The 53,497-nt window shown below is 70.3% G+C and carries 63 protein-coding genes, 1 tRNA gene and 1 riboswitch (2 of these 65 cut by a window edge); of the genes, 39 read left to right on the top strand and 25 right to left on the bottom strand.

Annotated elements, in window-relative coordinates; genetic code table 11:
• Positions 1–427 carry the beginning of an MFS transporter gene (locus AA0Y20_RS14865; RefSeq protein ID WP_412935792.1) on the bottom strand. Its footprint begins 1,070 nt before the window's first position, so 427 of the gene's 1,497 nt are visible here — the first part of the coding sequence; it begins with the start codon at positions 425–427; its stop codon lies off the left edge, out of view.
• Between the two features lie 39 nt (positions 428–466).
• On the opposite strand from AA0Y20_RS14865, the gene AA0Y20_RS14860 reads away from it, so the two are divergent.
• Positions 467–1,165 carry a uracil-DNA glycosylase gene (locus AA0Y20_RS14860; RefSeq protein ID WP_412935790.1) on the top strand — a complete coding sequence of 233 codons (699 nt, stop codon included), beginning with the start codon at positions 467–469 and terminating at the stop codon, positions 1,163–1,165.
• A 44-nt stretch (positions 1,166–1,209) separates the two neighbouring features.
• Entirely contained in the window at positions 1,210–1,836 is a 627-nt protein-coding gene (locus AA0Y20_RS14855) for an N-acetyltransferase family protein (protein WP_412935787.1), read from the top strand.
• A gap of 4 nt (positions 1,837–1,840) precedes the next feature.
• On the opposite strand, the gene AA0Y20_RS14850 is transcribed toward AA0Y20_RS14855, so the two are convergent.
• The 8 genes from AA0Y20_RS14850 to AA0Y20_RS14815 all read right to left on the bottom strand — a co-directional run bounded on the left by AA0Y20_RS14850 (position 1,841) and on the right by AA0Y20_RS14815 (position 9,917).
• Positions 1,841–2,176 (bottom strand): protealysin inhibitor emfourin, encoded by a 336-nt coding sequence (locus AA0Y20_RS14850; RefSeq protein WP_412935785.1) that lies wholly within the window; start codon positions 2,174–2,176, stop codon positions 1,841–1,843.
• Positions 2,169–3,221: a M4 family metallopeptidase gene (locus tag AA0Y20_RS14845; protein WP_412935783.1), complete on the bottom strand. Its 1,053-nt coding sequence runs from the start codon at positions 3,219–3,221 to the stop codon at positions 2,169–2,171. Before AA0Y20_RS14845 ends, AA0Y20_RS14850 begins: the two co-directional genes overlap by 8 nt.
• A 49-nt stretch (positions 3,222–3,270) precedes the next feature.
• Positions 3,271–4,080, bottom strand: coding sequence for an ABC transporter ATP-binding protein (locus AA0Y20_RS14840; protein ID WP_412935780.1), 810 nt, complete (start codon positions 4,078–4,080; stop codon positions 3,271–3,273).
• Positions 4,077–4,859: an ABC transporter ATP-binding protein gene (locus tag AA0Y20_RS14835; RefSeq protein ID WP_412935779.1), complete on the bottom strand. Its 783-nt coding sequence runs from the start codon at positions 4,857–4,859 to the stop codon at positions 4,077–4,079. The genes AA0Y20_RS14840 and AA0Y20_RS14835 overlap by 4 nt, the downstream gene beginning before the upstream one ends.
• The gene (locus AA0Y20_RS14830) at positions 4,856–5,737 is read right to left on the bottom strand and encodes an ABC transporter permease (RefSeq protein ID WP_412935778.1); all 882 of its coding nucleotides are present in this window, start codon (positions 5,735–5,737) and stop codon (positions 4,856–4,858) included. The genes AA0Y20_RS14835 and AA0Y20_RS14830 overlap by 4 nt, the downstream gene beginning before the upstream one ends.
• Positions 5,734–6,684, bottom strand: a complete 951-nt coding sequence (locus tag AA0Y20_RS14825) for an ABC transporter permease (RefSeq protein ID WP_412935775.1) — start codon at positions 6,682–6,684, stop codon at positions 5,734–5,736. The genes AA0Y20_RS14830 and AA0Y20_RS14825 overlap by 4 nt, the downstream gene beginning before the upstream one ends.
• Positions 6,681–8,192 (bottom strand): ABC transporter substrate-binding protein, encoded by a 1,512-nt coding sequence (locus AA0Y20_RS14820; RefSeq protein ID WP_412935773.1) that lies wholly within the window; start codon positions 8,190–8,192, stop codon positions 6,681–6,683. Before AA0Y20_RS14820 ends, AA0Y20_RS14825 begins: the two co-directional genes overlap by 4 nt.
• 762 nt (positions 8,193–8,954) lie before the next feature.
• Positions 8,955–9,917 carry an alpha/beta fold hydrolase gene (locus AA0Y20_RS14815; protein WP_412935771.1) on the bottom strand — a complete coding sequence of 321 codons (963 nt, stop codon included), beginning with the start codon at positions 9,915–9,917 and terminating at the stop codon, positions 8,955–8,957.
• A 39-nt stretch (positions 9,918–9,956) separates the two neighbouring features.
• On the opposite strand from AA0Y20_RS14815, the gene AA0Y20_RS14810 reads away from it, so the two are divergent.
• The 3 genes from AA0Y20_RS14810 to AA0Y20_RS14800 all read left to right on the top strand — a co-directional run bounded on the left by AA0Y20_RS14810 (position 9,957) and on the right by AA0Y20_RS14800 (position 11,685).
• Positions 9,957–10,433, top strand: coding sequence for a carboxymuconolactone decarboxylase family protein (locus AA0Y20_RS14810; protein WP_412935769.1), 477 nt, complete (start codon positions 9,957–9,959; stop codon positions 10,431–10,433).
• 8 nt (positions 10,434–10,441) lie between these two features.
• The gene (locus AA0Y20_RS14805; RefSeq protein WP_412935767.1) at positions 10,442–11,152 is read left to right on the top strand and encodes a tyrosine-protein phosphatase; all 711 of its coding nucleotides are present in this window, start codon (positions 10,442–10,444) and stop codon (positions 11,150–11,152) included.
• Between the two features lie 71 nt (positions 11,153–11,223).
• Entirely contained in the window at positions 11,224–11,685 is a 462-nt protein-coding gene (locus AA0Y20_RS14800) for an SIP domain-containing protein (RefSeq protein WP_412935764.1), read from the top strand.
• A gap of 6 nt (positions 11,686–11,691) precedes the next feature.
• Here AA0Y20_RS14800 and AA0Y20_RS14795 read toward each other — a convergent pair whose 3' ends face one another.
• The 4 genes from AA0Y20_RS14795 to AA0Y20_RS14780 all read right to left on the bottom strand — a co-directional run bounded on the left by AA0Y20_RS14795 (position 11,692) and on the right by AA0Y20_RS14780 (position 15,884).
• Positions 11,692–12,156 carry a Fe-S oxidoreductase gene (locus tag AA0Y20_RS14795; protein WP_412935761.1) on the bottom strand — a complete coding sequence of 155 codons (465 nt, stop codon included), beginning with the start codon at positions 12,154–12,156 and terminating at the stop codon, positions 11,692–11,694.
• On the bottom strand, positions 12,153–13,001 hold the full coding sequence (locus AA0Y20_RS14790) for an arginase family protein (RefSeq protein WP_412935758.1): 849 nt from the start codon (positions 12,999–13,001) through the stop codon (positions 12,153–12,155). The genes AA0Y20_RS14795 and AA0Y20_RS14790 overlap by 4 nt, the downstream gene beginning before the upstream one ends.
• 79 nt (positions 13,002–13,080) lie before the next feature.
• The gene (locus AA0Y20_RS14785) at positions 13,081–13,815 is read right to left on the bottom strand and encodes a PspA/IM30 family protein (RefSeq protein WP_112617301.1); all 735 of its coding nucleotides are present in this window, start codon (positions 13,813–13,815) and stop codon (positions 13,081–13,083) included.
• 41 nt (positions 13,816–13,856) lie between these two features.
• Entirely contained in the window at positions 13,857–15,884 is a 2,028-nt protein-coding gene (locus AA0Y20_RS14780) for a TPM domain-containing protein (protein WP_412935755.1), read from the bottom strand.
• A gap of 179 nt (positions 15,885–16,063) precedes the next feature.
• Here AA0Y20_RS14780 and AA0Y20_RS14775 point away from each other — a divergent pair, with 179 nt between their 5' ends.
• From AA0Y20_RS14775 to AA0Y20_RS14755, 5 genes are all read left to right on the top strand, one after another.
• The gene (locus AA0Y20_RS14775) at positions 16,064–16,897 is read left to right on the top strand and encodes a DUF3097 domain-containing protein (protein WP_412935752.1); all 834 of its coding nucleotides are present in this window, start codon (positions 16,064–16,066) and stop codon (positions 16,895–16,897) included.
• Between the two features lie 47 nt (positions 16,898–16,944).
• Complete coding sequence (gene trmB, locus AA0Y20_RS14770; protein ID WP_412935750.1) at positions 16,945–17,694, top strand: tRNA (guanosine(46)-N7)-methyltransferase TrmB; 750 nt, start codon at positions 16,945–16,947, stop codon at positions 17,692–17,694.
• Positions 17,695–17,745: 51 nt separating this feature from the next.
• On the top strand, positions 17,746–18,567 hold the full coding sequence (locus AA0Y20_RS14765; protein WP_412935748.1) for a CPBP family intramembrane glutamic endopeptidase: 822 nt from the start codon (positions 17,746–17,748) through the stop codon (positions 18,565–18,567).
• A 19-nt stretch (positions 18,568–18,586) separates the two neighbouring features.
• A riboswitch (guanidine-III (ykkC-III) riboswitch) is annotated at positions 18,587–18,650 on the top strand.
• A 10-nt stretch (positions 18,651–18,660) separates the two neighbouring features.
• Positions 18,661–18,975 carry a DMT family transporter gene (locus tag AA0Y20_RS14760; RefSeq protein WP_412935746.1) on the top strand — a complete coding sequence of 105 codons (315 nt, stop codon included), beginning with the start codon at positions 18,661–18,663 and terminating at the stop codon, positions 18,973–18,975.
• Position 18,976: 1 nt separating this feature from the next.
• Positions 18,977–19,384 (top strand): DMT family transporter, encoded by a 408-nt coding sequence (locus AA0Y20_RS14755; protein ID WP_412935744.1) that lies wholly within the window; start codon positions 18,977–18,979, stop codon positions 19,382–19,384.
• Here AA0Y20_RS14755 and AA0Y20_RS14750 read toward each other — a convergent pair.
• Positions 19,316–19,495: a hypothetical protein gene (locus tag AA0Y20_RS14750; protein ID WP_412935742.1), complete on the bottom strand. Its 180-nt coding sequence runs from the start codon at positions 19,493–19,495 to the stop codon at positions 19,316–19,318. The two genes, AA0Y20_RS14755 and AA0Y20_RS14750, sit on opposite strands and share 69 nt — an antisense overlap.
• Before the next feature lie 159 nt (positions 19,496–19,654).
• Between AA0Y20_RS14750 and AA0Y20_RS14745 the strand changes: the two genes are divergently transcribed.
• Together AA0Y20_RS14745 and AA0Y20_RS14740 are read left to right on the top strand one after the other, a co-directional pair.
• On the top strand, positions 19,655–19,840 hold the full coding sequence (locus AA0Y20_RS14745; protein WP_412935740.1) for a hypothetical protein: 186 nt from the start codon (positions 19,655–19,657) through the stop codon (positions 19,838–19,840).
• A 110-nt stretch (positions 19,841–19,950) separates the two neighbouring features.
• Positions 19,951–20,433: a pyridoxamine 5'-phosphate oxidase family protein gene (locus AA0Y20_RS14740; RefSeq protein WP_412935738.1), complete on the top strand. Its 483-nt coding sequence runs from the start codon at positions 19,951–19,953 to the stop codon at positions 20,431–20,433.
• 75 nt (positions 20,434–20,508) lie between these two features.
• Here the strand turns inward: AA0Y20_RS14740 and AA0Y20_RS14735 are convergent, their stop codons facing one another.
• Positions 20,509–21,345 (bottom strand): alpha/beta fold hydrolase, encoded by an 837-nt coding sequence (locus AA0Y20_RS14735; RefSeq protein WP_412935735.1) that lies wholly within the window; start codon positions 21,343–21,345, stop codon positions 20,509–20,511.
• Positions 21,346–21,462: 117 nt separating this feature from the next.
• Between AA0Y20_RS14735 and AA0Y20_RS14730 the strand changes: the two genes are divergently transcribed.
• On the top strand, positions 21,463–22,263 hold the full coding sequence (locus AA0Y20_RS14730) for a DNA-formamidopyrimidine glycosylase family protein (protein WP_413331713.1): 801 nt from the start codon (positions 21,463–21,465) through the stop codon (positions 22,261–22,263).
• Positions 22,264–22,267: 4 nt separating this feature from the next.
• On the opposite strand, the gene AA0Y20_RS14725 is transcribed toward AA0Y20_RS14730, so the two are convergent.
• On the bottom strand, positions 22,268–22,783 hold the full coding sequence (locus AA0Y20_RS14725; protein ID WP_412935729.1) for a MarR family winged helix-turn-helix transcriptional regulator: 516 nt from the start codon (positions 22,781–22,783) through the stop codon (positions 22,268–22,270).
• A gap of 118 nt (positions 22,784–22,901) precedes the next feature.
• On the opposite strand from AA0Y20_RS14725, the gene AA0Y20_RS14720 reads away from it, so the two are divergent.
• The 3 genes from AA0Y20_RS14720 to AA0Y20_RS14710 are packed head-to-tail and all read left to right on the top strand — an operon-like array spanning position 22,902 to position 23,890.
• Complete coding sequence (locus AA0Y20_RS14720; RefSeq protein ID WP_412935726.1) at positions 22,902–23,288, top strand: hypothetical protein; 387 nt, start codon at positions 22,902–22,904, stop codon at positions 23,286–23,288.
• Positions 23,285–23,635 carry a peptide ABC transporter permease gene (locus AA0Y20_RS14715; protein WP_412935724.1) on the top strand — a complete coding sequence of 117 codons (351 nt, stop codon included), beginning with the start codon at positions 23,285–23,287 and terminating at the stop codon, positions 23,633–23,635. Before AA0Y20_RS14720 ends, AA0Y20_RS14715 begins: the two co-directional genes overlap by 4 nt.
• 42 nt (positions 23,636–23,677) lie before the next feature.
• Complete coding sequence (locus tag AA0Y20_RS14710; protein WP_412935723.1) at positions 23,678–23,890, top strand: hypothetical protein; 213 nt, start codon at positions 23,678–23,680, stop codon at positions 23,888–23,890.
• A 95-nt stretch (positions 23,891–23,985) separates the two neighbouring features.
• Here the strand turns inward: AA0Y20_RS14710 and AA0Y20_RS14705 are convergent, their stop codons facing one another.
• Together AA0Y20_RS14705 and AA0Y20_RS14700 are read right to left on the bottom strand one after the other, a co-directional pair.
• Positions 23,986–24,510 (bottom strand): hypothetical protein, encoded by a 525-nt coding sequence (locus AA0Y20_RS14705; protein ID WP_412935721.1) that lies wholly within the window; start codon positions 24,508–24,510, stop codon positions 23,986–23,988.
• Between the two features lie 15 nt (positions 24,511–24,525).
• Positions 24,526–25,602 (bottom strand): peptidoglycan DD-metalloendopeptidase family protein, encoded by a 1,077-nt coding sequence (locus tag AA0Y20_RS14700; protein ID WP_412935720.1) that lies wholly within the window; start codon positions 25,600–25,602, stop codon positions 24,526–24,528.
• A 105-nt stretch (positions 25,603–25,707) separates the two neighbouring features.
• Between AA0Y20_RS14700 and AA0Y20_RS14695 the strand changes: the two genes are divergently transcribed.
• On the top strand, positions 25,708–26,862 hold the full coding sequence (locus AA0Y20_RS14695; protein WP_412935717.1) for a hypothetical protein: 1,155 nt from the start codon (positions 25,708–25,710) through the stop codon (positions 26,860–26,862).
• Positions 26,863–26,880: 18 nt separating this feature from the next.
• Here AA0Y20_RS14695 and AA0Y20_RS14690 read toward each other — a convergent pair whose 3' ends face one another.
• On the bottom strand, positions 26,881–27,483 hold the full coding sequence (locus AA0Y20_RS14690; protein WP_412935714.1) for a TetR/AcrR family transcriptional regulator: 603 nt from the start codon (positions 27,481–27,483) through the stop codon (positions 26,881–26,883).
• A gap of 245 nt (positions 27,484–27,728) precedes the next feature.
• On the opposite strand from AA0Y20_RS14690, the gene AA0Y20_RS14685 reads away from it, so the two are divergent.
• The 4 genes from AA0Y20_RS14685 to AA0Y20_RS14670 all read left to right on the top strand — a co-directional run bounded on the left by AA0Y20_RS14685 (position 27,729) and on the right by AA0Y20_RS14670 (position 31,698).
• Positions 27,729–29,159: a hemolysin family protein gene (locus AA0Y20_RS14685; protein WP_412935712.1), complete on the top strand. Its 1,431-nt coding sequence runs from the start codon at positions 27,729–27,731 to the stop codon at positions 29,157–29,159.
• A complete protein-coding gene (locus AA0Y20_RS14680; protein WP_412935710.1) occupies positions 29,156–30,184 on the top strand; it encodes a CNNM domain-containing protein in 1,029 nt (342 codons plus the stop codon). Before AA0Y20_RS14685 ends, AA0Y20_RS14680 begins: the two co-directional genes overlap by 4 nt.
• 132 nt (positions 30,185–30,316) lie before the next feature.
• A complete protein-coding gene (locus AA0Y20_RS14675) occupies positions 30,317–30,916 on the top strand; it encodes a TetR/AcrR family transcriptional regulator (protein ID WP_412935707.1) in 600 nt (199 codons plus the stop codon).
• A complete protein-coding gene (locus AA0Y20_RS14670) occupies positions 30,913–31,698 on the top strand; it encodes an NAD(P)H-dependent oxidoreductase (protein ID WP_412935706.1) in 786 nt (261 codons plus the stop codon). Before AA0Y20_RS14675 ends, AA0Y20_RS14670 begins: the two co-directional genes overlap by 4 nt.
• A gap of 54 nt (positions 31,699–31,752) precedes the next feature.
• Here the strand turns inward: AA0Y20_RS14670 and AA0Y20_RS14665 are convergent.
• A tRNA-Arg gene (locus tag AA0Y20_RS14665) sits at positions 31,753–31,828 on the bottom strand.
• A gap of 88 nt (positions 31,829–31,916) precedes the next feature.
• Between AA0Y20_RS14665 and AA0Y20_RS14660 the strand changes: the two genes are divergently transcribed.
• The 5 genes from AA0Y20_RS14660 to AA0Y20_RS14640 all read left to right on the top strand — a co-directional run bounded on the left by AA0Y20_RS14660 (position 31,917) and on the right by AA0Y20_RS14640 (position 34,781).
• Positions 31,917–32,342, top strand: coding sequence for a hypothetical protein (locus AA0Y20_RS14660; protein ID WP_412935703.1), 426 nt, complete (start codon positions 31,917–31,919; stop codon positions 32,340–32,342).
• A complete protein-coding gene (locus tag AA0Y20_RS14655) occupies positions 32,339–32,692 on the top strand; it encodes a transcriptional regulator (protein WP_412935700.1) in 354 nt (117 codons plus the stop codon). The genes AA0Y20_RS14660 and AA0Y20_RS14655 overlap by 4 nt, the downstream gene beginning before the upstream one ends.
• Positions 32,689–33,288, top strand: coding sequence for a GNAT family N-acetyltransferase (locus AA0Y20_RS14650; RefSeq protein WP_412935697.1), 600 nt, complete (start codon positions 32,689–32,691; stop codon positions 33,286–33,288). The genes AA0Y20_RS14655 and AA0Y20_RS14650 overlap by 4 nt, the downstream gene beginning before the upstream one ends.
• Complete coding sequence (locus AA0Y20_RS14645) at positions 33,285–33,653, top strand: YybH family protein (RefSeq protein WP_412935694.1); 369 nt, start codon at positions 33,285–33,287, stop codon at positions 33,651–33,653. Before AA0Y20_RS14650 ends, AA0Y20_RS14645 begins: the two co-directional genes overlap by 4 nt.
• A gap of 168 nt (positions 33,654–33,821) precedes the next feature.
• Entirely contained in the window at positions 33,822–34,781 is a 960-nt protein-coding gene (locus AA0Y20_RS14640; RefSeq protein ID WP_412935692.1) for an alpha/beta fold hydrolase, read from the top strand.
• A 9-nt stretch (positions 34,782–34,790) separates the two neighbouring features.
• Here AA0Y20_RS14640 and AA0Y20_RS14635 read toward each other — a convergent pair whose 3' ends face one another.
• Both AA0Y20_RS14635 and AA0Y20_RS14630 read right to left on the bottom strand, forming a co-directional pair.
• Complete coding sequence (locus tag AA0Y20_RS14635) at positions 34,791–35,597, bottom strand: SGNH/GDSL hydrolase family protein (RefSeq protein WP_412935689.1); 807 nt, start codon at positions 35,595–35,597, stop codon at positions 34,791–34,793.
• A 72-nt stretch (positions 35,598–35,669) separates the two neighbouring features.
• Positions 35,670–36,077: a RidA family protein gene (locus AA0Y20_RS14630; RefSeq protein WP_412935686.1), complete on the bottom strand. Its 408-nt coding sequence runs from the start codon at positions 36,075–36,077 to the stop codon at positions 35,670–35,672.
• A gap of 104 nt (positions 36,078–36,181) precedes the next feature.
• Here AA0Y20_RS14630 and AA0Y20_RS14625 point away from each other — a divergent pair, with 104 nt between their 5' ends.
• The 3 genes from AA0Y20_RS14625 to AA0Y20_RS14615 are packed head-to-tail and all read left to right on the top strand — an operon-like array spanning position 36,182 to position 39,556.
• Positions 36,182–37,009 carry a transglutaminase-like domain-containing protein gene (locus AA0Y20_RS14625; protein ID WP_412935684.1) on the top strand — a complete coding sequence of 276 codons (828 nt, stop codon included), beginning with the start codon at positions 36,182–36,184 and terminating at the stop codon, positions 37,007–37,009.
• Positions 37,010–37,067: 58 nt separating this feature from the next.
• Positions 37,068–38,735 carry an arginine--tRNA ligase gene (gene argS / locus AA0Y20_RS14620; RefSeq protein ID WP_412935681.1) on the top strand — a complete coding sequence of 556 codons (1,668 nt, stop codon included), beginning with the start codon at positions 37,068–37,070 and terminating at the stop codon, positions 38,733–38,735.
• Between the two features lie 5 nt (positions 38,736–38,740).
• Positions 38,741–39,556 (top strand): DUF2993 domain-containing protein, encoded by an 816-nt coding sequence (locus AA0Y20_RS14615; protein ID WP_412935678.1) that lies wholly within the window; start codon positions 38,741–38,743, stop codon positions 39,554–39,556.
• A 32-nt stretch (positions 39,557–39,588) separates the two neighbouring features.
• On the opposite strand, the gene AA0Y20_RS14610 is transcribed toward AA0Y20_RS14615, so the two are convergent.
• Entirely contained in the window at positions 39,589–40,101 is a 513-nt protein-coding gene (locus AA0Y20_RS14610) for a hypothetical protein (protein WP_412935676.1), read from the bottom strand.
• Between the two features lie 38 nt (positions 40,102–40,139).
• Between AA0Y20_RS14610 and AA0Y20_RS14605 the strand changes: the two genes are divergently transcribed.
• The 7 genes from AA0Y20_RS14605 to prfA all read left to right on the top strand — a co-directional run bounded on the left by AA0Y20_RS14605 (position 40,140) and on the right by prfA (position 48,964).
• The gene (locus AA0Y20_RS14605; protein WP_412935673.1) at positions 40,140–40,733 is read left to right on the top strand and encodes a YdeI/OmpD-associated family protein; all 594 of its coding nucleotides are present in this window, start codon (positions 40,140–40,142) and stop codon (positions 40,731–40,733) included.
• A 149-nt stretch (positions 40,734–40,882) separates the two neighbouring features.
• Positions 40,883–42,292 carry a diaminopimelate decarboxylase gene (gene lysA, locus AA0Y20_RS14600; RefSeq protein ID WP_412935670.1) on the top strand — a complete coding sequence of 470 codons (1,410 nt, stop codon included), beginning with the start codon at positions 40,883–40,885 and terminating at the stop codon, positions 42,290–42,292.
• Positions 42,289–43,608 carry a homoserine dehydrogenase gene (locus tag AA0Y20_RS14595; protein ID WP_412935667.1) on the top strand — a complete coding sequence of 440 codons (1,320 nt, stop codon included), beginning with the start codon at positions 42,289–42,291 and terminating at the stop codon, positions 43,606–43,608. The genes lysA and AA0Y20_RS14595 overlap by 4 nt, the downstream gene beginning before the upstream one ends.
• Before the next feature lies 1 nt (position 43,609).
• Positions 43,610–44,695 carry a threonine synthase gene (gene thrC / locus AA0Y20_RS14590; protein WP_412935664.1) on the top strand — a complete coding sequence of 362 codons (1,086 nt, stop codon included), beginning with the start codon at positions 43,610–43,612 and terminating at the stop codon, positions 44,693–44,695.
• A complete protein-coding gene (gene thrB / locus AA0Y20_RS14585) occupies positions 44,692–45,621 on the top strand; it encodes a homoserine kinase (protein WP_412935663.1) in 930 nt (309 codons plus the stop codon). The genes thrC and thrB overlap by 4 nt, the downstream gene beginning before the upstream one ends.
• A gap of 152 nt (positions 45,622–45,773) precedes the next feature.
• A complete protein-coding gene (gene rho, locus AA0Y20_RS14580) occupies positions 45,774–47,885 on the top strand; it encodes a transcription termination factor Rho (protein WP_412935661.1) in 2,112 nt (703 codons plus the stop codon).
• A gap of 2 nt (positions 47,886–47,887) precedes the next feature.
• Complete coding sequence (gene prfA / locus AA0Y20_RS14575) at positions 47,888–48,964, top strand: peptide chain release factor 1 (RefSeq protein WP_413331705.1); 1,077 nt, start codon at positions 47,888–47,890, stop codon at positions 48,962–48,964.
• 97 nt (positions 48,965–49,061) lie between these two features.
• On the opposite strand, the gene epsC is transcribed toward prfA, so the two are convergent.
• Together epsC and cysK are read right to left on the bottom strand one after the other, a co-directional pair.
• Positions 49,062–49,634 carry a serine O-acetyltransferase EpsC gene (epsC, locus tag AA0Y20_RS14570; RefSeq protein ID WP_412935659.1) on the bottom strand — a complete coding sequence of 191 codons (573 nt, stop codon included), beginning with the start codon at positions 49,632–49,634 and terminating at the stop codon, positions 49,062–49,064.
• Positions 49,634–50,587, bottom strand: coding sequence for a cysteine synthase A (cysK, locus tag AA0Y20_RS14565; RefSeq protein WP_412935656.1), 954 nt, complete (start codon positions 50,585–50,587; stop codon positions 49,634–49,636). The genes epsC and cysK overlap by 1 nt, the downstream gene beginning before the upstream one ends.
• 126 nt (positions 50,588–50,713) lie before the next feature.
• On the opposite strand from cysK, the gene prmC reads away from it, so the two are divergent.
• The 3 genes in view from prmC to AA0Y20_RS14550 are tightly spaced (at most 34 nt apart) and all read left to right on the top strand, a layout consistent with a single transcriptional unit that may run on beyond the window.
• Positions 50,714–51,595, top strand: a complete 882-nt coding sequence (gene prmC / locus AA0Y20_RS14560; protein WP_412935654.1) for a peptide chain release factor N(5)-glutamine methyltransferase — start codon at positions 50,714–50,716, stop codon at positions 51,593–51,595.
• 34 nt (positions 51,596–51,629) lie between these two features.
• Positions 51,630–52,388, top strand: coding sequence for an L-threonylcarbamoyladenylate synthase (locus AA0Y20_RS14555; RefSeq protein WP_412935651.1), 759 nt, complete (start codon positions 51,630–51,632; stop codon positions 52,386–52,388).
• Positions 52,385–53,497, top strand: partial view of an MraY family glycosyltransferase gene (locus AA0Y20_RS14550; protein ID WP_412935648.1) — the 5' portion only. The gene runs 45 nt beyond the window's last position; only the first 1,113 of its 1,158 coding nucleotides appear in the window; it begins with the start codon at positions 52,385–52,387; the stop codon falls past the right edge of the window. Before AA0Y20_RS14555 ends, AA0Y20_RS14550 begins: the two co-directional genes overlap by 4 nt.

The following is a 53,497-nucleotide window of genomic DNA, read 5'->3' as shown; positions in this document are numbered from 1 at the left end:
GGCGAGTGAGCGAGACGCCGCGGCTCTGCCGTCGGCCGCGCTCGAAGATGAGCGCGATCTCGAGGGGGAGCCACACGACGTAGAACCCTTGCAGCGCCCACGCGACGAGGAACGTCCAGAAGGATGCCGCGAATGCGAGCCACCAGGTCGCACCGGCGGTCAGGATGGCTGCGATCAGGAGGATCCGCTTGTGACCGTACATGTCGCCGAGCTTCGCCAGCACCGGGACGACGAGCGCCGACAGCAGCAGCTGCGCCGCCTCGAACCAGTTCACGTCGGAATCGTGGATGCCGAGTTCGGCGACGATGTCGCTGAAGAGCGGAACGTAGTAGCCCTGCAGGATGCCGCTGACGATCTCGACCAGGACGAACCACCCGATCAGACCCGCGGTGACGCCCAGGGCGGAGGTGCGCAGCGTCGTCGACACGGGGCGAGCATACCGCTGCGGCCCGCCTACCCTGGGAGAGTGACGCCTCGCTCCCTCACCGACCTCGCCGTTGGAGGACTCATCGCGCCCGATTGGGCTGAGGCGCTGCAACCCGTCGCCGCCGACATCGCATCGATGGGAGAGCGGCTGCGCGCCGAGACGGCCGCCGGTCGGGGGTACCTGCCCGCGGGAGACCGGGTGCTGCGCGCCTTCGAGCGGCCGATGGCCGACGTCCGCGTTCTGATCGTCGGCCAGGACCCGTACCCGACGCCGGGGCATCCGATCGGCCTCTCGTTCGCGGTCGATGCGCATGTGCGGCCGCTGCCGCGCAGCCTCGGCAACATCTACCGAGAGCTCGAATCGGACCTGGACATCGCACCCGCGTCGCACGGAGACCTCTCCGCGTGGAGCGATCAGGGGGTGCTCCTGCTGAACCGTGTGCTGACCGTCGCGCCTGGCGCACCCGCCTCGCACCGGGGCTGGGGATGGGAACGCGTCACCGAACACGCGATCCGTGCCCTCGTGGCGCGCGACCAGCCGCTTGTCGCGATCCTGTGGGGAAAGGATGCCGCGACCCTCGAGCCGATCCTCGGTGACACCGCGATCGTCGCCTCTCCGCATCCGTCGCCCCTCTCCGCGAGCCGCGGCTTCTTCGGGTCGCGCCCGTTCTCACGCGCGAACGAGCTGCTCGCCGAGCGCGGCGGCGCACCGATCGATTGGCGTGTTCCCGAGCACTGACCTGCCGTCATCGGCGGGAAACACGCGACCCGTAGAGTTGCTGCATGCTCGAGGAGGACTCCAATCGCGACCGCCGGCGGCTACCGCGGCACCTGCGTCGCCCGGTCGAACCCGAACGTCCGTTCTCGTACGAGATCCGGCCGGCCCGGCCCGATGACCTCCCCGACATCCGCGAGATCTACAACTACTACGTGACCAACTCCGTCGTGACCTTCGACGAGAAGAAGTGGTCGCTAGTTCAGTGGCGCGAGAAGTACGAGTATCTGACCAGGCTCAAGCTGCCGTTCCTCGTCGCGGTCTCGCAGACCGGTCAGATCCTGGGATACGCCCTCGCCTCGCCGTGGAACGGGAAGACGGGCTTCCGCTACACCGCCGAGACCTCGATCTACCTCGGTCAGGCGGCCACCGGGAAAGGGCTCGGGCGTGCGCTCCTCGAAGCGCTCATCGCGGCGTGTCAGCAGCTGGGACTGCGTGAGATCGTCGCGGTCGTGAGCGACAAAGGCGCCGAGGCGTCCATCGCCCTGCACGAGCGCTTCGGGTTCGTCGAGGTCGGCCGGATGGGGCGCGTCGGGCACAAGTTCGGACGGTGGCTCGGAACGATCTACCTGCAGAAGTCGCTCGAGCAGCAGAAGAAGGGGCTGCGGGGGCTCTTCGCGCAGAAATCCGGCTGATCGGTCACTGCGGCGAGGCGCCGCCGTTCGAGCCCGCCTCGCCCAACCGCACCGCGTCGACGAGGGAACGCCACGGCTCGACGAGGTCGTCGCTGAGTTCAGCCTGACGCGTCGTCTCGCTGTCGGTGACGGCGATGCGCCACCGAAAACGGTCGGCGCCGGCCGATGCCGACGCCTCGCCCTCCTGCCAGGGACACCGCCTGACGAGCTCGCGCCAACCATCCCGCTCCGCGGGTGAAGGCTCGACTCGCCATGTCCGGGTCAGGCCGGCGAACCCGCCCGTGCGCTCCACAACGATCCGCAGCTCGGGCGTCGGACCGTCGTCGTCGATGTCAGACATCCTCCAGCACGCCGACGCCCTGCCATCCGGCACGCACGGCGGCGACCTCCTCCGACTCCTCACCGTACTCGTCCGCAGCCTGCCCGATCGTGGTGGCTGCGAACGCGGCGAAGTCGGCGTCGGGGGAGAGGAGACCCGAGGTGAGGGCGCGATACCAGACGAGGCCCGCTCGTTCCCAGGCATAGCCACCGAGGCGCGTCGCGACCAGGTGGAACGCCCGGTTCGGGATCCCCGAGTTGATGTGCACACCGCCGTTGTCGCTCGTCGTGACGACGTAGTCGCGCATGTGCCCGGGCTGCGGGTCGCGTCCGAGCACGTCGTCGTCGTATGCCGACCCCGGCTCGGCCAGCGATCGCAGGGCGCGGCCCTGAACGGCATCCGTGAAGATGCCCGCGCCGATGAGCCACGAGGCCTGCTCAGCGCTCTGGCCGAGCCGGTGCTGCTCCGTCAGGGCGCCGAACACGTCCGACAGCGACTCGTTGAGGGCGCCCGACTGGCCCGCATACGTCAGGCCTCCCGAGAACTCGGTGACGCCGTGAGCCAGCTCGTGGGCGATGACGGTCAGCGAGCCGGTGAAGCCCGTGAACACCTCGCCGTCGCCGTCGCCGAAGACCATGCGCTCGCCGTTCCAGAACGCGTTGTCGTATGCCTCGCCGTAGTGGACGGTGGCAGCGAGCACGCCGCCTCGTCCGTCGACGGAATCGCGGCCGTAGGCATCGAGGAAGAAGGAGAACGTCGCGCCGAGCCCGTCGAATGCCTCGTCGACGGCGCGATCGCCGGTAGGGGCGTCGTCTTCTCGGCGGACGAGGACGCCCGGGAGCTCTTCACGGTTCTGCGCGTCGGACACCGCTCGATCGGCGGCCGCGATCCGCTCGGCGACGAGCGTGCCGCCCGGCTCGACGGAGAGGCGCAACTGCGAGCGTCCGGCGAGGTCGGACGGACGCGCGGCGAGAGTGGTCCGCGCGGCGACGGCGGCACGCGCCAGATGAGGCTCGCGGGCGGAGGCGACGCGGGCGAGGAGATACGGGGGGATGATCGCGCGCATGGCCTCACGGTAGCGGTGGGTGCCGACATCGCGCGCGGCCGACGATCCCTCAGTCGTGAGGACGGTGCGGATCGATGACGGGCACCGACGCGAGCAGGCGCCGCGTGTAGGCGGCCTGCGGCTGGAGCAGCACCTTCTCGGTCGGCCCTTCCTCGACGATCCGTCCTTCGGTCATCACGACGACGTCATCGCAGAGGTTCTGCACGATGCCGATGTCGTGCGAGACCAGCAGCAGCGTCATCCCCTGCTCCGCCCGAAGCCGACGGAGCACGTCGAGGATCTGCGCACGCACCGTGACATCGAGAGCCGAGAGCGGCTCGTCGCCGACCAGGATCTCGGGGCGGTGCGCGATGGCTCGCGCAAGGGCGATGCGCTGACGCTGGCCGCCGGAGAACTCGTGCGGGTAGCGGTCCGCGGCCTCGGCATCCAACCCGACATCCGACAGCACCTCGCGGACGCGGGCCCGACGGTCGCCGGGGATGTCGAGAGCCCGCAGCGGCTCGGCGACGATGCGGCCGACGCTCATCCGGGGATCGAGCGAGGAGTACGGATCCTGGAAGACGATGCCCGTGCGCCGACGGAGCCAGTGCAGACCGCGCGCCGACGCGCGCGCGTCGACGGAGCGGCCGTCGATCGAGACGGTTCCCGACGAGGGGGTGTCGAGGCCCAGGAGGAGTCGCACGAGTGTCGACTTGCCCGATCCCGACTCGCCGATGATGCCGAACGCCGAGCCCGACCGCACGTCGACGTCGACATCGTCGAGCGCGACGGTCTCGCGCCGCGGTGCTCCGAGCCCGGTCGAGCGCATCCGGTAGCGCTTGCTCAGGCCGCGGGCCGAGATGAGGGCATCGCCGGTCATGCGTCTCCCTCCGGCCGCCACACCGTCGCCGTCGCATCACGCAGCAGGCCGCGCGTGACCTCCGAGCGCGGCGCCGTGAGCAGGTCGGCGACCGCGCCCGTCTCCACGACGCGACCGCGCTCGAGGACGACCGCCTCGGTCGCGACCTGCGACAGCACCGCCAGGTCATGGGTGATGAACAGCAGCGACATCCCGTCATCGTCGACCAGCTCGCCCAGGAGCGCGAGGATCTCGGCCTGGATCGTCACATCGAGCGCCGTCGTCGGCTCGTCGGCGATGAGCAGGCGCGGGCGGGCGGCCAGCGCCATGGCGATCGCGACCCGCTGGCGCTGGCCGCCGGAGAGCTGGTGCGGGTAGCGGCGCAGCGCGCCCTCCGGAAGCCGAACCCGGTCGGCGTCGGCCTGAGCGCGCGCGAGAGCCTCGCGGCGGCCGGCCGAGCCGTGGATGCGCAGCGGCTCCGCGATCTGCCGGCCCACCGTGCGCAGCGGGTTCAGGGCCGTCTGGGGCTCCTGGAAGACGATGCCGATTTCCTCGCCGCGAAGGGCAGCCAGTTCGCGGTCGCGCAGCCCGAGCAGCTCGCGACCGTTCCACCGGATGCTGCCGGCGACCTCGGCGCCGTCCGGAAGCAGGCCGAGCACGGCGAGAGCGGTCAGGGACTTGCCCGATCCCGATTCTCCGATGAGCCCGACGCGGGCGCCGTCCGGGACGTCGAACGACACATCGTCGACCACGCGACGGCCGTCGAGTGCGATCGACAGACTCGTGACCTCGAGGGTCATGCGACCACCGCCGGTGTGTGCGAGGCGGCAGCCGATCGGCGCCGGGCGAGTGTCGGGTCCGTCGCCTCGCGCAGTCCGTCGCCGAGGAGGTTCAGGCCGAGCACGGTGATCGTGATCGCCAGGCCCGGCCATACGACGCTCAGCGGGTGCGCCGTCAGATAGTTCTGCAGCTCGCTCAGCAGCAGCCCCCATGAGGGCTGCGTGGGCGGAGCGCCGAAGCCGAGATAGCTCAGACCCGCCTCGGCGAGGACCGCGACGGCCATGCCCCACGACAGCTGGACGATGAACACGGGCGCGACGTTGGGCAGCAGATGGCGCAGCGCGATCTGCGACGGCGTCAGACCGTTCGCGCGCGCGGCGAGCACGAAGTCGCTGTGCAGCGTCCGCCGCAGCTCCGGGCGCGTGACGCGGGCGATGTTCACTCCGAATCCGATGCCGACGGAGATCACGACCACCCACAGCGACCCGCCCCACACCGCCGAGATCATCATCGCGATCAGGAGCACCGGGAAGGCGATGAGGATGTCGACGAGCACCGCGACCACCTCGCGCGTCCATCGACCGGTGAGCGCACCGAGGCAGGCGAGCGTGATCCCCACCAGGGTGGCGACGACACCGGCGCCGGCAGCGACGAGGACGGTCGTGCGCGCCCCCGCCATCAACAGCGAGAGGATGTCGCGGCCCGAGGCGTCGGTGCCGAGCAGGTGCGGCCAGCCCGGTGGGCTCCACCGCGCAGGGATGTCGACCCGCTGCGGGTCGAACGGCGTCCACACCAGCGAGACCGCGGCCACGATCCCGATCGCGAAGACGACGATCAGGCCGAGACGGCCGGCCGGAAGCGACCACAGGCGCCGCAGCCACGGCATCCGCATGTTCATGAGGCCTCCCGCTGTCTCGGATCCAGACCGCGATGGATCAGATCGACGATGAAGCCGACCACGAGCACCACGGCCGTGAGCGCCAGGAGCTCGCCCTGCACCTTGGGCAGATCGCGCAGGCCGACATCCGCGACGAGCATGCGACCGATCCCCGGGAGGGTGAAGAGCTGTTCGATCACGACCGCACCGACGACGATGCCCGCGACCTGCAGCCCGAGGACGCTGATGATCGACAGCCCGACCGTCGGCAGCCCATGGCGCAGGAGCGCGGCACGGCGCGTGAGGCCCTTCGCGGCCGCGGTGCGGACGAAGTCCTGGCCCATCGCCGACAGCGTCGCGCTGCGGACGAACCGCATCAGCATCGCGCCCTCGACGACCCCGATCGTCACCGCGGGGAGGACGAGTGCCGCGAAGGCGCGACCCGGGTCGCGCCAGCCGTCGCGCGGAAAGCCCTGCGCGGGAAGCCAGCCGAGCCAGACCGCGAAGACCACGACGAGCATCATGCCCGCCCAGACCACCGGCACCGCCGCGAGAGCCTGCGCGCCGAACGAGAGCGCCGTGCCGTCGGCCCGACCGCGACGGATCGCCGCGACGACGCCGAACGGGAGGGCGATGATCAGCGCGACCGCCATCGACATCAGCCCGAGGGGGACGGTGACCTGAGCCTTCGCGGCCAGCTCGGCGGCGACGGGCGAGCCGGTCAACAGCGACGTGCCGAGGTCGCCACGGACGAGACCCAGCACCCACTCGAGGTACTGCGTCGGCAGCGGAACATCGAGACCGAGGCGCTCACGGAGCGCGGCCACCTGCTCGGGAGTCGAGTTGGTGCCCGCGATCTGCTGCGCGACATCGCCCGGGAGAACCCGCAAGGTCACGAAGATCAGCACGCTGGCGACGACCAGGCCCAGCAGCAGCAGGACCAGTCGCGTCAGCGCGTAACGGATCACCCGTCGCTCTTGGCGATCTCGGCGAGGTTGATGCGCGCGTTCACGTTGTCGACGGGCATGCCCGAGACGTTCGTCGCCACCGCGACCACCGATGCCCAGTTGTAGAGCCAATCGGCGGCGTGGTCCTCGGACACGATCCGCGCCGCCTTCTTCAGGAGGTCGTCGGCGGACTGCTCGTCGGTGGCGAGCAGCGACTGCGCGTAGAGCTCCTGCACCTCGGCGTTGTCGTACGTGAAGTAGTAGTCGGGGTCGGCCCAGTTCTCGAAGTCGCGAGGCTCGGCGTGGTTCACGACGCTGAGCTCGTAGTCCTTGTTCGTGTACACGTCGCTGAGCCACGTGCCGAAGTCGACGGGGTTCACCTTCAGGTCGATGCCCACGTCGTTGAGGTTCGAGACCAGGATCTGCGGGAGCGTGGTGCCGTACGCCGACGGGATCGTCAGCGTCAGCGCGAGGTCGCTGACTCCGGCCTCGCTCAGCAGGGCCCGAGCGGCCTCGGGGTCGTAGGAGACGACATCCGAGAGGTCCTCGTAGCCGGGGTCGGCCTCGGGGATCGGACCGTACAGGGTCTGCCCGGCGCCGACGGCCTCGACGATGGCGTCGTGATCGATGGCCGTTCGGATCGCCTCACGCACGCGGACGTCGGCGAGCGGTCCTGAGGTGGAGTTCATCGCGAGAACGCTCTTGTCGGTCGCGCTGCCGGTCTCGACGGCGAAGTCGCCCCCGCCCTCGACCTGATCGGCGAGGTTCGCGTCGAAGCCGACCACGACGTCGATCTCACCGGCCAGAGCGGCGTTGATGGCGGCCTGGTTGTCGGGGATGAAGTCGAACGTGACGTCGGCCACCTGGGCCGCGTCGCCCCAATAAGCGTCGTTGCGCTCGAGCGTCAGGCTGGCGCCCTGGCGCCAGTTGGCCAGGCGGAACGGACCGGTGCCGTTCGCGGCGGTGTTGTAGTCGACCGTGTCGCCCTCTTTGAGGATGATGCCCGCACGGCCCGTGAGGTTCCACAGCAGCGACGAATCGGGCTGCGACAGCGTCAGGACGATCGTCTGGCCGTCTGCGGCGAACGAGGTGACGTTCGCGAGTCGCTCGCTGTCCGCCCACTCGGGCGTCGCCTGCCGCGTGGTGAGGGACGAGACGACATCCTGGGGGGTCAGGGGCTGACCGTCGTGGAAGGTGACGCCCTCGCGCAGGGTGAAGGTGTAGGTCAGCCCGTCGGCGGAGACCTCGTGCGCGCTGGCCAGGGCGTCGACGATCTCACCCTCCGCGGTGCGGGCGACGAGGCCCTGGTAGACGTTGTCGATGAGCGTCTGGTCGAGCGAGATGCCCGCCGTCTGCCGGATGTCGAGGTTCGAGGGCTCGAGCACGAGGCGGATGTTGACGCTCGCATCCGGGTTCGGAGCGCCGACGCTGGTGGACGGCGCGGGATCAGCGGACCCGGTGCAACCGGCGAGGAGGAGGGTGCCTGCGGCCAGCAATGCGGCGGCGGTCACGGTGGTGCGGCGGAGCATGTGGAGGAGGGTTCCTTTCGCAAGGGCGGCGGCATCGTTGCTGTCCGATGCGCGTCCGCGAACTCAGTGCGGCATACAGCCTAGGGTCCGCCGCCACCTGGCGACGCATTCACGGTCGTCTAGCGTCGCACTGCGTCGCTGTATTTCCTCGGGAGTGTGCCGTGCACAGGCTGAGCGAGGTCTGCGGGACGGTGACGCCGGCGGCGGATCGACTGAGCCTGTCGAGGGCACGTCCTCGCCGGTGCAACCCACCGCCGCCGGCAGATCGGCGGGTCGGCGGGGGCGGTCAGGTATTCGTTCGCCCGGGTCTCCGCCGTGTTCCGTCGACAGGCTGAGCAGCTGTTCCGCCGCAGCGGAGCTCGGCTGACGACGGCTCAGCCTGTCGGCGGCACGGCTGCACCGCGTCACCGCGCCGGCCCGGCGAACAGCGGCCCTGCTCGGGTGGGAGGCGGAGGTCCGATGGTCGCCGGGCGGTCGGGTGCGGACCGCGGGCCGTCGACAGGCTGAGCAGCTGCTCCTCCGCGGCGGAGCTCGGCTGACGACGGCTCAGCCTGTCGGCGGCGCAGTATCGGCCCTGCGGCCCCACGGCCAGCGGCCCTGCTCGGGTGGGAGGCGGAGGTCCGATGGTTGCGGGGCGGTCGGGTGCGGACCGCGGGCCGTCGACAGGCTGAGCAGCTGTTCCGCCGCGGCGGAGCTCGGCTGACGACAGCTCAGCCTGTCGGCGGCACGGCTTCGCCCCGGCAGCAGGGCGGAGCGGCCGGGTCAGGCGAGGGCGGCGTCGCGGATGATGCGGGCGAGGTCGACCGGCAGTTCCTCCTGCACGTTGTGGCCGGAGTCGACCGTGACGATCCGCGCAGCGGGGACGCGCTCCCCGAACGCGGCGACGTCGGCGTCGGTGAGGTATCCCCGAGTTCCCCGGACGAGCGTGATGGGCGCCGTCACGGCGGCGAGGTCGTCCCAGCCGGATGCCGCGAGCACGGAAGCCAGGGCATCCTGCCGGTCGGATGCCGCGGCCGCGGCTGCGGGGTCGGCGGCGAGCGCGTTGGCGATGCGGGCGAAGTGGTGCTTCCACTCCACGCGGCCGTCGTCACGCACTCGCGAGTTGAGGTACACGCCGCGCTCGGCCGCGGCGCGGTCTCCGCCGAGTCCGAACGACAGCGCCCGTTCGACCATCTCGGCGCGGGAGGCCCAGGTGGTCGGGCCGGCGAAGAACCGTCGGATCTGCGACGCCGCGCCGCCCGGGTCGAGCCCGGGGGCGATGTCGACGATCACGAGGGCGCGGACGAGGTCGGGGCGCGCTGCGGCGAGGGCCGTCGCCGTCAGACCGCCGAGCGACTGCCCGACGACGACCTGCGGCGCTTGCGTCCAGTGCGCGACCGCGGGTGCGATGTCCGCCGCGAGGGTGCGTCCGGTGTAGTCGGCGTCGTCGCGCCAGCCGGAGTCGCCGTGGCCCGGAAGGTCGAGTGCCAGCGCAGGCCGACCGAGTGCGAGCACGGTGCGATCCCAGGTGTGCGCGTTCAGGCCGGCACCGTGCAGCAGGGTGAACTCGGGGTCGCCGTCGCCGAGCCTCAATGCGCTGAGGGGACGTCCGTCGGGGGTGAAGGTGAACAGCCGCTCCGCCGCCGGGGTCGGCACACCGGCTTCGGCGGCCTGAACGGGCAGGAACGAGAACTCGTCGAACGTGTCGTCGTGCACGGTGATCCTTCGCGTCGGGGACGGGTCCATTCTCGCGCGGCGCTGAGGGCCGGTGGGTAAAGTTGACGCATGAACCCCGAGCGGCGCATCCACCTCGCGAAAGCGGCGCGTCCGGCCTACGACGCGCTCGACGCCTTTGCCCGCACCGTGGGGACCATGGCACAGGATGCCGGCATCGACGAGCGCCTGAAGGAGCTCGCGCTCGTCCACAGCTCGCAGCTCAACGGGTGCGCCTATTGCGTCCGGGTGCACGTCGGTCGGGCCGTCGCCGCCGGTGTCACGGCCGACGAGATCGCCCAGCTCGCCACCTGGCGCGAGTCGGGGGTCTTCGACGAGCGGGAACGCACGGCGCTCGAGCTCGCCGAGGCATACGTGCACATCGCGGACGAAGGTGTTTCGGACGAGCTCTACGACCACGTCGGCGGCGTGTTCTCCGAGGCGGAGTACGTCGCGCTGAGCTGGCTGTTCATCTCGATCAACGCGTTCAATCGTCTGACGATCGCGGGTCGGTACCCGGTGCCGCCGCTCCCGCGCTCCGACCGATGAGCGGCGCGGTGTCGTTGTCGGTGCCGGGCGCCCTGAACTTCCGCGATACCGGCGGCCTCCGTGCGGGCAGCACGTCGACCCGTTCGGGTGTGCTGTACCGGTCGGGAAATCTCTTCCGCGTCGATGGAGACGGGCGCCGTGCTCTCGGCGAGCTCGGCTTGCGACGCATCATCGATCTGCGCGACGACGACGAGGTGCGCTCCGAACCGACGGTGCTCGGCGACCTGCCGATCCGGACTCAGCGGGTTCCGCTTTTCCTGGGGTCGGTCGCGTCGCTGTTCCGCGCCGACATGTCGCTCGAGTCGATGTACCGTTCGCTCGTCGACGAGTCGGCGTCACGCGTGCTCGAGGTCGTCCGGGGAGTGATCGCCGATCAGCCGGTGCTCGTGCACTGCACGATCGGGAAGGACCGCACCGGCGTGACGGTCGCGATGATCCTCGCGGCGGCGGGAGTCGACGAGGATGCCGTCGTCGACGACTACGCGCGCACCGAGACGCTGCTGCCGGCCGAGCGCAACGCGCCGATCCTGGCTTATCTCCGGGCGCACCATCCCGATGCCCCGCAGCTGGTCGATCTGGCCACGCGCTCGCCGGCGCCGGTGATGCGCGCCCTCCTGGCGGACCTGCGTGAGCGGTTCGGGTCGCCCGCCGACTACCTCCGTTCCCACGGGCTCGGCGACGACGAGCTCACGGAGCTGCGTCGCATCATCCTGCGCTGAAGCGAGGATCGCCTGCGGGTTTCGGCTACGAAGGTAAGGCATGCCTACCTCGCGGGTATAGTGGAGGCATCATGACCGAGCTCCACAGCGCCGCTGCCTGCCGCGCATCGAAGCACGTCCGCGTGCAGCACCTGGTGACGGCCGACGAGAAGTCGCTGGCCGAGCTCGAGGCGCTGCTCGCGACGCTGCCGTTGTGCTCGACCGGTCGTGTGTTCGTCGAGGTGCCGGACGCGACGTGGATCGGCACCGTCTCGGCGCCGGCCCGTATGGTCGTGACCTGGCTCGACCGTTCCCGCCGTACCGGCGCGCCGGGCTCGGGCCGTGGCTGCGCGTCGGGAGAGGCGCTCGCGCGGGCCGTCACCGCGTGGGCCGACGAGATGCTGTGCACGGATGCCGCGAAGGCGACGCGGGTGCACCTGCTCGGCGGTTTCCTCGGCACGGCCGACATCGTCGACCACCTCACCGCACGGTGCGGGATGGAAGGCGCATCGATCCACACGCCCGAGCGTTTCGGCCTCGCGACCGCCCGCTGATCCGACTCAGCGGTTCTCCGCTCGGCGGGGGATGTAGTTGCCGTCCGCGAGTCCCGCCTCGATCTCGAACCGGTTCCGCAACGGATCGCGGCCCGCGATCAGGTAGAGCAGCGGCATGAGCAGTCCGTAACGCCGCCACTGCCGAGCGTGCACGGCCTCGTGCGTGAGGATCCGCTCGCTGGGCTCCCGGTCTCCGGTCAGGAAGCACGACCCGACGCAGACGCCGCCGCGACCGAAGGTCCAGGCCGGCATCCCGCGGAAGACCCACAGCCCGTGACGCTTTTCGACGCGTCCGGTCGACCACAGCGTGCCCCAGGCGAAGCCGAAGGCGGTGCCGGCTCGGGCGCCGAACGCGCTGACGGGGGAGTCGAGCAGCACACGCGGGATGAGGCGGTCGAGAGCGGCTCCGCGCTCGACCGCTCGTTCGGCTCGCTGCCGCCATCCGGCGGGGGGAGTGCGCATCGCGCTCATGCCAGGGCTCCGACGACGCGCAGCACGGAGCCCATGTCGTCGACGACGGCCTCGGGGTGGGGCGGGGCGAACCCCGACACGGACGCCCCCACCAGGGGGAAACGCCCCCGCAGGACGCCGATGGCGTTCGTGAGGGTCGGGACGTCGAGTCCGAAGGGGACCGCCGCACTCACACCGGTGATCGCTGCGGGGTCGAGCACGTCGAGGTCGACGTGGACGTAGAGCGAGCCCGCGCCGGTGGCGGCGACCGCGTCGGCCAGGCGGGCGGGATCGGCCAGGTCCTCGACGCCGAGATGCGTGAGGCCCGAGGTGCGCACCGCCTCGATCTCGGGCTCGTCGAATTCGCGAGCACCCGCCAGCACGACTCGGTCGACCGGCACGCCGGCATCCGGTGACAGCGGGCCCGCCTCGAACACGGCGCGCAGGGCCATGCCCGAGAAGGCGCCGGACGGTGACGACTCGGGGGTGTGGAGATCGGCGTGGGCGTCGAACCAGACGACGGCCAGGTCGGGATGCCGCGCGGCGGAATGCGCGATCGCCGGCACCGCCACCCCGCAGTCGCCGCCCACGACCACGGAGTGACCGCCCGGCGTCGTCGCGCTCGTGTCGGCGGTGGCGCCGTCGGTCTCGATCAGCGCGGCGTCCACCAGATCGCGGGTGCGCTGAAGTGAGCTGAACCGCCGGATGCCGCTGCCGAGGGCCTCGCCCGCCTCGACCGGCACGTCCACTCGGACGGTCGCGCTGCGCGGGAGGTCGCCGGCGATCGCGTCAGCGCCGTCGATCAACGTCATCGATCGCGTCGAGGGCGAGCCCTGCCACTGCGGGACCACGATGAATCGGGTCATTACTTCGTCCTCCGTCGGGCTTTCTCAGCGGATCGACGACGCCCGGGCGGCAGGACCGGCCCGGGCGTCGTCGCGGGTGTCAGCGCTCGATGGCGCCGGCCGCTCCGCCCGTCTTCAGCGCGGCGAGCCGGGCCTCGACCTCGGTGAGCTGGCCCACGTCTTCGAGGCTCTCGAACTGCGCGTCGAGGCTCGACGCGGCGAGTTCCTGCTTGCCGGCGGCGAGCGCCTCCTGGCGACGCACCTTGTCTTCGAAGCGACCGAGCTCGCTCGTGGGGTCGAGCACGTCGATCGACTTGACGGCGTCGTGGACGCGGTTCTGGGCCTCCGCCGTCTTGGCGCGCGCGAGCAGCTCGGAGCGCTTCGCGCGGAGCTGGTCGAGCTTGACCTTCATGCCGTTGAGGCCGTCCTTGAGCTTCTCGACGACCTCGGTCTGGGTGGCGATCGTCGGGGCGATCGTCCGGGCCTCGTTTTCCTCGCTGATCTGGCGCTGCAGCGCGACCTTGGCGAGGTTGTCGAACTTGTCGGCGTCGGCCGTGTTGCCCACCGCACGAAGCTCGTCGGCCTTACGGCTGGCTGCGAGGGCCTTGTTGCCCCATTCGGCGGCCGCCTGGACGTCTTCCTGGTGGTCGCGCTCGAGCAGGCGCAGGTTGCCGATCGTCTCCGCGATCGCCGATTCCGCGTCGGCGATCGAGTTGGTGTAGTCCCGCACGAGCTGGTCGAGCATCTTCTGCGGGTCCTCGGCCTGATCGAGGAGGGCGTTGATGTTCGCCTTCACGAGCGTCGAGATGCGACCGAAGATGGACTGCTTTGCCATCGGGGTTCCTTTCGTGGGTGGTCTGGAAAAGGGAGAAGTCGTCAGAAGCGGCCGCCGCCGCGGCGGGAGCGACCGCCACCGCCGAACCCGCCGCCGCCGCTGCGGCCGCGCGAGCCGCCGCCGAAACCTCCGCGCGATCCGCCGAAGCCGCCGCCGAAGCCGCTGCCGCCGAAGCCCGAGGAACGGCGACCGGACGAGCCGCCGCCGAGGAGCGAGTTCAGCACCATGCCGCCGATCATGGCACCCATCATGCCGCTGGAGTTCGAACCGGAGGAGGTGGGCGCGAAGCCGCCGACGTCAGCGCGGGCCGCGTCGATAGCGAGACCGCTCAGCTGCACTGCGCGAGCCGCGTCGGCCAGAGCGCGTTCCGGCTCGATCTGGGCGGTCGCCTCGGCGCGATCGAGCGACGCACGCGCCTCTGCGACCCGCGTGCGTGCCGTGGCGCCGACGGCGCCGCGCCGTGTGCCGATGTAGTCCTCTGCGGCGGAGACCTGGGCGCGCGCCTGCTGCAGTTGCTGGTCGAGCGTCTGTCGCGCTCGCGCGGCGCGCTGCGCGGCGTCCCGCGCACCGGCCAGCGCGGCGTCGATCGCCGAGTTCGCGCCCAGGAGCGCCGACAGTGCTGCCTGCGGGCGGCGGTGATCGCCGGTGAGCTGAGCGCGCGCGGAGTCGATCTGCTGCCGAGTGGCTGATGAGACCGCGGCGAGTGAGCCGTCGGGATCGGGGACGCCGACGGCGGCGGCGACATCCTGCTCGAGCTCCGTGATGAGCGCGGCCGCGTCGCGTTCGGCGGTCGCGAGATCGGCGGACACCTTCTCGACGGAGGCCTCCAGCTGTGCGGCCTGGGCGACGGCACCCTCGGCTGCGCGCAGCGAGACCGCGGCGCCGGCGCCGTCGCCGGCCGCGATCGAGCTCTGCGCTGCCGCGAGCTGTTCGTCCGCGTAGGTCAAGCGGCTGCGCGCCTGATCGTGGTTGTCGCCGATGGTCGCGAGTTCTTCGGGGGCGTAGGCGGATCGGAGACGCTCGAGCGTCGCGATGGCGCCGTCGAGTCCCGTTCCTGCCGTCACCCGTTCCTGCTGGATGCGCACGAGAGCCTCGGGTGCGTTCTGCTCGAGGTCGCGCAGGCGGTCGAACTCGTCGGCGCGTGCGTCCAGCTCCGAGTCGGCGTGCGCGCACAGTTCGAGGATCCGCGTGTGGATGGCGCGGACGTCTGCCTCGGTGTCGGGCTGGTCGTCATCCAGGCGCTGCTGAAGCGAGAACGCCTCGTCGAGATCGCGCCGCGCCTGGGCCAGCGTCTGGGCGAATGCCGCGGCGGCTTCGTCGCCGAACTGAGCGGTCGCGAAGCCGAGTTCCTGCTCGCTCGTCCGGATTGCGTCGTCGGCCGCGACGAGCGCGCTGGCGGAGCGCCGGGCGAGTGCCTCGATCGGCTCGGTCGCCGCGCCGCCGGCGGAGGCCGTGCCACCGGTCCGGCGGCGGCGCACGAGGACCACGACGACGGCGATCACGGCGCCCACGGCGAGGATGCCGAGGACGATCGTCAGACCGGAGAAGCCGGTGCCGGTGTCGCTGCCGGAACCGCCGGAACCGCCGGAACCGCCGACCGCCGCCGCGAGCCCGCCGGCGGCGGCGAACGCTGCGCCGCCCCAGTCCTCCGAGCGGAGCTCGGGCAGGATGTCGCGGGTCTCGATCGTGCCCAGCGTGTCGGCGTCGACGGGGCCGTTGGTGTCGCCCGAGAGGTAGAAGTTGCGCTGCTCGGTCGCGACCGCGAGAACGTACTGGTTGACGCCGAGACCGCCCTGCTCGGCGACTGCGTTCGCCCAGCCCTCCGCGTCGGACGGGCTGGTGAACGCGTCGACGTAGACGACCCACAGATCGATGCCGGCCTCGGAGCTCAGGGCGGTGAGCCTCTCGTCGACGGCGCTCTCCTCGCCGGGCGACAACGCGTCGGCCTGGTCGACGACTCGTCCCGCACCGAGGTCGACCGGATCGGTCGCCCAGGCCGCGGCGGAGCCGCCGATGACGAGCGTCAGGCTCGCCACGATCGAGAGCGTCACTGCTCGGAGCACGCGCATCCGTTCCCCTTCCGAGGTCGGAGGACCGGCCTCGTCTCCACTCTATTGAGGGCCTCGTGTCCGAGCCTATGCGGGGACTGTGAATCAGCGGGCAGCGGAATCGCGGCGCGGATACCGGAGGTCGGGAACCCCCGCGGTTACGCTGACCGGCGGCCGGTGAGGCCGAGGTGGGAGGAAGCATGGACGACAGATACGGCACGGATGTTCTCGCGGCGGGATGGCGGGATGCCGGACGCAAGGTCGTGCCCGAGGTGCCCGCCGATCCCGACCTCGTGGTCGAGGTCGCGGCCGACGGCTATTGCGGAGCCGTCGTGGCCGTGCGCGGCGGGAACATCGAGCTCGAGGACCGCCTCGGCAAGGTGCGCCTGTTCCCCCTGGGTGGCGGCTTCCTCGTCGACGGCGAACCGGTCAAGCTCGTCGCGCCGAAGGCGGTGCAGCCTGCGGGACGGATGCGGACCGCCTCAGGCTCGTTCGTGGCCCCGCAGCAGCGGGCGCGCGTCGCGCGAGCGTCTCGCATCCTGGTCGAAGGGCGTCACGACGCCGAGCTCGTCGAGAAGGTCTGGGGCGCCGACCTCCGTGTCGAGGGCGTCGTGGTCGAGTACCTGCAGGGGGTCGATCTGCTCGAGGACCTCCTCCGAGACGAGCCGCCGTCCGCTGAGCGTCGCTACGGGGTGCTCGTCGACCACCTCGTCGCGGGTTCGAAGGAGACGCGCATCGCGCAGCAGATCCTGCGCGGCCCGCACGGCGCGCACCTCAAGATCGTCGGACACCCTCACATCGACGTCTGGCAGTGCGTCCGCCCCGAGGCCGTCGGCATCCGTGCGTGGCCGCAGGTGCCGCGGGGCATCGAGTGGAAGGTCGGCGTCTGCCGTGCGCTCGGCTGGCCGGCCGAGGATCAGGCCGACATCGCCCACGCGTGGCAGCGCATCCTCGGATCGGTTCGTACGTATCGAGACCTGGACCCGGCGCTGCTGGGACGGGTCGAGGAGCTCATCGACTTCGTCACCGCCTGAGCGGACCCCGGCTCGGCGCCGCCCCGGCGGCTCGATACCCTGGACTCATGCCGCAGACCGACGCGCCCGACACCGGTGACGAACCCCGATACCGTGAGCGGCCGGTCTCATTCGCCCGCCGCAGCGGTCGCATGAGCGACGGTCAGGAGCGGGCGTGGAACCAGCTCGGCGGCTTCTACAACATCCCCGTCGAGCGCGACCAGGCTCTGCTGAGCGTCCGGCCGGGCTCGCACGTCGACCCCGCCGCCCTGTTCGGACGTGACGCGCGGCTCGTGGTCGAGATCGGCTCCGGACAGGGGCATGCCATCGTCGCGGCAGCGCAGGCCGCGCCCGAGACGGACTTCCTCGCCGTCGAGGTCTTCCGTGCCGGTCTCGCCCGGACCATGCTCGATGCCGATCGCGCGGGGGCGCGGAACCTGCGCCTCGTCGAGGCGAACGCGCCCGAGGTGCTCGAGCACCTGCTGCCCGCGGCATCCGTCGACGAACTGTGGATCTTCTTCTCCGATCCCTGGCACAAGACCCGTCACACCAAGCGGCGCCTCATCTCTCCCGATTTCACGCCGTTGGCCGCGCGCGTGCTCAAGGTGGGCGGCGTGCTCCGCCTGGCGACCGACTGGGAGGACTACGCGCGTCAGATGCGCGAGGTGATGGGGGATGCCGCGGGCTTCACGCCCGACTTCGACGGAGACTGGGCGCCGCGCTTCGAGGGCCGCGTGATGACGGCCTTCGAGCGGAAGGGCATCGCCAAGGGACGCGACATCCGTGATCTCGCGTACCGTCGCATCGACGCGGACTGACGAGAGGCGAGCGTTGTGAAGTCGCACCCGGGGTTGGCTGTTCGCCCGTACGTGTCGGCGAGCACTCTGCCGGCCGTGCTGGTGTGCTCCGCCGCACCGGCGTTCTTCGTGCTGCTGCAGCCCTGGCTCGGCTGGGCGCTCCTCATCCTGGGTCTCGTCGCGGCGCTCGGGGTCGACCGCTGGCGTGTCCGTGAGGCGGGACGGCCGTCGTTGACGCGTGATCTCTCGCTCATCGCTCTCGGCCTCGTCGTCGTGAGCCTCATCGACCTGAAGGCCGAGCTCGACGATCTCGCGATGCTGCGGTTCACCCTCGCGCTCGGGGGCGCCGTCCTCCTGCCCTATCTCGTATCGCGCTTCGTCTACCGCGATCACGCCATCCGCTTCCCGTGGCGCGGGGGAGGCCGGTGGACGACGTTCCAGTGGGTCTGGCTGGCCGCTGTCCTCGTGCTCGGGTGGCTCATCCTGCCGTTCTACTTCATCACCTCGGGCGTCTACACGAACTGGCCGGTCGTCGACACCCCGGACCTCATCGCGAGACTCTTCGTCGGCGTCGGTGCAGTCGGCATCTGGGATGAGCTGTTCTTCATCTGCACGTGCTTCGCGCTGCTGCGGCGGCACTTCGCCGACGTGTCGGCGAACGTCCTCCAGGCCATCGTGTTCGTCTCGTTCCTCTGGGAGCTCGGGTATCGCGCCTGGGGGCCGGTGCTGACGATCCCGTTCGCGCTCCTCCAGGGCTACATCTTCCTGCGCACGCGCTCGCTCACCTATGTCGTGACCGTGCACCTGCTGTTCGACGCCGTCGTCTTCGGAGTGCTCGTCCACGCGCACAACCCGGGGCTCCTCGACGCCCTGTTCCTGGTTCCGTCGCCCTGACCCGCGGCTAGGCTGGGTCGTGGGGCCCCGACCGGGCCCGCGGACGAGGGAGCAGTACCCGCATCGGACAAGACTGACTCGGACAGGTCTGTCATGTCATGGGTGATCCTGATCGCATCCGGCGTCCTCGAGGCGGTATGGGCGGCCGCGCTCGCGGCATCCGAGGGGTTCCGTCGCAAACGGCCCGCTCTCCTCTTCGCCGTCGCGCTTGCGGGAAGCATGGCGGGTCTCGCTTTCGCGATGACCGAGCTGCCGACCGGTACCGCCTATTCGGTGTGGGTCGGCGTAGGAGCGACGCTCACGGTCGTCTGGGCGATGGCGACCCGCCGCGAGCGCGCCTCGGTCGCCCGCATCCTCCTGCTCGTGCTGCTCGTCGCCTGCGTCGTCGGCCTGAAGGTGGTGAGCTGACGTGCGCCGGGCCTGGGTCATCCTGCTCGCCAGTGCCGTCTGCGAGGCCGTCTGGGCCACAGCGCTCGGCCGGTCCGACGGATTCCGCGAGCCCGTGGCGAGCGTCGTGTTCGCCGGCGGACTGATCCTGAGCATGATCGGGCTCGGACGAGCGATGAGGCGGATCCCGATCGGCACGGCGTACGCCGTATGGGTAGGCGTGGGGGCGGCTCTCACCGTCACCTGGTCGATCGCAACCGGCGCCGAGGCGTTCTCGGCGGGCAAGGTCGTCTTCATCGCCGGCATCGTCGTCGCGGTCATCGGACTGAAGCTCGTCCCGGCCTCGGCGCCGATCGGAGGATCACAGGCGGGCGAGGAGCGCCGGCCCGAAGACGAGGGCGGCCGCGATCGGCACGACGAGCGCCGCTAGCGCGATGATGCCGAGGATGGCGATATTGCCCAGGATCGATCCGATCAGGGCTCGGCCTCGGCCGGCGGCGAGCTGGATGCGGTCGAGGGGAGATAGGGGTGCGGCGGTCACATTTCGACGTTAGGAAGCGGAGAGGGGTCTGCGCGTCGGTCGATCGGCTGAGAGGCATCCGACTGAGGGATGATCCGGGCGCGACGCGTGTCAATGCCCTCGGACCCTGCGCGCGCGAGGCGTACCGTCGCGGTCACGAACCGACGAAAGGACGATCTGATGAGCGACTCCGATCCGCGACGAGACGAGCGCGCCGAGCCCGAGCAGGGCACGACCACGGGAGGGGCATCGGCCTTTCCCGGTGCCCCGAGCGCGGCACCCGACGAGTCGGCACCTGACGGCGGTGACGTGGACACGACGACCGATGAGGGCGGGCAGCCCCTCGACAACCCGTCCGGAGGCTGACGGCGTCGCCGACGGGCGTCTGCGCCGCCTGTCAAGAGCACGACGCGCCGCGTGGAGCGGTGTCAGCCTGTACCCACCAACGCCGGACCCGCCCCACCGAAGGAGACACGATGAGCGACAACGAAGACCCCCGGGCGATTCTCGCCGAGCTGCTGCCGGAGTTCCGGTTCGCCATGGTCACCACGATCGACGACTCGGGCAAACTCACCGCGCGTCCGCTGACCGTTCAGGAGGCGGAGTTCGACGGCGATCTGTGGTTCGTCGTCGACCGGGGTTCGTCGGTCGCCACGCAGGTGACTGTCCGCCCCTCCGTCGGGGTGGCTCTCAGCAAGGATGACGCGTGGGTGTCGCTCGCCGGTGAGGCGACGATCGTCGACGATCGAGCCCGGCTCGAGCACTACTGGTCGAGCACCCTCGAGGCGTGGTTCCCCGATGGGCCGGAGGACCCGAGGATCACGCTGCTTCGCGTAGACGCGATCTCGGGGGAGTACTGGAGCAGCGCCGGCGGGCGCATCGCCACAGCCATCGGCCTGATCAAGTCGAAGATCACCGGTGAGACCTACGAGGGTCGAAACGAGAAGATGGACCTCTGAGTCTTCGGATCTCCACGCCGCGATGGGCCGTCTCCGCTGCTGCGGGACGGCCCATCGCGGTCCGTGCGGTGGAGCCTACTTGGCGAGGAAGGCGAGCAGTGCCTCGTTGAACTGGCCGGCGTGGCTCACGTTCAATCCGTGGGGGGCGTCTTCGATCAGAGCGAGCTCGCTCCCCGGCAGCTGCTCGTGGGTCCGCTTTCCCGATCCCTCGAAGGGCACGGTCGCGTCGCCGTCGCCGTGGATGATGAGCGCGGGCACGGTGACTGCGTCGAGGTCGCGCCGGAAGTCGGTCGTGGCCCACGCCTCCATCGACTTCAGCGCCGCGTGGTGGTCGGCCTGACGGGCGAGGGCGAGAGCATCCTGCCGCTGCTCCTCCGTGACCTTGAGGTCGCCGTCGACCGAGAAGAACCCGGTCGTGAAGTCGTTGTAGAAGACCGCCTCGTCCGCCTTCAGGGCGTTCTCCATCTCTTCGGCGGCATCCGACGTCAGCGGCCCCTCGGGGTTGTCCGCCGTCTGCGCCAGGTAGGGCGGCACTGCGGCTGCGAAGACGACGCTCCGGAGCCGTTCCTGACCGTGATTCGCGATGTAGCGGGCGACCTCGCCGCCGCCCATCGAGAAGCCGACCAGAGTCACGTCGCGAAGATCGAGGGTGTCGAGCACGGATGCCAGATCCTGGGCGAACGTGTTGTAGTCGTAGCCCGATCGCGGCTTGTCGCTGCGTCCGAAGCCGCGGCGGTCGTAGGCGACGACGCGGTAACCGGCGGCAGTCAGAGCGGGAATCTGCTCGGACCATGATTCGGCGGACAGCGGCCACCCGTGAATCAGCACCACCGGACGGCCCGACCCGCCGGTGTCGTCGACGTGCAGTTCGATGTCGTTGAAGAGGCCCTTGTGCGCGGTGATCTCAGTCATGACGCCATCGTCATGGCCTTCGTGGGGTTTCGCGAGCAGTTGACGCTTCGCCGAGCCGAGGCTATGGGAGGGCAGCAGACTGGGAGGATGAGGCCGGCATGAGTTCGGGAGGTGCCCGTGCCCGAAGGTGACAGCGTCTTCCGGATCGCCGCCCGCCTGCGGCCGCAGCTCGTGGGCCGCAGGATCGTCTCCGGTGAGCTGCGATCAGGCGGCGCCGCAGGAACGTCTCTCGCCGGGTGGACGATTCGGGCCATCGAGACCCATGGCAAGCATCTCGTCACCTGGCTGGATCCCGGGTTCGCGCTGCACACCCACCTGCTGATGCAGGGTTCGTGGACGGTGACGCGTGCCGGCCGTACCCTCCCCGCGCGCGTGATGTCGGCGGTACGGGTCCGCGCCGAACTCGACGACGGTGCGTCGCTCTGGGGCGTCGACATGCCCGTCGTCGAACTGCTCCGAGCCGCCGCGGTCGCGCCGGCGCTCGACCACCTCGGGCCGGATCCGCTGCGGGAGGACTGGGATGCCCACGAAGCTGTCCGTCGCCTCCGCGCTCGGCCGCAGCGGAGCTTCGTCGGCGCGCTGCTCGACCAGCGCAACATCGCCGGGCTCGGCAATCTCTGGGTCAACGAGCTGGCGTTCCTCTCGGGTGCCCACCCGTTCGACCCGGTATCCGTCGTGGACACTGCCGACCTCGTCGCGCGCGCGGCGCGCGCACTGCGACTCTCCGCTACGGTGCCCGGCATGTACCAGGTGACCACCGGCTCGTCGCGCCGAGGGCACGCTCACTGGGTGGCTGGCCGCGCCGGCAGGCCGTGTCTGCGCTGCGGTACGCGCGTCATCGTTCGCGCGGAGGTGCATGGCGATCCGGAGCGTCGCCGCACGTGGTGGTGCCCCTCGTGTCAGCCCCGGAGAGGCTGAGTGGTCAGCCTGCGGATGCCGCGCGGCGCTCGCGCTGTTGAGACGCTGCCGGTTCGACCGAGTCGACGGCATCCTGCATCCGGGAGAGGAAGTCGATCACGGCTGCCGTCGCCTCGGGCGAGGTCTCGTCCGCGACCTGGTGCATGCGATCGTGCATGGCGGACAGGGTCGCACGAACCTCTTCATCGGCTCGCTCGGTCGGCTCGAGGTAGACGCTGCGGCGGTCGCTGGGGTGCGGCACTCGCCTGAGGTACCCCGCGGATTCGAGTCGATCGAGCAAGCTGGTGGTGCTCGCTGTCGAGATGCCGAGGTACTTCGCCACGTCCCCGGGCTTGACCTGCAGGTTGCGCGACCGAGCGCGGAGCAGTTGCCGGATCACGAGCAGCTCGTTCTCGCCCATCGACATCGACTCCCGCGTCCTTCGGCGCATGGCGGCCTCTGCCGCTTGATAGAGCCGAAGCGCTTCGAGCGTGCTGGTCGCACGTCGACGGTCGCCGTCGTAGAAGAAGCCGGTCGTCATCAGCACACCTCCGCAGTCCGTGGCCGTAGCTTTACCTTACCAGATATCTAACTTGACGAGATACTTGCCCAACTAGTAGCGTTCCCAACAAGTCATCCAGCATCTGTGAGGAGCAACCATGGGCCAGCTGTTCTACGGAAACACGTCCGAGTCGATCGAGATCCCGGACCGTCTGCTCGCGCACCTCAAGGTGCTCACGGCCACGAAGCTTCGCCGTTCGGAGAGCTTCACACTGACCTGGCGTCATGGCGCCGACATCGCGGCGGGCCGTCAGACCATCTGGCTGCAGCCGGCCATTCCGCTCCGCTTCGTCTTCGCAGGAGCGGAGACGGAGAAGCTCGACTCGGCACTGCTGACGGAGATGGCGCGGGCCGCGACCTCGTCCACCGGCCTCGTCGTCGATTTCGCCGATTTCGACGTCGCACCCGCCGTATCGGTCGCGCCGGCAGTCCTCCCCACCGGTGAAAGCGCCGTCGCTCCGAGCGAGCTGGCGACCGCAGCATGAGCATCCTCGAGCGGGCGACCGAGTCGCCCCGTATCCTGAGCGCCCGCACCATCACCTGGTCGACCGTCGCCCCCGGGTTCTACGTGGCCTCCACGGACGGAGAGTTCGTCGGGTCAATCGACACGTCTCCCGATGGGCATTTCATCGCCCTCGATGGCCAAGCGACTCCTATCGGCCGCTACGCGACGCTCAAGGACGCGCAGCGATCGCTGCTGACCACCGAGGCTCCCGGGAACCGCGCGCGGAAGTCGCGCGCTCGCCGTCACCTCCGGATGACCGCCACGGCCTCGGGGGCCGTGGCCGGGGTTCTGGCGCTGACGGCGGGAGCGCTCGCACCGTTCATCTGAGACCGGACGGCAACGGCCGGCGACGAAGAGAAGGAGAACGACATGAGCGACGACAACAGTCGGGAAACCGACGACAACGCATACGAAGGCCCCGACGTCGAGGTCTCGACATCGGACACGGACAGCGACGGGACGCGTGAGCCGGGCGGGTTGGGCAAGGACGGCACCATCCCGAGCCACCCGGACGGGGTCGCGGCCGGACACACCGGAACCGCATCGACCTTCGAGCCGGAAGAGGACGAGAAGTCCTCGTGATCAGTCCTGATCAGTTCTGAGGCGCCCGGAGACCTGCTCTCCGGGCGCTTTCGCGTCCCCGGGAGGCCGGCCTTCCGCGGCCGGCGGTGGGGAAACTACATTCCCTCGGCCGGCTCCGTAGCCGTGGACCAGAGGTCGAAGTCGTCGGTTTCGGGGGCGATCCGCCCCCAGCTCGCATCGACCGTCAGATCGGCGGTCAGCAGGCACGCGTACTCGAGCTGCGCGTCGACTGTCGGGTCGTGGATCGGCACGACGACGTACCAGAGGCCGTCGGGGCGGAGCGCCGACCGCGCTCGTTCGCTCTCGATCGTCGACCGATCGAGCTGATCGGATGCCGGCGCGTTGCCGTCTCGTACAGCGACGAGGCACGTCTCCAGCAGGTCCGCTGTCGATGATGACGGTGTCGGAGACCCCGACGCATCAGGGGTCGGCTCGGGTGCCTGGGACGGTTCCGGAGACGTCGACGGGGAGGGCGACGGCGACTCGTCCGCGGTCGGCGATGGCGACGGGCTCGTGCTCACCGCGCTCCCGACCCCGGGAGTCGCGCACCCCGCGGTGAGGAGCGCGACCACGGCGATACCCGCCAGGCCGAAGTGGCGCCGAAGGTCGATGCCGGTCATGGGTTCTCCTCGGTCTCAGTTCTCGACGTTCGCGGGAACTCGGAAGCTGTCTCCCTCGTACTTCCAGACGTCCGGCCACCGTGCGATCACGCCGTCACGTTCCTCGGCGCTCGCGGTATAGAAGTGGTGTCGCGCTGACGGACTCCAGAATCGTGCGACGGTCACCGTATCGGACACGGACGAGCCCGCCGGATAGACGAAGAACGCCGTGCCCTCGTACGACCAGACGTCCGGCCAACGGGCCATCACCGAATCGCGCTCCCCGGCATCCGTCGTGTAGAAGTGCCCGTTGTACTGGGCGCTCCAGAAGCGGAAGAGGGGCACGGTGCCGGCTACCTGACTCGTGAACGCGCGGTAGGCGGTTCCCTCGTACGACCAGATGTCCGGCCAGCGCGCTGCGATGCCGTCGCGCTCGGCTGCGCTCGCGGTGTAGAAGTGTCCCTGGTAGCGGGCGCTCCAGAAGCGGTAGACGGGGGTCGCCGCGGTCGGCGACGTCACCGGAAGCGGGGCTCCCTCGATGAGCCAGGCGGGGTTCCAGACCGTTCCGGTGCGGTGAGGGCCGGAGAAGATCGCCAGGTGGAGATGGGCGTTGGCCTCTGTCCGCGGTCGCACGTCTCCGGTGTTCCCGGTCCGCCCCAAAGGTGTCCAGCGGAAGACCCGCTGGCCCACGCTCACCAGCGGGCTGCCGCGCTCCATGTGCAGGTACTCCGAACGCACGCCCGCCGCGTGCTGGACGATCACGAACACGCCGCGGCTCACGTCGCCGTCGTCGCCGACAGCGGTCACCGTGCCGTCGGCGACCGCGAGGATCGTCGTTCCGATGCGGGGGCTCACGTAATAGTCCGCGCCGATGTGGCCGCTGTAGGTCTGCCCCGGGTACCCGTCCACACCCGATCCGCGCGTCGCGCGGCTGGCGAAGGGGTACCCCCAGACGATCGGCAGCGCGGCATGTTCCGCGGGCGTCTTCACGGTGTACGTCAGGGCTCGCGCGGGTGCCGCAGAGGCGAGCACCAGTGATCCCGCTGCGACGGATCCGAGCAGCACCGTGCGGCGGCTGATCGCCCGCGGGGTCTCGTTCTCGTCCGTCGACACGAGAAGAACCTAACAGGATGCTGAGATCCCGCCGAGGTCGGGGGTCGGAACACAGCCGGCACGCGCCGATTCTCGGGGCTTAGCGGTCGTCGATAGGGTCGTGTGGTGCTCCGTTTGATCTTCTTCGCAGCTGTCGGCGCGCTCGCGGGTGGCGCCGTGGTCGAGTACGTCGGGCCGCCGGATGCCGGCTGGGCCATCATGAGCATCGCGCTCCCGATCGCGATCATCAGCGGGGTGTTCATCCTCATCGGCCGATCGATGGCCGGGGGAGTGGCGGTGTCGAAGGATGATCTCCGTCGCGCCCTCGACGCTCGTCGGCTCGGTCTCGCCCGCGTCGATGCGATCCGTCAGACAGGAACCCAGATCAACGATCAGCCGCTGTGCGAGATCGATCTGACGGTGCGGCCGCTTCAGGGAGAGGCGTACGCGACGACCATGCGCTCGGTCGTGGCACTCACGGAGCTTCCCGCATTCCAGCCCGGGCTTCAGCGCCAGGTCGTCATCCTCCTCGACGGCGGACCCGAGGTCGCGTTCGTCGACGGTGAGCTCTCGGCCGCAGAGGTCGCGAGCCTCACGATCCCGGATCGTTCGTCGGTTCGGTTCGTCCCGGTGGCGAGCCATACGCGGATCTCGGGCGGGCGACGCAAGGGACCGCTGATCGGAGTCGGGCGACGCCGCCGGCCGCTGCGTCTGTTGGTGTTCGCGGCTGTCGCCGTGGTGGTGGGCGTCGCCGTCGTGATGCCCTATCGGGAAGCCGTCGCGCAGACCGCCGAGGCGGTGCTCGACGGCAGGGCGCACGTCGACATGCGTCAGCCCGGGCCGCTCGCCCAGGCAGAGTCCGCCCTCGAACAGGAGATCGGCCACGATCTCGTGAGCTCGATCTACGTCACCCCCGATTTCGTCATCGTCGAGGCTCCCGTGACGCCCGGCACCACGCATACCGACAGGTGGATGTACCGCGGCGGTCAGGTCGAGCACTCCGGTGCCGTTTCGATCCAGCCGAAATCGGCCACGGAGGCCTTCTCGTGGCGGGATGTCGATCTCGCGAGCATCCTCCCGGCCATGAAGCGGGCTGCGGCCGAGAGCGGGCTCCCGGTCGACGACGCAGGGGCGACGGTCATGCGCACCTGGGGCGGCGCCGAAGCGGTGTCGTCCGGAGAGAAGTCGGGTCCGGTCCAGATCAATTTCTCACTCGAAGACGACTACGAGCGCGCGTCGTTCCGGATGTCGGCCGACGGCAGCGGACTCACCGGAGACTGATCTTCTCACCCGCGTGGTTCAGGCACGGTCGTCGATGTCGAACCCGAGCCGTGTCAGTGCCGAACGAACGCCGGCCTCGGCGAGGCGGTCGTCGGGTGCAGCGTGCGGCGGCACGAACATGCGGGTGATGAGGGGGCCCATCAAGAGGTCGTAGACCTGATCGGCATCCGCATCGGGCGGCTCGATCTCGCCCCGCGCGCGGGCGGCGTCGATGACGTGTCTCACGCGTTCGCGGCGCGGTCGGATGAAGTCGGCATCGAGCAGCTCCGAGAGGTCGTGGTCCGTTCTGGAGGCGCCGACGAGGTCGGCCAGGCTGTTGCGGGCGACCGGGTCGGCGAGGACTGCGATCTCCTCGCGCTGCACGGCGCGCAGATCACCGGGGAGCGACCCGGTCGCGGGTGCGGGTCCGGGCGCGAAGCGGTGCGCCAGAACAGCGACCGCGAAGTGGCCCGCGCTCCGGAACCGTCGGTAGAAGGTGGGCCGTGTCGACCCGGCCCGGCTCACGAGACCGTCGATGGTGAGAGCCGAGAACCCGTCCTCGGCGATGACGCGCTCGCCCTCCCGGAGAAGGTCGTCGGTGATGTCCTGCGCGCGCGGGCGACCCACCTTTTTCCCCGACATGCCGACACTGTAGCTGCGCCCCTCCGGGAACACCCGGGTCGCTTCGTCGTGTGGATCGTCATGGCGTTTTCGGGCCGCGCGCCCCGGCGACCCGGCGGTCGGCCCCACGTGGCGCGGTGCCCGCTATCCTGTGAGTGCCCACCCGTGCCCTATCGAGAAAGAACACCCGTGAGCAATCGCCATTCCTCCACCGACCAGGAGGGTCGATCTTCGTACCCCCTCGCTGAGAGAGGGGGTGAATCCGAATGATCGAAGCAGTTCTGACACTGCTGCTCGGCATCCTGCTGACACTGGCGATCATCGCTGCCTGCGGCTTCTTCGTCGCGCAGGAGTTCGCGTACATGTCCGTCGACCGGTCGCGCATGGCCGCCCGGGCCGAGAAGGGCGATGCGCAGGCGGCACGAGTGCTGGCCATTACCAAGCGCACGTCCTTCATGCTGTCGGGCGCGCAGCTCGGCATCACGGTGACCGGCCTGATGATCGGCTACGTGGCCGAACCCCTCATCGGCGAGTCGATCGGCACGCTCCTGGGCGGCGTCGGCATCGACCCGGCCGTCTCGGTGCTGATCGGCACCGTGGGTGCCCTGGTGCTGGCCACGGTCGTGACGATGATCTTCGGCGAGCTGTATCCGAAGAACCTCGCCATCGCGAGCCCGGAGCCGCTCGCGCGTGCGCTGGCGGTGCCCACCCGCATCTACCTGCTGCTCTTCGGCTGGCTCATCACCGTGTTCGACGTGGCTGCCAACGCGCTGCTGCGGCTGCTGCGGATCGAGCCGCTGGAGGATGTCGACGAGAGTGCGACCGCGCGCGACCTCGAGGCGATCATCGAGGAGTCCCGCGCGAGCGGCGATCTGCCCGACGACCTGTCGATGATCATCGACCGCATCCTCGACTTCCCCCAGCGCGACGTCGAGCACGCGATGGTCCCTCGCTCGCGCGTCGACTCGATCTCGCCCGATACGACGGTAGGGGAGGTGCGCGCGCTCATGGCGACCGGGCACACCCGCTATCCGGTCATCGGTGACGAGGACGAGCCCGTCGGTGTCGTCGAGCTGATCGACCTGCTGCGGGGGCACTACGACGACGGCGCCCCCGTCTCGACGATGATGCGCGAGGCCGTCGTGCTGCCGACGACGATGCAGCTGCCCGTCGCCCTCGACCGCATGCGGCAGACGCGGAACGAGCTCGCCTGCGTCGTCGACGAATACGGCAACTTCGACGGCATCCTGACGATCGAGGACCTGACCGAGGAGGTCATCGGCGAGATCTCCGACGAGCACGACCTCGAGATCCACGAGATCGTGAACGTCGGTGAGGACCACTGGCGTCTGCCCGGCGACATCCACCTCGACGAGGTCGAGCGACTCATCGGCTTCGACCTGCCGCGGGACGACGCCGAGACCATCGCGGGGCTCATCATCAGCGAGCACGGTGACCTCCTGCCCGAGGGGGCGGTCGTGCGCGTCGACCTGCCCGAGCGGGCGTCCGAGACCGTGCAGGGTCTGCGGATGCAGCGCTGGCTCGATGTCGAGGTCGCCGAGGTCGCCCGACTCGTCCCCTCCGAGCTCGTCGTGCGTCTGCACGAGGTGGATCTGGATGCCGCCGAGGCTGATTCTGCGACGGGCGGCAATGCCGCCGTCGCGGACGGCACGACCGATGAGGAGGTCACCCGATGAGCTGGTGGGTCGTCACGATCATCACGATCGCGCTCATCCTCGCGAGCGCGTTCTTCGTCATCGTCGAGTTCGCACTGCTCGCGGCCCGGCGTCACCGCCTGGAAGAGGAGGCCGACCGCAGCGCGTCGGCGCGTGCGGCGCTGCGGGGCGTCAACGAGCTGACCGTCATGCTCGCGTTCGCGCAGCTCGGCATCACCGCATGCACGTTCCTGCTCGGTGCCATCACCAAGCCCGCGATCGACTACGCGCTCGCGCCGGTGTTCGAGCAGTGGGGTCTTCCCTACGTTCTCGCCGACATCATCGCGTTCATGCTGGCGCTCATCGTGGTGACGTTCCTGCACCTCGTGATCGGCGAGATGGCCCCGAAGTCGTGGGCGATCGCGCATCCCGAGGTCGCGGCCAAGGCCACAGGCATCACCGCGCGGGCGCTCACCTGGCCGCTTCGTCCGTTCCTGCTGTGGATCAACCACATCGCGAACCGGCTCGTGAAGGCCTCGGGCGTCGAGCCCGTCGAGAAGGCGGCCGCCGGCGGCCAGGACGCGGACACGATCCGCGAGCTCGTCGCGCACTCGCGCGCCGCGGGAACGCTCGAGGTGCAGTACTCCGAGCCGATCGCGCGAGCCATCGCGCTCGGGTCGCTGACCGTCGGAGACATCGTCCGCACCGACCGGGTACCCACCGCGGTACCCGCGACGGCGACCGCCGCCGACGTGCAGGCGGTCGCGGCATCCTCAGCGCATCTGCGCATCCTCGTGGGGGAGGGCGCGTCGAGCCGCGTCGCGCACGTTCGTGACACGCTCGCCGTCGCGTCGGAGACTCCGGCGCTCGAGATCGCCCGCGAGGCGCTCGTGCTCGCGCCCGACGCGTCTGCGTACGACGCGCTCGCCCGTATGCGCCGGGGCCATGTCCAGCTCGCGACGGTCGTCGATGGGGAGCACTTGCTCGGGGTCGTCACGCTGGACGACCTGCTGCGCGAGGTGCTGCCCGGCGCTGCTGAGGCCGAGCTGGTGGCGCCGGCGAGCTGACCCGGAGCTCGAGCTCGTTCAGTTGGCAGTTCCCGCCGCCTCCCACCTGCTGTGGGGGCGGGAACTGCCAGGCGAACGCCCACCGTCGCAGACTACCGCTAAGCTACTGTTGGTAACTTAGCGGGAGGCGTGATGAGCGAGGGCGCACGGCGACAGCGGATGCCGCGCCGCGAACGGCGCGCGCAGCTGCTGGCGATCGCTCGCGAGCTGATCCGCGAGCGGGGGACCGACGAGTTCACGCTGGGCCGGCTCGCCGAGCGCGCGGGGGTGACGAAGCCCGTCGTGTACGACCACTTCGGCGATCGCGCGGGCGCTCTGGCCGAGCTCTACCGAGAGTTCGAGGAGCAGCAGCGCGCGGCTCTCATCGCGGCGCTCGCCGACGCGTCGCTCACGATCGATGCCGTGTGCCGCGCCGTTGCGGGGGCATACGTGGACTGCTCGCTCGCCGAAGGACGCGAGCTGGCCGACGTCGTCTCGGCGCTCGACGGATCCGCGACCCTCGTCGAGGTGCGCCGCGAGGCGGAGGGTGCCTACCTCGCACTGTGCGACGACGCGCTCGCCTCGTGCGGCGTTCGTCTCGACGACGCCGGCGCGCAGACCCTCGTCGGCGCCGGTGACGCGCTCTCGCGGGCAGTGCTCGACGACCGAGTGAGCCCCGCCGCAGCGCGCTCCACCCTCACGCGCGTCCTGCACGCCCTCGTGACACCAGCCACCGAACCGGAGGAATCATGACCATCTCGCACGAGCCCACGCCGGGCGCCGCTCACTGGGTGCTCGCCCATCCGCGATCGACCTCGTTCAACGCCCGGCTCTTCCGTGACGGTGTGGCGGAGATGTCGCGAACGCGCAGCGTCGCGACATCCGACCTGTACGCCCAAGGGTTCGAGCCGGTGTTCTCCGATGCTGAGCTCGACGTCACGCTGGGGCGGGCGTCGGGTCCTGCCGGGGGCGAGTACGGCCGCGTCCCCTTCCCGGACGATGTGCTCGAGGAGCAGCGCAAGTTCGCCGCCGCGGAACTGCTCGTGCTGCAGTTCCCGCTGTGGTGGTACGGGCCGCCCGCGATCCTCAAGGGCTGGATCGACCGCGTGCTCGCCAACGGCTTCGCTTACGGCGACATGGACCCGGAGCTCGGCGTCCCGCGGCGCTACGGCGACGGTGGGCTGGCCGGCCGGCGTGCGCTCGTCGTCGTGACAGTGGGTGAGGACGAGCGCTCGATCGGGGAGCGCGGAATCAGCGGCGACCTCGACTCGCTCCTGTTCCCGCTGACCCACGGCGCGCTCTGGTACGTCGGGATCGAGACTCTCGACCTCCATGTCGTCTACGACGCCGACGGGCTGGATGCCGCGGGCGTCGACCGCGAGGCCGAGCGCCTGCGCGCCCGCATCGCCGGGCTCGACAGCGAGACGCCGCGTCGCTACCGGGCGCTTCGCGACGGTGACTACCGTGGCACCCGGTCGCTGCGCAGCGACATCCATCCCGGCCGGACGGACCTCGGAATCCACCTCGCCGACTGATCGTCGCCGGGTACGCAGAAGGGCAGTCGAATCTTCGACTGCCCTTCTGCGTACTGGTGCCCCCGACAGGAATCGAACCTGCGACCTTTGGTACCGGAAACCAACGCTCTATCCCCTGAGCTACGGAGGCGTGCCGATCGAGACTATCACCGTGGCGGCCACCACTCCGACCGGCGACGGGCTCGCGGCGTTAACTTTATGAATGTTAAAGTCATTGCATGACGCAAAACCACTTCGCATACGATGACGCAGCCCGCATGGTCGCCGTCGGGACGAAGGCCGAGAAGGATGCGCGCCGCGCGACGCGCTGGTTCCGGATCTTCGTCGTGGCGCAGGCCGCGTACGCGCTCGCGTTCACCCTGTCGATCGACGTCGCCGGCGTCGGTTACGGGAAGGCGTTCGCACCCTTCCTCCTCGCCACGCTCTGCATCTGGACCATCGCGTTCCGCTATCAGCGGTCGGTGCCCCGTCACGGACTGCGGAACATGGGCATCGCGGTCGCGACGTGGTTCGCGCTCTACACGCTGATGCTCGACCCGGCGTTCCAACTGCTGCAGCTGTCCTCGCCGTGGTGGTGGGTTCTCGCGGGAGTCGTGTCGATCTCTCCGATCCTCGCCTGCCTCTTCCGGAGCTCACGCCGATGAGTCATCCGCGCAAGGACATCGACGCCCTCATCCATTCGCCCGTGCGGTTCTCGCTGCTCGCGGCCCTTCGCAACCTCGAGGACGTCGACTTCCGCTTCCTCGCCGACCTGCTTGAGGTGAGCGACTCGACCCTGTCGCAGACGCTCACCGTGCTAGCCGACGCGGGGCTCGTCGAGGTGCGGAAAGAAGCCGTCGGCAGGCGGACGCGGACGTGGGTCGGCATCACGGATGCCGGTCGCGAGGCGTTCGCCCGCCACCTGGCGACGCTGCAGGCGATCGTCGAATCCGGTTCGGCGACGCCGGTAGCACCGGCATCCGATCACCAGCAAACCAAGGACGCACCCGTATGACACCTCGCACTCGTCTCGCCGCCGAGAACGAACTGGATGCCGCGGCCGATGCGCTCGCGGCAGCGTTCGAGAACTACGCGTGGACACGCCATGTCATCCCCGAGGACGACTACGCGTGGCGGCTCCGTGAGCTGCAGCTCGTCTACCTGTGGCACGCGCACGCCCACGGCTTCGTCGGGATCACGGGCCGCGCTGACGGAGTGATCGCCGTGCTCCCGCTGGATGCGCCCGAGCCGGCGCCGGGCGTCGTCGACCGCGTCGTGCAGTTGCACGGCGACCGGCTCGGGCGGCTCGGTGACGCCACTTCCGAGCCGGGCGGGCCGGACGCGTGGCGGATCGAGACGGTCGGCGTCGTGCCCGCCCGTCAGGGGCGCGGTCTCGCATCCGACCTCATCCGGTTCGCGCTCGCCGAGGGCGCGCGGCGGGGCGCCGACCGCTTCGCGCTCGACACGTCGGACGAGCGCAATGTGCGGCTCTACGAACGACACGGCTTCTCGGTCGTCTCGCGTGTCGAACCGCCGGAGGCGCCACCCGTGTGGAGCATGAGCGTCGTCGTCGGCCACGCCGCTGCGATGAACGAAAGGACCCGAGCATGACCGCATCCGACACTCTCGCGCGCTACATCGCCGCGACCAACACGCACGACTTCGACGAGGTGGAGCAGGTGCTCGACGCGGGCGCCGTCTACTACTTCGGCGACGCCACCTGCGTCGGCCTCGCGACCGTGCGCGGCTATTTCGAGCGGACGTGGGCGCTCATTCCCGATGAGGTCTACGGTGCGGAGGACGTCGAGTGGGTCGTGGATGCCGCCGACACGGCGGTCGCCGTCTACACGTATCAGTGGAGCGGACACATCAACGGACAGGCGCGAAGCGGCTCCGGTCGAGCGACCAACGTCTTCCACCGCACCGACTCGGGTTGGCGTCTCATGCACGAGCATCTGAGCGCCGGGCCTGCTTAGGCCGGCAAGGGAGCCTGCAACGAAGGGCGGCCACGCATGCAGCGACGGCGATGACATATGTCACTCGCGTCGATGACAGTCGGCTCTCCCGCGCGAATCGTCGGCCTGGTCGACTGAAGGGACACGCCGGGCGTACCCGTTCGGCGGACCCGTCGTCGAGGAAGTCCCGTGAAGAGATCCACCAAGCTCGCCATCGTCCTGCCACCCGTACTGGTCGTCGCCACCCTCGCCGGGCTGCTCGCGACGACCGCCACGATCAACGCGGTCGCCACGCGCGACGAGGATGCCCGGATCGAGCCGTACGGGCAGCGCGTAGCGGTCGGCGGACGCGAGCTGAACGTCGTCGTGAGCGGCGACCACGATCAGACGGTCGTGCTGCTCCCCGGCCTCGGAACGGCCGCACCCGGTCTCGACTTCGCCCCGCTCATCGACGAGCTCGACGACACCTATCGGGTCGTCGCGGTCGAGCCGTTCGGGACGGGACTGAGCGACCAGACCGACGTGCCCCGCACCGCCGAGAACATCGCCGCCGAGGTGCACGAGGCGCTGCAACAGCTGGGCGTGGAGCGGTATGTGCTGGCGGGACACTCGATCTCGGGCGTGTACGCCCTGTCGTACGTCGAGGCCTACCGCGACGAGGTGGTCGCTTTCGTCGGGATCGACAGCAGCGTTCCGGGCCAGCCCAGCGGAGAGGACCCCATCGCCACCGACGCCGTCGTGCTGCTGCGAGACCTCGGCATCACCCGCCTTCTCCGCGACCTCGCTCCCGATCCCTACGACGTCGAGGCGTACGACGGGGCGACGCGGGAGCAGATCCGGATGCTCGAAGCCCGCAACACTGCGGCGCCCACGATGATCGACGAGATGCGACGCGCAGCCGACAACTTCGCCGAGGCGACCGGACGCACGTTCCCGGTGGATCTCCCGGTGCTGTTGTTCGTCCGAGTCGACGATCTCGACGTCGACGGCTGGCTCGAGCTGCACGAGGCGCAGGCGGCCTCGGTCACACGGGGCGTCGTCGTGCGTATGACGGGAGACCACTACCTGCACCGCACGCTGTCGGCCGACCTCGCCGAGGGCATCCGGGCATTCCTCTCGGAGGCGTCGGTGCCCGGCTCCGCAGACTGACGGCCGGCCTCAGGGGACGAGCGGCTCGGGAGCGGGCTCGGCGGCGACGACCGGTGCTTCCGTGATCGCCGCGACATCGGCCGCGAGGCGGTCGGCGAGGTAGGCATGCCCCGCGGTCGAGGGGTGGTCGCGGCCCGTGGCGCTCGTGTCGATGACGTCGCTGTAGTTGGCCTCGGTGATCCAGTCCTCGGCGATGGGGGAGAGGTACCACCAGCCTCGGGCGCCGGCGAGCTCGGCGAGATCCCGGTCGATGCGGGCCGTCTCGCTCTCCACCGGCAGCACCTGAGGGGCCGGCCCGAGCACGACGATGCGCGCTTCGGGATAGATCGCCGCGAGGTCGTCCCATGCCGCGTTCACGGCGTCGCGGTACCCCGCGGCACCTTGCTTGCGGTCGTTGATCGACCCTTGGACGATCACGAGGTCGGGATCGAGTGCGGGGTCGAGCGCGGCGATGCGGTCACCGAACGAGGGTCCGTCGATGCCCGGCTTGAGGTAGCCGCTGCCGCGGACGCCGTCGACGACGGTCGTCCACCCGGTTCGCTGAGCCACGACGTACGCGTATCCGAGAGTCGGATCGGATGCCGCCGAGCCGTACGTCCACGAGTCGCCGAAGATCAGAACGCGAGCCCCCGTCGGAAGCGGGAGCGGCGCTGCCTCGATCCTCGCGACCGCGCCGGGTGCGGCCGCCACCGGCGCAGCCGTGGGCGCCGCCCAGGGGCGCAGGAACGCCGTCAGCGCCACCGCGACGACGGCGGCCGAGATCGCGGAGACGGCCCACACGCTTCTGCGGCGGGGTCGGGCGTTTCGGGTTCGCACACGCTGAGGGTACGTCATCCGATCGGGTGCCGGACGCCCGCGCGGCAAGACGGCCCCGCCCCGCGCATCCCCTCAGTCGCGGACGGCGGCGACCGCCTCGATCTCGACGAGCTGGTCGTCGTAGCCGAGCACCGTCACGCCGAGCAGCGTGCTCGGCACGTCGTGGTCTCCGAAGGCGTCGCGCACAACCTCCCAGGCCGTGACGAGGTCGGCCTGCGAGCTCGAGGCGACGAGAACGCGGGTGCTGATGACGTTCTCGATTCCCGCGCCCGCCGCGGTCAGCGCGACCTTCATGTTCTCGATGCAGGACGCCGCCTGGGCGGCGTAGTCTCCGACGCCGACCGTCGATCCGTCGGCGGCGAGCGGGCAGGAACCGGCCAGGAAGACAAGGCGCGCGTCCGCGGGCGCGGTGGCGGCGTACGCGTACTCGGCGGCATCCGAGAGGGACGATGCGCGGATGAGGGTGACGGTCTTCGACATAAGGGCTCCTCGTTTCGTGGCCGGCCACCAGCCTGCCACCGCGACCGATCCGATCACCGTCGTGAGCGGCCCGACGGCGCTTCGCTGCGTGCGAGGATTACCCGGTGCAGCGCATCCTGACGGCCGAGCTCGACCTCCAGCTGACCGGTCCCGTCGACGTCATCCTGCAGATCGCCGCATCGCGCGCGGCATCCTTCCGCGACGAAGAACTGAGCGTCACGCTCGCCGGCCGCTCGCTCTCCGTCTCCGAGATCGTCGACCCGCCGGCCTCGCCCGCCGGCAGCCGCATCCATCGCATCGCGGGAGAAGCGGGCACGGTCACGGTTCGGTACCGCGCTGTCGTCGACGGCTCCGCCGCCCCGGCGCCGACGAGCAAGCTCGAGACCATCGCGTACCTGCGGCCGAGTCGCTACGCGCAGTCCGACGAGGTGTTCGCGCACGCGCGTCGGCAGTTCCGGGGCCTGCAGGGCCGCGAACTCGTCTCGGCCATCAGCGACTTCGTGGCCTCGAACACGACCTACGCGCCGGGGCTCAGCCTGGGCACCGACTCCGCCGTCACGACCCTCGCGACCGGCCAGGGGGTGTGCCGCGACTACGCGCACCTCGTCATCGCACTGCTGCGCGCGATGGACGTCCCCGCGCGCTACGCCGCGTGCTACGCGCCGGGGCTTCGTCCGATGGACTTCCACGCCGTCGCAGAGGCGTACGTCGACGGCGCCTGGCATGTCATCGACGCGACCCGGCTGTCGAACCGGCGCGGGCTCGTCCGTATCGCGACCGGGCGGGATGCCGCCGACTGCGCGTTCCTCAGCTACTACGGAGGCAACGTCGCGCTCACCCATCTGCGGGTCGACGCCGAGGTCGCCGGGGGAGACCCCGCCGTCGACGATCCGGCGAGAGATGATCACGACGACTTCGTCGTCCTCGCCTGATACCGCCCTGAGGCGTTCAGCGTCGGGCGTGCGGTCACCCGCCTAGAATCGGAGGGCTATGAATCCCGATGCTCTCGCCGAAGCCCTCCTGTCCGTCGTCGCCCCGCTCGCCGAGGCGCGACGCCCCGGGTCGAGCGACGGGCTCACCGCCGCCGACTTCGTGTTCGAGCGCCCCAAGAACCGCGACCACGGCGATTGGGCGTCCAACGCGGCGATGAAGCTGGCCAAGCGCGTCGGCGCGAACCCGCGCGAGTTCGCTGCGGAGATCGCCGCGGCGCTCGCCGAGACGCCGGGCGTGGCATCCGTCGAGGTCGCCGGTCCCGGGTTCATCAACATCCGCCTGGATGCCGCCGCCGCCGGCGCTCTCGCACGCGAGATCGTCGAGTCGGGCGCTGCGTTCGGCCGCAACGACAGCCAGACCGGCAACTCGATCAACCTCGAGTTCGTGAGCGCGAACCCGACGGGTCCGATGCACATCGGGCACACACGGTGGGCGGCGCTCGGCGACGCGATCGCACGTCTTCTCCTCGCCAGCGGGGCCGAGCTCGTCCGCGAGTTCTACATCAACGACGCCGGCGCGCAGATGCAGCGGTTCGGTCGCTCCGTGCTCGCGAGCGCCAAGGGAGAGCCCACGCCCGAAGACGGCTACCCGGGCGCGTACATCGACGATCTCGCCCAGCGGGTCCTGTCGGCGCGTCCCGACCTGTTGACCCTCGCCCCCGATGAGCAGGAGCAGGTCGCGCTCGACCTCGGCTACGAGCTCCAGATGGCCGACCTCAAAGACTCGCTCGAGAAGTTCAACGTGCACTTCGACGTCTTCTTCAGCGAGCGGCTGCTGCACGCGACGCCCGCCGACGGCGGACCGAGCCTCGTCGACCAGGCCGTCGACCGGCTGCGCGCGCAGGGGCACGTCTTCGATCAGGACGACGCCGTCTGGGTACGGACGACCGACTTCGGCGACGACAAGGACCGCGTCATCCGCCGTTCCAACGGCGAGTACACCTACTTCGCCGCCGACGCCGCCTACTACCTCAACAAGGGCGATCGCGGTTTCGCGCACAAGATCTACCTGCTGGGCGCTGACCACCACGGGTACGTCCACCGCCTCAAGGCCCTCGCGGGCGCGGCCGGTGACGACCCCGAGAAGGACATCGAGGTGCTGATCGGCCAGCTCGTCTCGGTCAACGGCGCCCGCCTGTCCAAGCGCGCGGGCAACATCATCGAGCTCGACGACCTGCGCGACTGGCTCGGCACCGACGCGCTGCGCTACTCGCTCGCGCGTTACCCCGCCGACTCGCCGCTGACCCTCGATCCCGAGATCCTGCAGAAGCGCACGAACGACAACCCCGTGTTCTATGTGCAGTACGCGCATGCCCGCACCCACAACGTCGCGCGCAACGCGGCCGACTCCGGTGTCACCCGCGACGCATTCGCCCCCGAGCTGCTCGACCACGAGACCGAGTCGGCACTGCTCGGCGCGCTCCAGGAGTTCCCGCGCATCGTGGCGTTCGCCGCAGAGCTGCGCGAGCCGCACCGCGTCGCCCGGTACCTCGAAGAGCTCGCAAGCCTCTACCACCGCTGGTACGACACGTGCCGGGTCACGCCGCTCGGCGACGAGGAGGTCACCGATCTCCACCGCACCCGCCTCTGGCTCAACGACGCCACCGGCCAGGTGCTGCGCAACGGGCTCGACCTCCTGGGCGTCAGCGCCCCCGAACGGATGTGACCGGCGTGAGCGGTGCCACGCAGCCCACCCTCCCGCTGCCCGAGGCGGCCCCTGTGCCGCCGAAGCGACGGCGCCGGGCGCTGCCCTGGATCATCGCTCTCGTCGTGGTCGTCGGCCTCGCGATCGCCGCGTGGTTCGTCGCCGAGAGCATCACGCGCAGCATTCTCACGAACACCGTGCGCGAGCAGATCATCACCCGCCTCGCGCTGCCCGAGGACCAGCAGATCGACGTCGGCTTCGACGAGCCGGTGCTGCCACAGATCATCGGCGGGCGGCTCGACCGTCTCGACGTCGCGAGCGACGGCATCCCGCTCGGCGACGTCCTGGCCGATGTGTCGATGCGGGCTACCGACGTGCCGATTCGAGCCGACGGGGGCGACATCGGCTCGGCCGAGGCGACCGTGGTGTTCGGCGAGGACCAGCTCGAGACGCTGCTCTCGCAGGTCTCCGGAGTCTCGGGCGCCGGGGTCCAGCTCGATCCGCCGAACGTATCGGTCGAGGTCGAGATGCCGCTGTTCGCGCTCTCCGTCCCGCTCGGACTCGACCTGACTCCGAGCGCCGCAGACGGTGACATCGTCCTGACGCCCACAGCCGTGCGGCTCGGCGGCGCGGCGCTGACCGCCGACGACCTCCGCCAGCGGTTCGGGTCGGCCGCCGACGGGGTGCTGCGCGACTACCCGATCTGCATCCGTGATCGCCTTCCCGCTGGGCTGACGCTGCGCGAGGTACGTGTGGAACCCGGCGCGCTGGTCGCCGAGGTCGACGTGGACGGAGCGATCATCCGCGAGCCGGCGCTCCAGGCCGACGGCACCTGCGCCTGACCCGACCTCCTGACCCGAACGCTCGGCCGGGCTCAGTGGCCGTGGGCGAGAAGCAGCGCGACGGCGACCACCCCGACCAGCCCGAGCAGTAGCGCTGACGCGACGAGACGCTGCAGCACGGTCAGGCCCGTGCGTGCGCTGGCGAGGAGCACGACGCCCACCAGCACGGCGGCATCGGCGATGATCCCGATGATGAGCGCCGTGTCGAGGTCGATGACGTCGAACAGGGCGGCGAGGAGCGCGAGCAGCGGGAGCGACGCGGTCCCGAGGGCGACCACGGCCGTTCGCGCCATGACGGCGAGCTCGCGTCCGCTCGGGAACTGCCGATGACCGATCTGATGGGCGATGACCTCGGCGACGAAGCCTGCGGCGGCGATCGCGAAGATGCCGACCACCAGCGCGAAGATCGACTCGCCGACCGTGACGTGCTCGGCCGTGAGCAGTCCCGCCAGGATCGCCAGTCCGGTCACCGTCGCATAGATGCGTTCCTTCAGCGCGCCGATACGCTCGTCGAGTCCGGCCGGTTCGTGCGTTCCATTGCCCATCAGCGCCTCCTGCGCCAGGCTACAAGTGTGGAGTGCGCATGACATCGGGCGATGACGGTCCGGCTCTTCTCGTGGTCGCGGATGCCGTCGCCTGGCGTGCCTGGCTCGATGTCCATGAATCCGACACCGACGGCGTACGGCTGGTGCTCGCGAAGAAGAACGTCACCGAGCCGACATCGCTCACCTACGCCGAGGCGCTCGACGAGGCGCTGTGCAGCGGCTGGATCGACGGCCGACGGAACTCTCGCGATGAGGCGACGTTCGTGCAGCTCTTCACTCCGCGTCGTGCGCGCTCGATCTGGTCGCAGCGCAACGTCGGGATCATCGAGCGCCTGACCGCCGAAGGGCGCATGCGCGCGCGAGGGTGGACGGAGGTGGAGCGTGCGCGCGCGGACGGGCGGTGGGAGCGCGCGTACGCCGGTCAGGCGGGAGCCGCGGTTCCGAGCGACCTCGAGGCTGCCCTCGCGGTCTCGCCTCGGGCCGCCCGCCGGTTCTCGGGTCTGCCTGCCGCCGAGCGGTACTCCGTGCTCCACCCGATCCTGAGCGCGCCATCGGATGCCGTTCGGGCAGCGCGCATCCGTCGTGCCGTCATCCGACTCGCGGGGGAGGACGACGCCTCGTCGTCGGCCTGATGGCATCCCGCGTGCGAGCAGTCGCCCGCAGTCGCCCGCAGTCGCTCGCGGTCACACGGGCGGGGCGCTCCGGGAGGGTGTCCTAGACTGGCGGCACCGTCGCGGCCTCGTCTGCCCGACGGTCAGCGTCTCTCCCGATTGGTGTTCCCGTGTCCGCGTCCGACGTCCGCCCTGCCGTGCCGGAATGGCTGCTCCCTCCCGCTGACGTGAACGCGCTGGTCGAAGCCGTCTGGCCGCCCCGCGCCGAGCGCGACGACGCGGGCACGCTGTCGATCGGCGGGGTCAGCGCCACCGACCTGGCTGCTCGGTTCGGCACGCCGCTCTACGTGCTCGATCAGGATGCCGTCGTGACCCAGGCCCGGCGCGTCCGTCAGGCATTCGACGCCGCGGCAGCGCGCCACGGGACGACCGCTCGCGTGTATTACGCCGGGAAGGCGTTCTTGAGCACCGAGATCGTGCGCTGGGTGACGGCGGAGGGCCTCGCGGTCGATGTCGCTACCGGTGGCGAGCTCGCCGTGGCGCTGGCCGCGGGAGCTGATCCGGCACGGATCGGGCTGCACGGCAACAACAAGTCGGCCCTCGAGCTCGCGCGCGCCGTCGAGCTGGGAGTCGGCTCGGTCATCGTCGACAGCCTCGTCGAGATCGACCGGCTCGCCGAGATCGCGTCGTCCCGCGGAGCGGTCCAGCCGGTGCTCGTGCGCGTCAACAGCGGTGTGCACGCCGAGACCCACGACTTTCTGGCGACGGCCCATGAGGACCAGAAGTTCGGCTTCGCGCTCGCGGACGCCGAGGCCGTCGTCGCCCGCATCCGCGACCTTCCCTCGCTCCGCTTCATGGGGCTGCACTGCCACATCGGATCGCAGATCTTCGGCACCGCGGGCTTCGCCGAGTCGGCGTCGCGGCTCGTGGCCGTCCACGCGCGGCTGCTCGACGGCAGCGACGTGCCGGTGCTCAATCTCGGCGGTGGCTTCGGAATCGCCTACACGAGCGTCGACGACCCGACGCCGATCGATGAGCTGGCCGACGGCATCGTCGCCGCTGTCTCACGCGAGTGCGAGGCCCACGGCATCCCGCTTCCGACGCTCGCCTTCGAGCCCGGTCGGTCCATCGTCGGCCGCGCCGGAGTCACCTTGTACGAGGTGGGCACCACCAAGCCGGTGCGCGTCAGCGACGAGCTCGAGCGTCTCTACGTGAGCGTCGACGGCGGTATGAGCGACAATGCGCGCCCCGCCCTGTACGGTGCGGCCTATTCGGCACGAGTGGCCAACCGTCGCAGCGAGGCGCCCGCCGCGCTCTCGCGCGTCGTGGGGCGGCACTGCGAATCGGGCGACATCGTGGTCGACGCCGAGTACCTGCCCGCCGACGTCGCGCCGGGAGACCTGCTGGCCGTCCCGGCGACGGGCGCATACTGCTTCTCGCTCGCCAGCAACTACAACTACGTCCCGCGCCCGCCCGTCGTCGCCGTCTCCAGTGGCCGCGCTCGGGTGATCGTGCGCGGCGAGACGATCGATGACCTGCTCGCCCGCGACGCGGGCATCCCCACTGAAGGAGCCGAATGACGGACTACCGCCGCCTGCGCGTGGCCCTGCTCGGAGCCGGCGCCGTCGGCTCGCAGGTCGCCGCCCTGTTGCTCAAGCATGGAGACGAACTGGCCGATCGGGCCGGCGCCGCCCTCGATCTGGTCGGCATCTCGGTGCGCGACATCGACGCGCCGCGAGACGTCGAGCTGCCGCGCGAGCTGCTGACGACCGATCCCGAGCCGCTCCTCGTCGGCTCCGACATCGTCATCGAGCTCATGGGCGGCATCGAGCCCGCGCGCACGAGCATCCTGAAGGCGATCGGTGCGGGCGCCGACATCGTCACGGCCAACAAGGCGCTGCTCGCCACGCACGGACCCGAGCTCTTCGAGGCGGCCGACCAGGTGGGTGCCTCGATCTACTACGAGGCCGCCGCCGCCGGCGCCATCCCGATCATCCGTCCCCTGCGCGACTCGCTCGCCGGTGACCGGGTGCAGCGCATCATGGGCATCGTCAACGGCACGACGAACTACATCCTCGACCGCATGGACCGCGAGGGGTCGGACTTCGCCGACGTGCTGGCCGACGCGCAGGCGCTCGGATACGCCGAGGCCGACCCGACTGCCGACGTCGAGGGATACGACGCGGCGCAGAAGGCTGCGATCCTCGCGTCGCTCGCCTTCCACACCGCCGTGCCGCTGAACGCCGTCCACCGCGAGGGCATCACCCAGATCGACGCCGACATGATGGATGCCGCGCGCAAGGCCGGCTACGTCATCAAGCTCCTCGCCGTGTGCGAGCGTCTCGCCGACGCCGAGGTGTCGCCGTCCGGCGAGACGATCTCGGTGCGTGTGTATCCTGCGCTCGTCCCGCGCGAGCACCCGCTCGCGAGCGTGCACGGAGCCAATAACGCCGTCTTCGTCCAGGCGGAGGCAGCGGGCGACCTCATGTTCTATGGTGCGGGCGCGGGCGGCGTCCAGACCGCCTCCGCCGTCCTCGGCGACGTCGTCTCGGCCGCGCGGCGGCACATCGCCGGCGGTGTGGGCGTGGGGGAGTCGACGCGGGCGAACCTGCCGGTCGTCCCCATCGGACACGTCACGACGCGCTACCAGATCACCCTCGAGGTCGACGACCGCTCCGGTGTCCTCGCTTCGGTGGCGGGGCTGCTCAGCGACGGCAACGTCTCGGTGGCGACGCTCGAGCAGACGACGGTCGCGGACGGCGACGTCCAGACGGCACGACTGGTCATCGGCACGCACACCGCACGTGAGCAGGATCTGAGCGACGCCGTCGCCTCGCTCGGCGAGAGCGGCGTCGTCAAGCGCGTCGTCTCGGTGCTGCGGGTCGAGGGAGACTGACATGGCCCACGTCTGGCAGGGGGTGCTGCGCGAGTTCGCCGACCGCCTCGACGTCACCGACACCTCGACGGTCGTCACGCTGGGGGAGGGCGGCACGCCGTTGGTCCCCGCTCGCGAGCTCTCGCGTCGCACCGGCGCCGAGGTCTGGGTGAAGTTCGAGGGGATGAACCCGACGGGCTCGTTCAAGGACCGCGGCATGACGGTCGCCCTCTCGCGTGCCGTCGAGCACGGCGCGAAGGCGGTCATCTGCGCCTCCACCGGCAACACGTCGGCGTCTGCGGCGGCGTACGCCGCCCACGCCGGCATCACGGCTGCCGTCCTCGTGCCCGAAGGCAAGATCTCGATGGGCAAGCTGAGCCAGGCCGTCGCGCACGGCGGCCGCCTCATCCAGATCCGCGGCAACTTCGACGACTGCCTCGAGATCGCCCGGGAACTCGCCGATCACTACCCGGTGCACCTGGTCAACTCGGTCAATCCGGACCGCATCGACGGTCAGAAGACCGCGGCGTACGAGATCGTGTCGCAGCTGGGTGATGCTCCGGACTTCCACTTCGTGCCCGTCGGCAACGCCGGCAACTACACGGCGCACGCTCGCGGATACCGCGAGGAGGCGGCGCGCGGGGCAGCGACCCGGGTTCCCCGGATGTTCGGCTTCCAGGCCGCGGGGTCGGCCCCGCTCGTCCGCGGCGAGGTCGTGAGAGACCCCGACACCATCGCCACGGCGATCCGGATCGGCAACCCGGCCTCCTGGAACCTCGCCCTCGAAGCACGCGACGCCACCCGGGGCTGGTTCGGCGCCATCGACGACGACCGCATCCTCGCTGCGCAGAAGCTTCTCGCGAGCACCGCCGGCGTCTTCGTCGAGCCGGCGTCTGCGATCACCGTCGCGGGACTGCTCGATCGAGCGGAGGCGGGCGTCATCCCCGCCGGCTCGAAAGTCGTGCTCACCGTCACCGGTCACGGCCTGAAGGATCCGCAGTGGGCGCTCCGCAATGCCGACGGCACGCAGGCCGAGCCGCTCGTCGTCGATGCGACGACGTCGGAAGTGGCATCCGTGCTCGACCTCGCACCGGAGGCCATCGCATGACCCGCTCGGTTCAGGTGCGCGTTCCCGCGACCAGCGCCAACCTCGGCCCGGGCTTCGACACCCTGGGTCTCGCGCTCAGCGTCTACGACGAACTGATTGTCACGGAGCTGCCCGAACCCGGCCTGGAGATCACGGTCTCGGGCGAGGGGGCGGCCGACGTCCCCACCGACGCCTCGCACCTCGTCGTGCGAGCGATGGCCTACGCCTACGAGGCGTTCGGACGGGCGATGCCGGGGGTGCGGCTCGAAGCGGTCAACGCGATCCCGCACGGCCGTGGGATGGGCTCCTCGGGCGCCGCGGTCGTCTCCGGGCTGCTCGCCGCGAAGGGGCTGCTCGCGGGCGATGTGGAGATCGGCGCCGACGCGCTGCTGCGTCTTGCCACGGAGCTCGAGGGCCACCCCGACAACGTCGCTCCCGCTCTGTTCGGCGGCCTCACGATCGCGTGGGTCGACGAGCACGGCCCGCAGCACAAGAAGCTGCTCGTCCACCGCGGTGTCGCGCCGCTGGTGTTCGTGCCGGACTTCACGATGTCGACATCGGTGGCACGCGGATTCGACCCGCTGCAGGTCACGCGCGAAGACGCGATCTTCAATCTCTCGCGTTCGGCGCTCCTCGTCGCCGCCCTCACGCAGAGCCCCGATCTCCTCCTCGCCGCTACCGAGGACAAGCTCCACCAGTCGTACCGCGCCCAGGCGATGGTCGAGACCGACAAGCTCGTCCGGGCCTTGCGCGCCGAAGGGTTCGCCGCGGTCGTCTCGGGCGCAGGCCCCAGCGTCCTGGTGCTGGCGGACGGGCCGGGGCAGCGTCTCGCGGCCGCGGAGGTCGCCGCGCATACCACAGACACCCCGTGGGACGCTCGGATGCTGGCGGTCGATGTGCGCGGTGGTATGGTGAGGGACCATACGGAGGGTTCCACACCCTTGTGATCTGAGCCTCCGTCGCAATTCTGCGAATCACCGCGAACACCCCTGATCCATACCCCGTGCCGTCGGCCGGACGCGTGTGGCAGGTGGATGGCGCCCGCCGTGGACGGCGCTGGACGCGGTTCTGTCATATCCACCGTTTAAGAGGAGCACTCGTGGAGTCCAACTCCGAGAACCTGACGATCGACGAGACTGTCGACGCCCCGACCGAAGAGGCGACCGAGCAGCAGGATGCCGTCGTCGAGACCCCCGCCGAGGAGGCGCCCGCTGACGTCGCCGTCGCGGAGGCCGTGCCGACCGAGGCAGAGCCTGCCGAGGCAGCTGCGCCTGCGGAGGTCGTCGAGGCCGCCGAGCCCGCGGAGAAGCCGGCGAAGGCGCCGCGCAAGCGCGCCCCGCGTCGTGCCAAGAGCACCGATGTCCCCGCCGTCGTCGCCGAAGAGGTGCCCGCTGCTGCCGACGAGGCGCCCGCAGCCGCTGCCGACGCGCCCGCGGAGGGCACCCCTGCCGAGGCCGCATCCGAGACGGACGCACCCGCCGTGGACGCCGCCCCGGCGCAGGCTGCGGCGACCGCCGACGAGGCGACGCCGGACACCGACGCCGCTGAGGCGCCGGCCGAGGCGGAGGTCGCCGAGGCGCCGAAGAAGCCGGCACGCGGCCGCGGACGCGGACGCAACGCAAAGAAGGACGCCGAGGCGGAGCCCGCACCGAGCGCTGACGCGCCGGCCGAGTCCGCTGAGGCTCCGGCCGCCGAGGGCGCCGCCGAGACGCCCGCCGAGCAGGCATCCGAGTCCGATGCCTCGGCCGACGAATCGGCGAAGTCCGACTCCGGTGAGGGCGAGGGCGAGTCGTCCGGTCGCTCGCGGAGCCGGTCGCGCAGCCGCAACCGCAATCGCAACAAGGACAACGCGCAGGGCAACCAGGCTCAGGCGGGCCAGAGCCAGGCCGGAAACCAGAACCAGGGCGGCAACGGCCAGGGTGGCAACAACGGCGCGGACGACGACGACGCACCCGGCCAGAACGGCCGTGGCCGCCAGCGCAACAAGCGCCGCGGGCAGGGCGGTGGCGGCGACGAGTTCGAGACCGAGATCAACGAGGACGACGTCCTCATCCCGATCGCCGGTGTTCTCGACGTCCTCGACAACTACGCGTTCGTGCGCACGACCGGCTACCTCCCCGGCACCCAGGACGTCTACGTCTCGCTCGGCCAGGTCAAGAAGTACAACCTGCGCAAGGGCGACGCGGTCGTCGGCGCGATCAAGCAGCCCCGCGAGGGCGAGCAGTCGAGCCGCCAGAAGTACAACGCGCTCGTCAAGGTCGACTCGATCAACGGCCTGTCGGTCGAAGACGCCGCCGATCGCGTCGAGTTCGGCAAGCTGACGCCGCTGTACCCGCAGGAGCGTCTGCGCCTCGAGACCGGCCCCGAGAAGCTGACCCAGCGGATCATCGATCTCGTCGCACCGATCGGCAAGGGCCAGCGCGGCCTCATCGTCGCGCCGCCGAAGGCCGGCAAGACGATCGTGCTGCAGCAGATCGCGGGCGCGATCGCGCAGAACAACCCCGAGGTCCACCTCATGGTCGTGCTCGTCGACGAGCGCCCCGAAGAGGTCACCGACATGCAGCGCACGGTGAAGGGCGAGGTCATCGCCTCGACCTTCGACCGTCCCGCCGAAGACCACACGACGGTCGCCGAGCTCGCCATCGAGCGCGCCAAGCGGCTCGTCGAGCTCGGTCGCGACGTCGTCGTGCTGCTCGACTCGATCACGCGCCTCGGCCGTGCGTACAACCTGTCGGCCCCGACGTCGGGTCGGGTCCTGACCGGTGGCGTCGACGCTTCCGCGCTGTACCCGCCGAAGCGCTTCTTCGGAGCGGCTCGCAACATCGAGAACGGCGGCTCGCTGACGATCCTCGCGACGGCGCTGGTCGAGACCGGCTCCAAGATGGACGAGGTCATCTTCGAGGAGTTCAAGGGCACGGGCAACAGCGAGCTGCGCCTGTCGCGCCAGCTGGCCGACAAGCGGATCTTCCCGGCCGTCGACGTCAACGCATCGTCGACGCGTCGCGAAGAGATGCTGCTCTCGTCCGACGAGGTCAAGATCACCTGGAAGCTGCGCCGCGCCCTCGCCGGGCTCGACCAGCAGCACGCGCTCGGCGTCATCCTCGACAAGCTCAAGGAGACCCAGTCCAACGTCGAGTTCCTCGTTCAGATGCAGAAGTCGATCCCGGCGCCGACCACGCACTCCGGCGGGCACGACAACAGCATCCGCTGATCGTGTTCGAGTCGGTCCGAGGGCTGCTCGACGAGCACCGCGCGGTTCAGGAGGAGCTCTCCGACCCCGCGGTGCACGCCGACGCCGCACGTGCCAAGCGTGTGAACCGGCGGTACGCCGAGCTGTCGCGAATCGTCGCGGCCCACGAGGCGTGGGTCGCGGCATCCGACGACCTCGCCGCGGCTCGCGAGCTCGCCCGCGAGGACGACGCGTTCGCGGCCGAGGTCCCGGCGCTCGAGGAGGGGCTGCGCGAGGCGCAGGAGCGACTCCGCCGCCTGCTCATTCCGCGCGACCCCGACGACGCCCGCGACGTCATCATGGAGATCAAGCAGGGCGAGGGGGGAGCGGAGTCCGCTCTGTTCGCCGCCGATCTCCTGCGGATGTACATGCAGTACGCCGCGTCGCGCGGGTGGAAGACCGAGCTCCTCGAGCGCAACGAGTCCGACCTCGGCGGGTACAAGGACGTCCAGGTCGCGATCAAGGGATCGTCGACCGATCCCTCTCAGGGCGTCTGGGCTCACCTGAAGTACGAGGGCGGGGTGCACCGCGTGCAGCGTGTGCCCGCGACCGAGTCGCAGGGGCGCATCCACACCTCCACGACCGGCGTGCTCGTGTTCCCCGAAGTGGACGAGCCCGAAGAGATCACGATCGATCCGAACGACCTCAAGATCGACGTCTTCCGCTCGTCCGGTCCGGGCGGGCAGTCGGTCAACACGACGGACTCCGCTGTGCGCATCACGCACATCCCGACCGGCATCGTCGTCTCGATGCAGAACGAGAAGAGTCAGCTGCAGAACCGCGAGGCCGGCATGCGCGTGCTGCGCGCCCGGCTGCTGGCGAAGCAGCAGGAGGAGCGGGACGCCGCGGCATCCGACGCCCGCCGCTCGCAGATCCGCGGGATGGACCGGTCGGAGCGCATCCGCACCTACAACTTCCCCGAGAACCGCATCGCCGATCATCGGACGGGCTACAAGGCCTACAACCTCGATCAGGTGATGGACGGCGCCCTCGGCCCGGTCGTCGAGAGCTGCATCGCCGCCGACGAGGAAGCCCGGCTGGCCGCCCTGGCCGACGACTGACCCTCTCTCCGCCCCGTCGACTCGCCAGGATCTGCGGATGCGGGTACCCCCTGATCCGCCGTCTCTGGCGAGTCGACCGGGCGGGAAACGGTCGGGGTCAGATGTGGTACTCGGGGGCCGTGAGCACCGCGCGGGTGTCTTCGCCCTCGCGTCGGGCGCGCGCACGAGCGGGAACGCCGACGAGCACGGAGTCAGCGGGCGCGTCTTTCGTGACCACGGCGTTGGCGCCCACGACGCTGCCGGCACCGATCGTGATCGGACCCAGGATCTTCGCGCCGGCTCCGACGGCGACGCCGTCCTCGAGGGTGGGATGCCGCTTGCCGGCGTGGCGGGTCCGGCCGCCGAGCGTCACCCCGTGGTAGAGCATGACGTCGTCGCCGATGACGGCGGTCTCGCCGATCACGACGCCCATGCCGTGGTCGATGAAGAACCGCCTGCCGATCCGCGCTCCCGGATGGATCTCGATGCCCGTGAGCCAGCGTGTCAGCTGCGACCCGGCGCGCGCGAGGAATCGCGCGCGCCGGGTCCACAGCCGGTGCATGACGCGGTACGACCAGACCGCGTGCAGCCCCGGGTACAGCAACGCGATCTCGAGGCCGCTGCGAGCTGCGGGGTCGCGGAGTTTCGCAGCGGCCACGTCCTCGCGGATGCGTGCACGGAGCGTTCCCATCAGTCTTCGCGGAGGTCCTCGAAGAGCGGAGTCGAGAGGTAGCGCTCACCGAACGAGGGGATGATCACGACGATGTTCTTGCCCTCGGACTCGGGGCGCGCCGCGACCTGGAGCGCGGCCCAGACGGCGGCTCCCGACGAGATGCCGACGAGGATGCCCTCCTTCTGCGCGACCTCGCGGGCGACGCGGATCGCGTCGTCGAACGTGACGTCCTGCACCTCGTCGATGACGCCCTGATCGAGGATGGGCGGGATGAAGTTGGGCCCGATGCCCTGGATCTTGTGCGGGCCGGGCTTGCCCTCGGTGAGCAGGGGCGAGTCCTTCGGCTCGACCGCGACGATCTTCACATCGGCGACGCGCTCCTTGAGCACCTGCCCGACACCCGTGATCGTGCCGCCCGTGCCGATGCCCGCGACGAAGTAGCCGACCTGGCCGTCGGTGTCGCGGAGGATCTCCTCGGCGGTGGTGCGGCGATGGATGTCGGGGTTCGCCTCGTTGGCGAACTGCTTCGCGAGAACGGCGCCGGGCGTCTCGGCGGCGATCTTCTCGGCCTCCGACACCGCGCCCTTCATGCCGAGCGAGGGGTCGGTCAGCACGAGCTCGGCGCCGTACGCCTTGAGCAGCAGGCGACGCTCGATCGACATCGACGACGGCATCGTGAGGATGACGCGGTATCCGCGCGCGGCGCCGACCATGGCGAGCGCGATGCCCGTGTTGCCGCTCGTGCCTTCGACGATCGTCCCGCCGGGCTGCAGTGCCCCGGCCTTCTCGGCGGCGTCGACGATGGCGATTCCGAGACGGTCCTTGACGGACGATGCCGGGTTGTAGAACTCGAGCTTGGCGAGAACGGTGCCGGGCAGGCCCTCGCTGACGCGGTTCAACCGCACGAGAGGCGTGTTGCCGTATGCGGTGGTGATGTCGGGGTGGATGCCGTGGGTGACCGGGTCGGACATGTCTGCCTTTCGGGTTTTCGAGCGGATGCCGCGTCGCGGCGGGATCGTCGCCCCAGCCTATTGTCGCGGCCCGATGGGGGAGCCGAATGTGACGAATCCGCGCGCGTGATTAGGCTTGTCGGCGCCATGAGCACTGCACCCCTGCCTGCACCGACCCTGACCGAGGTCCTGCGTGCCGCGACCGCCGAGCTCGAGGCCGCATTCGTCCCGACCCCGCAGGTCGACGCCGAGCTCCTCGCCGCACACGTCCTGGGCATGGGGCGCGGTGAGCTGACGGCCGCCGTCTTCCGGGGTGATGCGATCGGTGCCGAGGACGCCGCACGGCTGGCCGAACTGATCGCGCGCCGCGCGTCGCGCGAGCCCCTGCAGCATCTCACCGGAGTCGCGCCCTTCCGTCACCTCGAGCTGCGCGTGGGGCCCGGCGTCTTCGTGCCGCGTCCGGAGACGGAGTCCGTCGCTCAGATCGCGATCGACCTGCTTCGCGCGGCAGCCGGTCCCGAGCCGGTCGCGGTCGACCTGGGGACGGGATCGGGGGCGATCGCCCTGGCGCTGGCCACGGAGGTGCCGCACGCGCGGGTGCACGCGGCGGAGAACTCCGTCGACGCCTTCATCTGGACGAAGGAGAACTTCGCCCTCGTCGGGGCGCCGAACGCGCGGCTCGCCTTCATCGATCTCGAGCACGCGTTCCCCGAACTCGACGGCACCGTGTCGGTGCTCGTCTCCAACCCGCCGTACGTCCCCGACGACGCGATCCCTCGTGACCCCGAGGTCCGGCTGTGGGATCCGCCGGCCGCTCTCTACGGCGGCGCCGACGGGCTCGACGTGGTCCGGACGCTCTCGCGCGTCGGGCTCCGTCTCGTGCACCCCGGAGGCAGCATCGTCATCGAGCACGGCGAGCTGCAGGGGGCCGCGATCCGCGGCATCCTGGCGGACGACGGGTGGTCGGCGACCGCCACGCATCCCGACCTCACGATGCGCGACCGCACCACGACGGCCGTCCGCTCCTGAGGTCGGGCGGGGTCCGCCGTACACTGGAGCGGTCATGTCTCCCGTTTTCGACTGCCGCGACGAGACCCAGGTCCTCCCCGGCATGCGCCAGGCGCGCCAGGCCATCGGTCGCGGCGATCTCATCGTCCTGCCCACCGACACCGTCTACGGTGTCGCCGCCGACGCCTTCAGCGCCACGGCTGTCGCCAAGCTGCTCGCTGCGAAGGGACGAGGGCGTCAGTCCCCGCCGCCGGTCCTCGTCGCCGGCATCGCGACGATGCGCGCTCTCGTGGCCGAGGTGCCCGAACCCGTCGAGCGGCTCGTCGAGGCCTTCTGGCCCGGCGGTCTGACGATCGTCCTGCCGGCTCAGCCGTCATTGTCGTGGGATCTGGGCGAGACGCGGGGGACCGTCGCGGTGCGCATGCCCGCCGACAGGTTCGCCCTGGAACTTCTGGAGGAGTGCGGCCCGCTGGCCGTCTCGAGCGCGAACCGCACGAAGATGAACGCCGCCGTCACGATCGACGACGCGGTACGGATGCTGGGCGACAGCGTCTCGGTGTATCTCGACGGCGGACCCGCGTCGACGGGAGTCGCATCGACGATCATCGACGCGACGTCGCTCATCGGCCCCGATCCCGCTCCGGTGCGGGTACTGCGCGATGGGGCCGTGAGTCGTGAGGCGCTGCGCGACGTGCTCGGTGATCTGCTCGAACCCGACGCCGAGCCCGAGCACGCCGAGGCGGCCAACCGCACGCCCCTGGAGCCCGGCTCCGGTGGCGGCACCGGCGAGACCGCCGGCGGCAGCGTCGCGTGAGGCTCTACCTGGCCACCTTCGTGGTCACGGCCCTCGTCACCTTCGGGTTGACGTGGATCGTCCTCAAGGTGAGCCTGCGGTACAAGCTCTATCCCGAGATCCGTGAGCGGGACGTCCACCGGACGCCGACGCCACGGCTCGGCGGCGTCGGGATGTTCCTCGGTGCCACCGCGGTCATCCTGACCTCGTCGCAGATCCCCTTCTTCGCGATCTTCTGGGCCAAACCCGAACCGATCTGGGCCATCCTCGCCGCGACCGCCCTCATCGTCGTGGTCGGCGTCGCCGACGACCTGTGGGATCTCGACTGGCTCATCAAGCTCGGCGCGCAGTTCGCCGCCGCGGCCATCGTCGTGGGTTTCGGGGGAGTGCAGATGTACACGATCCCGCTCGGCGGCCAGACGGTGGTCTCGAGCGCCGCGAGCTTCACGATCACGGTGTTCTCGATCGTCGTGGTGATGAACGCCGTCAACTTCATCGACGGCCTCGACGGCCTCGTGGCGGGCGTCGCACTCATCGCGAACGGGGTGTTCTTCACCTACACCTATCTGCTCGGGCGCGATTTCGGCGCGAGCAGCTACGCGAACCTGGCGTCGTTCCTCGCGGTCGTGCTCCTCGGGGTCTGCGCGGGCTTCCTGCCCCTCAACTGGAACCCCGCGAAGCTGTTCATGGGCGACTCGGGTGCCCTCATGATCGGGCTCCTCATGAGCTGCTCGGCCATCCTCGTCACCGGCACGCTCGTCCCGGCGACGGGCGACAACGACGTGTTCGGCCGCTCACAGCTGCTGGGTGCCTTCATCCCCATCCTGTTGCCGGTCGTCGTGGTGCTGCTGCCGCTGCTCGATTTCGGGATGGCGGTCATCCGCCGCATGTCGCGCGGCAAATCGCCGTTCTCACCCGACCGCAAGCACCTCCACCACCGGATGCTCGACATGGGTCACAGCGACCGTGATGCGGTGCTGATCTTCTACGCCTGGACGACGGTCGTCAGCCTCTCGGTGCTCCTGATGTACATCGGAACGACGGCGGCCTGGCCGGGCGACTACCTGTTCGGACTCGGCTTCCTCGTCCTCGGCATCGCGGCGTGCCTCGTCGTGACCTTCATCCCCGCC

Source organism: Microbacterium pratiae (assembly GCF_047302165.1).
Lineage (GTDB): Bacteria > Actinomycetota > Actinomycetes > Actinomycetales > Microbacteriaceae > Microbacterium.
This window is presented reverse-complemented; position numbering and strand designations above follow the sequence as displayed.

Coding starts and splice junctions, on each gene's coding strand:
- AA0Y20_RS14855 (WP_412935787.1), top strand. CDS start 1,210: ATGCTCGAGGAGGACTCCAATCGCGACCGCCGGCGGCTACCGCGGCAC.
- AA0Y20_RS14850 (WP_412935785.1), bottom strand. CDS start 2,176: ATGTCTGACATCGACGACGACGGTCCGACGCCCGAGCTGCGGATCGTT.
- AA0Y20_RS14845 (WP_412935783.1), bottom strand. CDS start 3,221: ATGCGCGCGATCATCCCCCCGTATCTCCTCGCCCGCGTCGCCTCCGCC.
- AA0Y20_RS14840 (WP_412935780.1), bottom strand. CDS start 4,080: ATGACCGGCGATGCCCTCATCTCGGCCCGCGGCCTGAGCAAGCGCTAC.
- AA0Y20_RS14835 (WP_412935779.1), bottom strand. CDS start 4,859: ATGACCCTCGAGGTCACGAGTCTGTCGATCGCACTCGACGGCCGTCGC.
- AA0Y20_RS14830 (WP_412935778.1), bottom strand. CDS start 5,737: ATGAACATGCGGATGCCGTGGCTGCGGCGCCTGTGGTCGCTTCCGGCC.
- AA0Y20_RS14820 (WP_412935773.1), bottom strand. CDS start 8,192: ATGCTCCGCCGCACCACCGTGACCGCCGCCGCATTGCTGGCCGCAGGC.
- AA0Y20_RS14815 (WP_412935771.1), bottom strand. CDS start 9,917: ATGGACCCGTCCCCGACGCGAAGGATCACCGTGCACGACGACACGTTC.
- AA0Y20_RS14810 (WP_412935769.1), top strand. CDS start 9,957: ATGAACCCCGAGCGGCGCATCCACCTCGCGAAAGCGGCGCGTCCGGCC.
- AA0Y20_RS14800 (WP_412935764.1), top strand. CDS start 11,224: ATGACCGAGCTCCACAGCGCCGCTGCCTGCCGCGCATCGAAGCACGTC.
- AA0Y20_RS14795 (WP_412935761.1), bottom strand. CDS start 12,156: ATGAGCGCGATGCGCACTCCCCCCGCCGGATGGCGGCAGCGAGCCGAA.
- AA0Y20_RS14790 (WP_412935758.1), bottom strand. CDS start 13,001: ATGACCCGATTCATCGTGGTCCCGCAGTGGCAGGGCTCGCCCTCGACG.
- AA0Y20_RS14785 (WP_112617301.1), bottom strand. CDS start 13,815: ATGGCAAAGCAGTCCATCTTCGGTCGCATCTCGACGCTCGTGAAGGCG.
- AA0Y20_RS14780 (WP_412935755.1), bottom strand. CDS start 15,884: ATGCGCGTGCTCCGAGCAGTGACGCTCTCGATCGTGGCGAGCCTGACG.
- AA0Y20_RS14775 (WP_412935752.1), top strand. CDS start 16,064: ATGGACGACAGATACGGCACGGATGTTCTCGCGGCGGGATGGCGGGAT.
- trmB (WP_412935750.1), top strand. CDS start 16,945: ATGCCGCAGACCGACGCGCCCGACACCGGTGACGAACCCCGATACCGT.
- AA0Y20_RS14760 (WP_412935746.1), top strand. CDS start 18,661: ATGTCATGGGTGATCCTGATCGCATCCGGCGTCCTCGAGGCGGTATGG.
- AA0Y20_RS14745 (WP_412935740.1), top strand. CDS start 19,655: ATGAGCGACTCCGATCCGCGACGAGACGAGCGCGCCGAGCCCGAGCAG.
- AA0Y20_RS14740 (WP_412935738.1), top strand. CDS start 19,951: ATGAGCGACAACGAAGACCCCCGGGCGATTCTCGCCGAGCTGCTGCCG.
- AA0Y20_RS14735 (WP_412935735.1), bottom strand. CDS start 21,345: ATGACTGAGATCACCGCGCACAAGGGCCTCTTCAACGACATCGAACTG.
- AA0Y20_RS14725 (WP_412935729.1), bottom strand. CDS start 22,783: ATGACGACCGGCTTCTTCTACGACGGCGACCGTCGACGTGCGACCAGC.
- AA0Y20_RS14720 (WP_412935726.1), top strand. CDS start 22,902: ATGGGCCAGCTGTTCTACGGAAACACGTCCGAGTCGATCGAGATCCCG.
- AA0Y20_RS14715 (WP_412935724.1), top strand. CDS start 23,285: ATGAGCATCCTCGAGCGGGCGACCGAGTCGCCCCGTATCCTGAGCGCC.
- AA0Y20_RS14710 (WP_412935723.1), top strand. CDS start 23,678: ATGAGCGACGACAACAGTCGGGAAACCGACGACAACGCATACGAAGGC.
- AA0Y20_RS14705 (WP_412935721.1), bottom strand. CDS start 24,510: ATGACCGGCATCGACCTTCGGCGCCACTTCGGCCTGGCGGGTATCGCC.
- AA0Y20_RS14690 (WP_412935714.1), bottom strand. CDS start 27,483: ATGTCGGGGAAAAAGGTGGGTCGCCCGCGCGCGCAGGACATCACCGAC.
- AA0Y20_RS14685 (WP_412935712.1), top strand. CDS start 27,729: ATGATCGAAGCAGTTCTGACACTGCTGCTCGGCATCCTGCTGACACTG.
- AA0Y20_RS14680 (WP_412935710.1), top strand. CDS start 29,156: ATGAGCTGGTGGGTCGTCACGATCATCACGATCGCGCTCATCCTCGCG.
- AA0Y20_RS14675 (WP_412935707.1), top strand. CDS start 30,317: ATGAGCGAGGGCGCACGGCGACAGCGGATGCCGCGCCGCGAACGGCGC.
- AA0Y20_RS14670 (WP_412935706.1), top strand. CDS start 30,913: ATGACCATCTCGCACGAGCCCACGCCGGGCGCCGCTCACTGGGTGCTC.
- AA0Y20_RS14660 (WP_412935703.1), top strand. CDS start 31,917: ATGACGCAAAACCACTTCGCATACGATGACGCAGCCCGCATGGTCGCC.
- AA0Y20_RS14655 (WP_412935700.1), top strand. CDS start 32,339: ATGAGTCATCCGCGCAAGGACATCGACGCCCTCATCCATTCGCCCGTG.
- AA0Y20_RS14650 (WP_412935697.1), top strand. CDS start 32,689: ATGACACCTCGCACTCGTCTCGCCGCCGAGAACGAACTGGATGCCGCG.
- AA0Y20_RS14645 (WP_412935694.1), top strand. CDS start 33,285: ATGACCGCATCCGACACTCTCGCGCGCTACATCGCCGCGACCAACACG.
- AA0Y20_RS14630 (WP_412935686.1), bottom strand. CDS start 36,077: ATGTCGAAGACCGTCACCCTCATCCGCGCATCGTCCCTCTCGGATGCC.
- argS (WP_412935681.1), top strand. CDS start 37,068: ATGAATCCCGATGCTCTCGCCGAAGCCCTCCTGTCCGTCGTCGCCCCG.
- AA0Y20_RS14610 (WP_412935676.1), bottom strand. CDS start 40,101: ATGGGCAATGGAACGCACGAACCGGCCGGACTCGACGAGCGTATCGGC.
- AA0Y20_RS14605 (WP_412935673.1), top strand. CDS start 40,140: ATGACATCGGGCGATGACGGTCCGGCTCTTCTCGTGGTCGCGGATGCC.
- AA0Y20_RS14595 (WP_412935667.1), top strand. CDS start 42,289: ATGACGGACTACCGCCGCCTGCGCGTGGCCCTGCTCGGAGCCGGCGCC.
- thrC (WP_412935664.1), top strand. CDS start 43,610: ATGGCCCACGTCTGGCAGGGGGTGCTGCGCGAGTTCGCCGACCGCCTC.
- thrB (WP_412935663.1), top strand. CDS start 44,692: ATGACCCGCTCGGTTCAGGTGCGCGTTCCCGCGACCAGCGCCAACCTC.
- epsC (WP_412935659.1), bottom strand. CDS start 49,634: ATGGGAACGCTCCGTGCACGCATCCGCGAGGACGTGGCCGCTGCGAAA.
- cysK (WP_412935656.1), bottom strand. CDS start 50,587: ATGTCCGACCCGGTCACCCACGGCATCCACCCCGACATCACCACCGCA.
- prmC (WP_412935654.1), top strand. CDS start 50,714: ATGAGCACTGCACCCCTGCCTGCACCGACCCTGACCGAGGTCCTGCGT.
- AA0Y20_RS14555 (WP_412935651.1), top strand. CDS start 51,630: ATGTCTCCCGTTTTCGACTGCCGCGACGAGACCCAGGTCCTCCCCGGC.